The 57,671-nt window shown below is 38.9% G+C and carries 51 protein-coding genes and 1 tRNA gene (1 of these 52 running past the window's edge); 4 read left to right on the plus strand and 48 right to left on the minus strand.

All coding sequences use genetic code 11. The features are described from left to right. Positions 1-287 precede the first annotated feature (287 nt). From smpB to rpoN, 9 genes are all read right to left on the minus strand, one after another. Positions 288-755 carry an SsrA-binding protein SmpB gene (smpB, locus tag IV81_RS02900; protein ID WP_057802116.1) on the minus strand — a complete coding sequence of 156 codons (468 nt, stop codon included), beginning with the start codon at positions 753-755 and terminating at the stop codon, positions 288-290. 14 nt (positions 756-769) lie between these two features. Then, a complete protein-coding gene (gene rnr / locus IV81_RS02905) occupies positions 770-3,115 on the minus strand; it encodes a ribonuclease R (RefSeq protein WP_057802118.1) in 2,346 nt (781 codons plus the stop codon). Positions 3,116-3,253: 138 nt separating this feature from the next. Beyond that, positions 3,254-3,490 (minus strand): preprotein translocase subunit SecG, encoded by a 237-nt coding sequence (secG, locus tag IV81_RS02910; protein ID WP_057802120.1) that lies wholly within the window; start codon positions 3,488-3,490, stop codon positions 3,254-3,256. Positions 3,491-3,630: 140 nt separating this feature from the next. After that, positions 3,631-4,953: a phosphopyruvate hydratase gene (gene eno / locus IV81_RS02915; protein WP_057802122.1), complete on the minus strand. Its 1,323-nt coding sequence runs from the start codon at positions 4,951-4,953 to the stop codon at positions 3,631-3,633. Between the two features lie 79 nt (positions 4,954-5,032). Then, complete coding sequence (tpiA, locus tag IV81_RS02920; RefSeq protein ID WP_057802124.1) at positions 5,033-5,788, minus strand: triose-phosphate isomerase; 756 nt, start codon at positions 5,786-5,788, stop codon at positions 5,033-5,035. An 83-nt stretch (positions 5,789-5,871) separates the two neighbouring features. Beyond that, a complete protein-coding gene (locus tag IV81_RS02925; RefSeq protein ID WP_057802126.1) occupies positions 5,872-7,074 on the minus strand; it encodes a phosphoglycerate kinase in 1,203 nt (400 codons plus the stop codon). Between the two features lie 121 nt (positions 7,075-7,195). Then, entirely contained in the window at positions 7,196-8,218 is a 1,023-nt protein-coding gene (gene gap, locus IV81_RS02930; protein WP_057802128.1) for a type I glyceraldehyde-3-phosphate dehydrogenase, read from the minus strand. Positions 8,219-8,285: 67 nt separating this feature from the next. Then, positions 8,286-9,317 carry a sugar-binding transcriptional regulator gene (locus IV81_RS02935; protein ID WP_057802130.1) on the minus strand — a complete coding sequence of 344 codons (1,032 nt, stop codon included), beginning with the start codon at positions 9,315-9,317 and terminating at the stop codon, positions 8,286-8,288. Between the two features lie 191 nt (positions 9,318-9,508). Then, positions 9,509-10,828: an RNA polymerase factor sigma-54 gene (gene rpoN, locus IV81_RS02940; RefSeq protein ID WP_057802132.1), complete on the minus strand. Its 1,320-nt coding sequence runs from the start codon at positions 10,826-10,828 to the stop codon at positions 9,509-9,511. A 60-nt stretch (positions 10,829-10,888) separates the two neighbouring features. On the opposite strand from rpoN, the gene IV81_RS02945 reads away from it, so the two are divergent. Next, positions 10,889-10,960 (plus strand) — tRNA-Arg (locus IV81_RS02945). Between the two features lie 404 nt (positions 10,961-11,364). Then, complete coding sequence (gene clpP, locus IV81_RS02950) at positions 11,365-11,958, plus strand: ATP-dependent Clp endopeptidase proteolytic subunit ClpP (RefSeq protein ID WP_057802134.1); 594 nt, start codon at positions 11,365-11,367, stop codon at positions 11,956-11,958. 72 nt (positions 11,959-12,030) lie between these two features. Here the strand turns inward: clpP and IV81_RS02955 are convergent, their stop codons facing one another. From IV81_RS02955 to IV81_RS03095, 29 genes are all read right to left on the minus strand, one after another. Further along, entirely contained in the window at positions 12,031-12,306 is a 276-nt protein-coding gene (locus tag IV81_RS02955; protein ID WP_057802136.1) for a hypothetical protein, read from the minus strand. A 91-nt stretch (positions 12,307-12,397) separates the two neighbouring features. Next, positions 12,398-15,169, minus strand: coding sequence for a glucosaminidase domain-containing protein (locus IV81_RS02960; protein WP_057802138.1), 2,772 nt, complete (start codon positions 15,167-15,169; stop codon positions 12,398-12,400). Positions 15,170-15,352: 183 nt separating this feature from the next. Then, positions 15,353-16,282, minus strand: coding sequence for a DNA-binding protein WhiA (whiA, locus tag IV81_RS02965; RefSeq protein WP_057802140.1), 930 nt, complete (start codon positions 16,280-16,282; stop codon positions 15,353-15,355). A 12-nt stretch (positions 16,283-16,294) separates the two neighbouring features. Beyond that, complete coding sequence (locus tag IV81_RS02970; RefSeq protein WP_057802142.1) at positions 16,295-17,296, minus strand: gluconeogenesis factor YvcK family protein; 1,002 nt, start codon at positions 17,294-17,296, stop codon at positions 16,295-16,297. Further along, positions 17,293-18,183 (minus strand): RNase adapter RapZ, encoded by an 891-nt coding sequence (rapZ, locus tag IV81_RS02975; RefSeq protein WP_057802144.1) that lies wholly within the window; start codon positions 18,181-18,183, stop codon positions 17,293-17,295. The genes IV81_RS02970 and rapZ overlap by 4 nt, the downstream gene beginning before the upstream one ends. A 110-nt stretch (positions 18,184-18,293) precedes the next feature. Continuing rightward, positions 18,294-21,146: an excinuclease ABC subunit UvrA gene (uvrA, locus tag IV81_RS02980; protein ID WP_057802146.1), complete on the minus strand. Its 2,853-nt coding sequence runs from the start codon at positions 21,144-21,146 to the stop codon at positions 18,294-18,296. A 12-nt stretch (positions 21,147-21,158) separates the two neighbouring features. Beyond that, positions 21,159-23,162, minus strand: coding sequence for an excinuclease ABC subunit UvrB (gene uvrB / locus IV81_RS02985; RefSeq protein ID WP_057802147.1), 2,004 nt, complete (start codon positions 23,160-23,162; stop codon positions 21,159-21,161). 130 nt (positions 23,163-23,292) lie between these two features. Next, positions 23,293-23,922, minus strand: coding sequence for a YfbR-like 5'-deoxynucleotidase (locus IV81_RS02990; RefSeq protein WP_057802149.1), 630 nt, complete (start codon positions 23,920-23,922; stop codon positions 23,293-23,295). Positions 23,923-24,049: 127 nt separating this feature from the next. Continuing rightward, on the minus strand, positions 24,050-25,774 hold the full coding sequence (locus IV81_RS02995; RefSeq protein WP_057802151.1) for a phospho-sugar mutase: 1,725 nt from the start codon (positions 25,772-25,774) through the stop codon (positions 24,050-24,052). Between the two features lie 243 nt (positions 25,775-26,017). Further along, positions 26,018-26,956 (minus strand): thioredoxin-disulfide reductase, encoded by a 939-nt coding sequence (trxB, locus tag IV81_RS03000; RefSeq protein ID WP_057802153.1) that lies wholly within the window; start codon positions 26,954-26,956, stop codon positions 26,018-26,020. Between the two features lie 139 nt (positions 26,957-27,095). Then, complete coding sequence (galU, locus tag IV81_RS03005) at positions 27,096-27,980, minus strand: UTP--glucose-1-phosphate uridylyltransferase GalU (RefSeq protein WP_057802155.1); 885 nt, start codon at positions 27,978-27,980, stop codon at positions 27,096-27,098. A gap of 17 nt (positions 27,981-27,997) precedes the next feature. Further along, a complete protein-coding gene (locus IV81_RS03010) occupies positions 27,998-29,014 on the minus strand; it encodes an NAD(P)H-dependent glycerol-3-phosphate dehydrogenase (RefSeq protein WP_057802158.1) in 1,017 nt (338 codons plus the stop codon). Positions 29,015-29,096: 82 nt separating this feature from the next. After that, positions 29,097-29,933 carry a prolipoprotein diacylglyceryl transferase gene (gene lgt, locus IV81_RS03015; protein WP_157059751.1) on the minus strand — a complete coding sequence of 279 codons (837 nt, stop codon included), beginning with the start codon at positions 29,931-29,933 and terminating at the stop codon, positions 29,097-29,099. 12 nt (positions 29,934-29,945) lie between these two features. Next, entirely contained in the window at positions 29,946-30,884 is a 939-nt protein-coding gene (gene hprK, locus IV81_RS03020) for an HPr(Ser) kinase/phosphatase (protein WP_057802161.1), read from the minus strand. Between the two features lie 14 nt (positions 30,885-30,898). Then, positions 30,899-31,258 (minus strand): phage holin family protein, encoded by a 360-nt coding sequence (locus IV81_RS03025; RefSeq protein ID WP_057802163.1) that lies wholly within the window; start codon positions 31,256-31,258, stop codon positions 30,899-30,901. A 46-nt stretch (positions 31,259-31,304) separates the two neighbouring features. Further along, a complete protein-coding gene (locus IV81_RS03030) occupies positions 31,305-31,625 on the minus strand; it encodes a PspC domain-containing protein (RefSeq protein ID WP_236696818.1) in 321 nt (106 codons plus the stop codon). A 118-nt stretch (positions 31,626-31,743) separates the two neighbouring features. After that, a complete protein-coding gene (gene phoU / locus IV81_RS03035) occupies positions 31,744-32,427 on the minus strand; it encodes a phosphate signaling complex protein PhoU (protein WP_057802167.1) in 684 nt (227 codons plus the stop codon). A gap of 13 nt (positions 32,428-32,440) precedes the next feature. Next, entirely contained in the window at positions 32,441-33,202 is a 762-nt protein-coding gene (gene pstB / locus IV81_RS03040) for a phosphate ABC transporter ATP-binding protein PstB (protein WP_057802169.1), read from the minus strand. 13 nt (positions 33,203-33,215) lie between these two features. Next, complete coding sequence (gene pstB / locus IV81_RS03045; RefSeq protein WP_057802171.1) at positions 33,216-34,016, minus strand: phosphate ABC transporter ATP-binding protein PstB; 801 nt, start codon at positions 34,014-34,016, stop codon at positions 33,216-33,218. Between the two features lie 17 nt (positions 34,017-34,033). Then, positions 34,034-34,921, minus strand: a complete 888-nt coding sequence (gene pstA, locus IV81_RS03050) for a phosphate ABC transporter permease PstA (protein ID WP_057802173.1) — start codon at positions 34,919-34,921, stop codon at positions 34,034-34,036. After that, on the minus strand, positions 34,921-35,829 hold the full coding sequence (pstC, locus tag IV81_RS03055) for a phosphate ABC transporter permease subunit PstC (protein WP_057802175.1): 909 nt from the start codon (positions 35,827-35,829) through the stop codon (positions 34,921-34,923). Before pstC ends, pstA begins: the two co-directional genes overlap by 1 nt. 2 nt (positions 35,830-35,831) lie before the next feature. Further along, complete coding sequence (locus IV81_RS03060; protein ID WP_057802177.1) at positions 35,832-36,707, minus strand: phosphate ABC transporter substrate-binding protein; 876 nt, start codon at positions 36,705-36,707, stop codon at positions 35,832-35,834. Between the two features lie 340 nt (positions 36,708-37,047). Next, positions 37,048-38,430, minus strand: coding sequence for a sensor histidine kinase (locus IV81_RS03065; protein ID WP_057802179.1), 1,383 nt, complete (start codon positions 38,428-38,430; stop codon positions 37,048-37,050). Beyond that, positions 38,402-39,106, minus strand: a complete 705-nt coding sequence (locus IV81_RS03070) for a response regulator transcription factor (RefSeq protein WP_057802181.1) — start codon at positions 39,104-39,106, stop codon at positions 38,402-38,404. Before IV81_RS03070 ends, IV81_RS03065 begins: the two co-directional genes overlap by 29 nt. Positions 39,107-39,119: 13 nt before the next feature. Continuing rightward, a protein-coding gene (gene prfB / locus IV81_RS03075; protein WP_138474487.1) for a peptide chain release factor 2 occupies positions 39,120-40,236 on the minus strand; the annotation gives its coding sequence in 2 pieces (ribosomal slippage) (positions 39,120-40,163 and positions 40,165-40,236; 1,116 coding nt in all). 72 nt (positions 40,237-40,308) lie between these two features. Further along, entirely contained in the window at positions 40,309-42,669 is a 2,361-nt protein-coding gene (secA, locus tag IV81_RS03080) for a preprotein translocase subunit SecA (protein WP_057802185.1), read from the minus strand. Between the two features lie 161 nt (positions 42,670-42,830). After that, positions 42,831-43,385 carry a ribosome hibernation-promoting factor, HPF/YfiA family gene (hpf, locus tag IV81_RS03085; protein ID WP_057802187.1) on the minus strand — a complete coding sequence of 185 codons (555 nt, stop codon included), beginning with the start codon at positions 43,383-43,385 and terminating at the stop codon, positions 42,831-42,833. A gap of 128 nt (positions 43,386-43,513) precedes the next feature. Next, complete coding sequence (locus tag IV81_RS09485; RefSeq protein ID WP_236696819.1) at positions 43,514-44,188, minus strand: ComF family protein; 675 nt, start codon at positions 44,186-44,188, stop codon at positions 43,514-43,516. After that, complete coding sequence (locus tag IV81_RS03095) at positions 44,185-45,501, minus strand: ATP-dependent helicase ComFA (RefSeq protein WP_057802189.1); 1,317 nt, start codon at positions 45,499-45,501, stop codon at positions 44,185-44,187. The genes IV81_RS09485 and IV81_RS03095 overlap by 4 nt, the downstream gene beginning before the upstream one ends. A gap of 32 nt (positions 45,502-45,533) precedes the next feature. Between IV81_RS03095 and IV81_RS03100 the strand changes: the two genes are divergently transcribed. Beyond that, a complete protein-coding gene (locus IV81_RS03100) occupies positions 45,534-46,169 on the plus strand; it encodes a YigZ family protein (RefSeq protein ID WP_057802191.1) in 636 nt (211 codons plus the stop codon). Between the two features lie 63 nt (positions 46,170-46,232). Here the strand turns inward: IV81_RS03100 and IV81_RS03105 are convergent, their stop codons facing one another. The 4 genes from IV81_RS03105 to groES form a co-directional block, all read right to left on the minus strand. Continuing rightward, positions 46,233-47,399, minus strand: a complete 1,167-nt coding sequence (locus IV81_RS03105; protein WP_057802193.1) for a glycosyltransferase family 4 protein — start codon at positions 47,397-47,399, stop codon at positions 46,233-46,235. A gap of 203 nt (positions 47,400-47,602) precedes the next feature. Next, positions 47,603-49,435: an APC family permease gene (locus tag IV81_RS03110; RefSeq protein ID WP_057802194.1), complete on the minus strand. Its 1,833-nt coding sequence runs from the start codon at positions 49,433-49,435 to the stop codon at positions 47,603-47,605. A 354-nt stretch (positions 49,436-49,789) separates the two neighbouring features. Next, the gene (gene groL, locus IV81_RS03115; protein WP_057802196.1) at positions 49,790-51,412 is read right to left on the minus strand and encodes a chaperonin GroEL; all 1,623 of its coding nucleotides are present in this window, start codon (positions 51,410-51,412) and stop codon (positions 49,790-49,792) included. Positions 51,413-51,443: 31 nt separating this feature from the next. Next, positions 51,444-51,728 carry a co-chaperone GroES gene (gene groES, locus IV81_RS03120; protein WP_057802199.1) on the minus strand — a complete coding sequence of 95 codons (285 nt, stop codon included), beginning with the start codon at positions 51,726-51,728 and terminating at the stop codon, positions 51,444-51,446. 187 nt (positions 51,729-51,915) lie between these two features. Here groES and IV81_RS03125 point away from each other — a divergent pair, with 187 nt between their 5' ends. Further along, on the plus strand, positions 51,916-52,566 hold the full coding sequence (locus tag IV81_RS03125) for a CPBP family intramembrane glutamic endopeptidase (RefSeq protein WP_057802201.1): 651 nt from the start codon (positions 51,916-51,918) through the stop codon (positions 52,564-52,566). 126 nt (positions 52,567-52,692) lie between these two features. Here the strand turns inward: IV81_RS03125 and IV81_RS03130 are convergent, their stop codons facing one another. The 6 genes from IV81_RS03130 to IV81_RS03155 all read right to left on the minus strand — a co-directional run. Beyond that, positions 52,693-53,397, minus strand: coding sequence for an ABC transporter ATP-binding protein (locus IV81_RS03130; RefSeq protein ID WP_057802202.1), 705 nt, complete (start codon positions 53,395-53,397; stop codon positions 52,693-52,695). 2 nt (positions 53,398-53,399) lie between these two features. Then, complete coding sequence (locus IV81_RS03135) at positions 53,400-54,179, minus strand: ABC transporter ATP-binding protein (protein WP_057802205.1); 780 nt, start codon at positions 54,177-54,179, stop codon at positions 53,400-53,402. Further along, the gene (locus tag IV81_RS03140) at positions 54,179-55,135 is read right to left on the minus strand and encodes a branched-chain amino acid ABC transporter permease (protein ID WP_057802206.1); all 957 of its coding nucleotides are present in this window, start codon (positions 55,133-55,135) and stop codon (positions 54,179-54,181) included. The genes IV81_RS03135 and IV81_RS03140 overlap by 1 nt, the downstream gene beginning before the upstream one ends. Positions 55,136-55,144: 9 nt before the next feature. Further along, positions 55,145-56,023: a branched-chain amino acid ABC transporter permease gene (locus IV81_RS03145; RefSeq protein WP_057802209.1), complete on the minus strand. Its 879-nt coding sequence runs from the start codon at positions 56,021-56,023 to the stop codon at positions 55,145-55,147. Positions 56,024-56,064: 41 nt separating this feature from the next. Beyond that, the gene (locus IV81_RS03150) at positions 56,065-57,261 is read right to left on the minus strand and encodes an ABC transporter substrate-binding protein (RefSeq protein ID WP_057802211.1); all 1,197 of its coding nucleotides are present in this window, start codon (positions 57,259-57,261) and stop codon (positions 56,065-56,067) included. 400 nt (positions 57,262-57,661) lie between these two features. Then, positions 57,662-57,671 carry the end of a threonine/serine exporter family protein gene (locus IV81_RS03155; RefSeq protein WP_057802212.1) on the minus strand. Its footprint extends 470 nt past the window's final position, so 10 of the gene's 480 nt are visible here — the last part of the coding sequence; its start codon lies off the right edge, out of view; it ends in the stop codon at positions 57,662-57,664.

Raw genomic sequence — 57,671 nt, forward strand, 5'->3', positions numbered from 1 at the left:
CAACTATTTAACTATACCATCGAGATATATCATTGTCAACTTTTTTTACGAATTATTTTTAAAAAAAGAACAACGTGATTTAATCTCAAAGTTTAGTCCATTCATTTGTTAACAAAACTACAAGGTCTCTGTTAAAAACGAACATTTATTATATTATCAAATAAATACTCACTTGTCACTATTAAAATTTAAAAAATAAAAAAGAGATTATCCATAATACATTTTATTCACAAAATCCAATTGCTTTTAACAATTTATCGTGAATATTGTATATGAATAATCCCTTTTTAATGATTTTTCAGTGCTCGATCAATTTCGCGCTGCTGATCGCGTTTCTTTAGTGATTCGCGCTTATCATATTCATGCTTACCTTTAGCAACACCAATTAGTACTTTTGCGAAGCCATCTTTAAGATATACTTTCAGAGGAACAATTGTGATTCCTTTGTTCTTAGTCTCCTCTTGCAACTTCAAGATTTCTTTTTTATGCAATAGCAACTTTCTATTTCTAAAAGGATCGTGATTAAATTGATTCCCTTGCAGATACTCACTAATCTGCACATTCATCAAAATCGCTTCTCCCCGACGAATTTGAACAAATCCATCTCTTAAAGTAATTCTTCGTTCTCGAACAGATTTAATTTCAGTCCCCGTCAAAACGATTCCTGCTTCAAAAGTACTAAGAATCGAATAATCATGACGGGCCTTTTTGTTTTGAGCAAGTGCACTGTCTTTAGCTTTATTCTTTTTGACCATTAAAACAACCTCCCCTATTTCTTATGAGAAGTATTTTTAGAAAATTTCTTAACCGCATTATCCTTATAAAAAGGTTTCTTATTACCTTGTTTATTATAATTGTTATTTTTACCTTGTGGCTTTTTTCCACCGCGCTTAGCATTTTTATTAAATGGTTTGCGTGGTGGTAGCTGTATTTCACTAGTAGGTGTTTTTTCTGGATGAAGAAGTTCAAAGTCAACTTCAGATTGATCTTTGTCCACACGCATCAATTTAATTTCAACTTCTTGACCAATTTGGAAAGTCCGGTGGGTATTTCGACCAACTAATGCCATCTGATTTTCGACATATTCATAGTAGTCGTCCTTCATCGTACTAATATGGACAAGCCCTTCAACGGTATTTTCAAGTTCAACAAACAAACCAAATTTCATCACTGAACTTACTACCGCGTGGAATTCTTCACCAACATGATCGGCCATGTATTCGGCCTTCTTCATTCCATCAACATCTCGTTCCGTATCAATTGCCCGTCGCTCTAGTTTCGATGTATGTTCTGCAATTTCCGGAATACGGTCAATATATTGACTTTGTGATTCATCACCTAATCCATCTTCAGCATAGTGTCGAATCAAACGGTGAACAAATAAATCTGGATATCGTCGAATAGGTGAAGTAAAGTGCGTATAGTATTTAGCTGCCAAGCCAAAATGGCCAAGCGATTGCGCATCGTATTTAGCCTGCTTCATACTTCTAAGCATCATTACAGAGATCATTGCCTCTTCGGGTGTGCCAGCAACCTGTTTCAATACACTTTGCATCATCTTAGGCTTGAGGTCTTTTGTACTTCCTTTTACCACATGACCAAAGTTAGTTAAAAATTCAAAGAAGGACAGCATTCGATCCCCATCAGGAGTTTCATGAACCCGATATAAAAATGGAACATGCGCGTTGTAATAATGCTCTGCAACGGTTTCGTTAGCTGCTAACATGAACGATTCAATCATTCTTTCAGAAGTCCCTCTAACCCGAATTTTAATATCAATTGGGTGACCGGTCTCATCAACGATGATTTGTGCTTCATTATCGTCAAATTCAATCGCTCCACGTTTTTTACGTTGCTTTAAAAGCACCTTATGCAACTGACCCATTTGTTCAAACATTGGAAGTAGCTCTTGATAGCGTTCCATTGTTTTTTCGTCTTTTGATTCAAGAATCTTATTAACATTGTTATATGTCATCCGTGCGTTAGATTCGATAACACTTGGATAAATCTTATGGCTAACAACCTTACCTTCCGGCGTAATTTCCATGTCACAAGTCATCGCCAAACGTTCAACATTTGGGTTTAATGAACAAATTCCATTAGAAAGTTTACGCGGAAGCATAGGAATTACTCGATCTGTTAAATAAACACTGGTGCTACGCCGGTATGCTTCTCGGTCTAATGGCGAACCCTCTTTAACGTAATGTGATACATCAGCAATATTAACCAACAATCGGTAATTACCATTATCTAAGACTTTCAGTCCAACGGCATCATCAAAGTCCTTCGAATCATCGCCATCAATTGTCACAACTACTTCATCTCTTAGGTCAATTCGACCCTTCTTTTCTTCGTCCGTGACAAAATCAGGAATATTAGCGATCTCTTCCTTAACGTCTTCTGGAAATTCAATTGGAAGTTCATGTTGATAAACAATTTCGAGAATATCAACTCCCGGATCATCACGATGTCCAATTGTTTCCTCAGCAATCCCAGCGATTAATTTTGGTGCACGAGGTTTTGGATACTGTGTTACTTGTGCCGTTATGATGGCACCGTCTTCCGGCTGGATTCCGCCTTCCAAAACATCAAATTGATATGATGCCATCTTTTTATCCTTGAGATTTACATGTCCTAGGACATTATGTTCAGGATCAGGAGCGAATTCGAACTCACCAACGGCCTGGGTAAAATGACGATCCGTTATTTTTTTAACGATTCCTTCTGGTCCACGATCGTCACCCTTCTTAGATGGTCGGGTAATTTTGACATCGACTTCATCCATATTTAATGCATAGGCCGTATGATCTTCACTAATGTAAATATCCGGAATTTCATCGCCTTCTACGGCAACAAATCCAAAGCCACGATCATTCGCATGGAAAATTCCGTGTACTAATAATTGGTTTTTGGGACGAGCTAATTTAAATTTACCATCCTCAGTAATTTCAACTTTATTTGAACGCTCCATAACCGCCAATTCCTTCACCAGAATATTAAAAACACTGGCTCCTTCAAGGGTGAGCCCTTTAAAAAGTTCTTCAGCAGTAAATTTTTGTGTTGGACGTTGTTCCAAGTAATTGATAATTGAAGATTGAAGTTTATTTGATTCCATTTTTTACCTCATAATTCTACATAGATTAAATAAAAAAGCTAAAGACAAAACCAGTCTTGATTTTGACTTTAGCCATTCTTGATTGTTCTGATTTTCAGAACTCGCTAAATGCAATTTTTATGTTCTATACGTTCCTCTTTAATGTGCAGATACGTAAACCATTGCAATGGTGATAGCAAAAAACAAGAAAAGCAAGAATGCCGTTACTTTTTGCATGAATGCTTCAAATCCACGTGGTTTTTGCTTTGCAAATAGGTCACCAGCACCACCCGTTAATGAAGACATTGCACTGTCAGTTTTTGCTGGCTGCATCATTACCGCAATGATAATTATTACTGACAGAATCAACAGAATTGTCATCAATAGTGAATACACGAGATGACCTCCTTCATATTCTTAATAAGTTCTAGTACTAATTTAACATATTTACGAGTGAATTCCAATTTAATCGCAAAAAAAAGAGATGAACAAAATCTTTGCTCATCTCTTTGAAAATCAAATTATTATTAAATTAATTACTTATTAATAATGTTTTCGCGTGCGTCTGCACTAAGGTTGTAGAATGAATGGATCCCTTTGTATTCTGCAACACCTTCTAGTTGATCTTCGATACGCATCAATTGGTTGTACTTAGCGATACGATCTGTACGACTCATTGAACCAGTCTTAATTTGACCAGCATTTGTAGCAACAACTAAGTCAGCAATTGTTGTATCTTCAGTTTCACCAGAACGGTGGGAAACGATAGCTGTATAACCAGCTTCTTTAGCCATTTCGATAGCTTCCATAGTTTCTGTAAGTGTACCGATTTGGTTAACTTTGATAAGGATTGAGTTAGCAGCACCCATCTTAATTCCCTTAGCAAGGTATTCTGTGTTTGTAACGAAGAAATCATCACCAACAAGTTGAACTTTCTTGCCAAGTTCTTTTGTAATGCTTGCCCAGTCTTCCCAGTTGTTTTCATCGATTGGATCTTCGATTGAAATGATTGGGTATTTGTTTACTAAACCTTCAAGGTATTTAACGAATTCAGATGTATCAAATTCTTCACCAGTTGACCAGCGAAGCTTGTACTTCTTGTCTTCATCATTCCAAAGTTCTGAAGCAGCAACGTCAACTGCGATAGCAACGTCTTTACCTGGCTTGTAACCAGCCTTTTCAATAGCTTTGATAAGGTATTGAAGTGGTTCTTCGTTGTTAGCAAAGTCAGGTGCAAATCCACCTTCGTCACCAACTGAAGTAGCTTTTCCATCAGCTGATAGAAGGCTCTTCAATGCGTGGAAAGTTTCTGAACCCATACGGATAGCTTCCTTAACAGAAGGAGCACCAACAGGCATAATCATGAATTCTTGGAAGTCCACTTTGTTTTCTGAGTGAGCACCACCATTGATAACGTTCATCATTGGTGTTGGAAGTACATGAGCGTTTGAACCGCCAATGTAGTTGTAAAGAGGAACTTGTAGTTCATCTGCAGCTGCACGAGCAACAGCTAATGAAACACCCAAGATAGCGTTAGCACCAAGCTTACCCTTATTTGGAGTACCATCTAAATTGATCATTGCTTTATCAATGGCAATTTGGTCAGTTACTTCAAAGCCAACAATTTCCTTTGCGATTGGACCATTAACGTTAGCAACAGCCTTTTCAACACCCTTACCTTCGTAACGACTCTTGTCTCCATCACGAAGTTCAACAGCTTCATGTTCACCTGTAGAAGCACCTGAAGGAACAATTCCACGGCCAAAACCGCCATCTTCAGTATAAACTTCAACTTCAACAGTTGGGTTACCACGTGAGTCTAAGACTTCGCGTGCATAAATATCAGTAATAAGTGACATTATATATATCTCCTCACATTTTTAATCTGCTAATGCAGTATTTATTATATTACATTTTTAAAATTAAATTAACCCTAGATTAACCTTGATAGTTAACTAATTGTAAGAATGATTCTGGATCTAGTGATGCACCACCAACAAGACCACCATCAATATCTTCTTTATCCATTAGTTCAGCAACGTTAGCAGGTTTTACACTACCACCGTATTGAATTCGAACTTTGTCGGCAACAGTTTGGTCGTATAGCTTTGCAACTGTTTCACGAATAACGTGACATACTTCTTGAGCTTGATCACTTGTAGCAGTCTTACCAGTACCAATTGCCCAAATTGGTTCGTAAGCCAAAACAGATGAAGCAACTTGTTCTGCCGTTAGACCCTTAAGAGCATTTGTGATTTGACCAGCAACCCATTCATTGGTTTCGCCGGCTTCACGTTGTTCAAGCGTTTCGCCACAGCAAATAATTGGTGTCATGTTGTTTCTGAAAATTGCTTTAGCCTTTTTGTTGATGTCTTCATCAGTTTCGCCAAAATATTGACGACGTTCTGAATGACCAATCACAACGTAGTTAACACCCATTTCTGAGAGGGCTTTTGGACTAGTTTCACCAGTAAAAGCACCTTCGTCTTCAAAGTAACTGTTTTCAGCAGCCACTTTAAGTGGTTCATCCTTTGAGAACCATACAAGAGCGTTTAAATCAATTGCAGGAGCAGCAATAACTGATTCTACAACAGACGCATCAGGCAATTTTCCTTTAACAGCATCCAAGAATTCTTGAGTTTCTTGGGGGTTTTTATTCATTTTCCAGTTTCCAGCAATGATTGGAGTACGCAAAATAAAACATCCTTTCTTAATTAAGAAATATGTAGCAGAAAATGAGAAGCAAATTAGCTCTCATCCTGCACGATTGTATTAGTCTACTTGTTTGAGATAGCAGCGATACCAGGAAGTTCTTTACCTTCAAGGTATTCAAGTGAAGCTCCACCACCAGTTGAAATATGTGTCAATTGGTCGCCAACTCCCAATTGCTTAACAGCAGCAGTTGAATCACCACCACCAACAATTGTCGTTGCATCTGAAAGTGTACCCAAGAATTTACCAACTTCAAGTGTACCGTTAGCGTAATTACTCATTTCGAATACACCCATTGGTCCATTCCATACAACCGTCTTAGCATCTTTAAGAACATCCTTAAATTCAGCAACTGATTTTGGTCCAATATCAAGTGCCATGTATCCATCAGGAATGTCGCCTTCAACAACTTTATTTGGAACATCGTTATCAAATTTTTCAGCAACTACACTATCAACAGGAAGGACAATTTTGTCGCCACCCTTTGCAAGGATTTCTTTAGCAACATCAATCTTGTCAGCTTCAACGAGTGAGTTACCAATACTCATGCCTTTAGCAGCGTAGAATGTATACGTCATACCACCACCGATAATAACTTTATCAGCCTTATCAAGTAAGTGATCAATGACACCGATCTTATCAGAAACCTTAGCACCACCTAAGATTGCAACAAAAGGATGCTTTGGATCATCAACAGCTTCACCCAAGAATTTAATTTCTTTTTCCATAAGGAAACCGGCAGCAACTTTCTTACCATCAGCCTTCATTGCTTCTGCAACTCCAACGTTTGAAGCATGAGCACGATGAGCTGTACCGAAAGCATCATTAACGAACATGTCACCAAGTGATGCCCAGTATTGGCCTAATTCAGGATCGTTTCCACTTTCCTTCTTACCATCAAGATCTTCAAAACGTGTGTTTTCAAATAGTAAAACATCGCCGTCATTCATACCATTGATAGCATCTTCTAATTGTGCACCACGTGTTACAGGAACAAATGTTACTGGCTTGCCAAGTAAGTCTGATAAACGTTGAGCAACTGGACGTAGTGTAAGTTCCTTCTTATCTTCTTCAGTCTTAATACGACCTAAATGAGAGAATAAAATTGCCTTTCCACCATTGTCAATGGTGTATTTGATTGTTGGAAGTGCAGCAACGATTCGGTTATCGTCACCAATCACACCGTTTTTAACTGGCACGTTAAAATCAACGCGCATCAAAACTTTCTTGTCTTTTACATCTAAATCTGAAACTGTTAATTTAGCCAAGAGAATTCCTCCTTAAATATAATAAATTATTTTTCCTAAAAAAAGAGACGGAGGAAGTGACCTCCCTCCGTCTCCAGACCGATTAGACGGTTTGAAATCTACAAACGTTTAAGATTTGATCTTAAAGAGTAGCAAATTTCAATAAAGTACGTACCATTTGGCAAGTGAAGCCATATTCGTTGTCGTACCAAGCAACAGTCTTAACTAATTGCTTGTCGCCAGCTGTTGTAACTTCTGTTTGTGTTGGGTCAAAGATTGAACCGTATGTTGTGCCAATGATGTCACTTGATACGATTTCGTCTTCGTTCCAACCAAATGATTCGTTACCTTCTGTATGCTTCTTGATAGCAGCATTTACTTCGTCAGCTGTAACTTCTTTGTCAAGGATTGAAACAAGTTCTGTCAATGAACCATCAACAACAGATACACGTTGTGCATGTCCTTGTAACTTACCGTTCAATTCTGGGATTACAAGACCAATAGCCTTAGCAGCACCAGTTGAATGAGGAATTGTGTTAGCAGCAGCAGAACGTGCAGCACGGAAGTTTCCACCACGAACAGGTCCATCAAGTAACATTTGTGTACTTGTGTAAGCATGGATTGTTGTCATTGTACCAACTTGTACGCCGAATTCTTTGTTCAAGAAGTAAGCCATTGGTGCAAGACAGTTTGTTGTACATGAACCAGCTGAAACGATACGATCGTCAGAAGTCAAGATGTCGTCGTTTACGTTGTAAACAACAGTCTTAAGGTCTGAACCAGCAGGAGCTGAGATTAATACACGTTTAGCACCAGCATCTAAATGAGCTTGTGACTTTTCTTTTGATGTGTAGAAACCTGTACATTCAAGTACGAAGTCAACGCCGTCTTCCTTAACCCAAGGAATGTCTTGAGCTTTTGGTTCAGCGTAAACACGGTAGTTCTTGCCGTCAACAACGATTGAGTCGTCTGTTGCACTAACTTCACCAGGGAATGTTCCATGTGTTGAATCATATTTAAGCAAGTGTGCTAATAAAGCAGGGCTTGTCAAATCGTTGATAGCAACTACTTCGATGTCATTTGATTTTGCACCCAATTCGTGAATACGACGGAATGCTAAACGACCGATACGTCCAAAACCATTAATACCAATCTTTACAGTCATAACTAAGATTTCCTCCTTTAGGAATCTAAAAAAATAATTTATTTTAAAAAGTTAAGTCACAATGGCTTTACTTTTTTAAAATCACGTTTGCGGCACCCTCATCAGTAATTAAAATGGTCTGATGTGGTGCAATTTTCATGTAAGACTCAATTGCTTGAGCCTTGTCGTGCCCACTGGCTACGGCAAATACATGATTGAAATGCTGAACATCATTCAGCTGTAACCCAATTCGATGAACCTGGTAAAGTATCCGTCCTTCCTTATTATAGAAAGATCCAAATGCCTCACCAACTGCTTTTGCCTTCCGGAGATAATTACTAATTTCTTCATTTACTCCCCGTCGTCTTGCCATCACACCGGCGTTCCCAATTCCATGAATTGCAACTCCCGCATGCTTAATCAGTTCAAGAACCGGCTTAACCGTTGGTTCATTCAATAGTGGGTGATAAGTACTTTCGCTTAATTGCTCTGGTATATAGAGAGGGCGAGCCTCACCATGCGTTCTCTTCGCCATGGTCGCTGCAACGGAATTGGCCTGCTTATTAACAGACTCTCCGATTCCTCCCCGTCCAGGAACAAAGGTCAGCTTACGACTAACCGAAAGCTCTGGGGTGAGCTGGGCAGCAACCGACGCCATCGTCGAACCGCCCATTACCACTATAATATTATTACCCTCTGGTAGTAATTTTGCAAGTGCATCATTTAAAATCGTACCAAGTTGTTTTGTAACTGCATCCCCAGCTGTACGGTCACCGCGCACGATAAAACACCGCTCGATATTTAATCGTTCCGCCAGTAACTTTTCTTGACTAGTCAAGCCTAGAAAACGATTCGCCAAGGGCTCCAATCCATTCATGACTCGACGCCCTTCATCCGATAACATCATTCCAGCCTGAGAACTGGTCAACAGCCCTTGTGACTTTAACGCATCTGTCTGTGATCGTAGAACCCGCTCACTCAGATGTAAATGTTCAGATAAGATCCTTCTCCCAACCGGAGCAAGCAGATCAATCGACTTTAAAATATCAAATCGTTGTAGAAATTCGACGATTAAACCGGGAACAACAGATTCTAGTAAATCCATCTCATTGTCATCCATGTTATCTTATCTCCTGCGTTGGACTGTTTTTGTCCAGCTATGTCACAAAACGACCCAACAAGTTAAAAATAAATGGCACACAAACTTCAGAATTAACTTTAGTTGTATACCTCACTTACAAAACAAATTATAACAAGCTCATTCATAATTTGCAAACTTAATACTTAACTTTAAGTTTTATTAATTTCTCTTCATTCAAAACGTTTTCTTTTAGAAGATGATTGGATTCCCAACGCTTCACGATACTTTGCGACCGTTCTTCGTGAAATTGTAATTCCATCATCCTTCAAATTTTTTTCGATTTTAGCGTCGGAAATCGGCTTCGATTTATCTTCTGCATCAATAATTTTTCGAATTCGTTCTTTAGCAGCATCGGCTGATACATCACTATTTTGATTGACCGCGTTACTGAAAAACGCCTTTAATTCAAAGGTTCCAAATGGTGTCGAGATGTATTTACCATTAACCGCTCTAGAGATTGTTGACTCGTGTAAATGCAATTTATTAGCAACATCTCGTAGTAATAAAGGATTAAGTTCCTTTGTCTTACTCAAGAAAAAGTTACGTTGCCGCTCAAAAATGATTTTACCCACCCTCAAGATAGTATCTTCGCGTTGTCCTAGACTCTTAGCTATCCAGTCGTATTCCTTCTTTTTTTCGGCAGCATACTTATGAACTTCGTCATCTGTAGTTTGTTTAAGTTGCTTAAAATACTGATCGGCAAAACTAACCTTAGGCTTTGACGCCTTAGATTGTATCAATCTTGGCTCACCATTTTCGATTTTAAAGATCAGGTCTGGGATAATATAGCCACGATCTTGTTTTCCAAAACCGGCTCCTGGGTTAGGCGTCAAAGTTCTGACATAATCAAAAATTTCTTGGACAACTGATAGTTCGATTTTATATTTTCGAGCAATTTTTTCCCAACGTCGACCGACTAAGTCATCAAAAGCATCTTCCAAAACTAAATAAGCTTGATCCGGTGATCCTTCGTCATTTTCAGTTTGTAGCATCAAGGATTCTTGAAGATTTCGTGCACCTACTCCCGGTGGATCAAGTTGTTGGAGTAAAGTCACCGCGTCGATGATTGCAATTTCGTCAGCTCCGGTTCTTTTTATTACATCTTCATTTGAAATTCGTAAATAACCGTTATCATCGACAAAATCTAATAAAAATAGAACTAGATGTCTTAATGGAGTATCTCGCATGGTAAGATGAACCTGATCTAATAGGTAATCAAATAATGATTGGCTCTGATCGTTGGAAATTTGGTTCATGAAGGCTTCATGTGCGCCAGAATCCCCTGATATTTTACTGATTGGTTGTTCAGTAGCCATTTCAACGGTAATTAAAGGATTGTCCAATTCTTTTTGTTTCAGAAAACTTTGGAGTTCTTCCACGTTGTATTGAAGCATCTGAATTGACTGCTGAAGCGTTTGTGTCATCGCCAGTCGTTGAATTTGTTTTTGTTGTTGTGCTTGATTTTGACTAAATCCTTGTTTCATTGCCATAGTAATTCTCCACAATTATCTTGTTTTTTATCTATTTCTACTGTAAAATTATATCATCAGGCGCCGTTAGTGTAATGGATAGCACGTGAGATTCCGGTTCTCGAGCTGAGGGTTCGACTCCCTCATGGCGCATTGGCACTTCGTATTTGATTCATTATAATTTTATTAGCCTGAATCATTAAATTATAATTCGCTTACATTTTCGATTATATACCACTCAGAATTTAATAGCCATCAAAGGAATCACACTGGACACTCTTCCGGGTTTTCCAATTCAACACGAACAATCAGTTGTTCGTGTTATTTTTATGCATCAAATGTCGTTAACTTAGGTCTACTCCTTGAATTTATTTACGCTAACGCCCCACCTTTTGCTGTCGGATCTCGCTGACATGCCCGATATTTTTTTATTATTTCTACTTCATGGACAACCTGAGCAAAATCATTTGACCTTTTTTGACCTTTGATATAAACTATACCCATGTTAAGTAATTAATAACTAAAATTTTTACAAAACTAAAGGAGGCTACTAAGTTATGAACTTGGTCCCAACAGTTATTGAACAATCATCACGCGGCGAACGCGCTTACGATATTTACTCACGACTATTAAAAGATCGAATTATCATGTTATCAGGTCCAATTGATGATGATCTTGCAAACTCGATTATCTCTCAATTGCTTTTCCTAGATGCACAAGATTCAGAAAAAGACATTTACCTTTACATTAACTCTCCAGGTGGTGTGGTTACTGCCGGACTTGCAATCTACGACACGATGAACTTCATCAAATCTGATGTTCAGACAATCGTGATGGGTATGGCTGCTTCAATGGCCAGTGTCCTTGCTTCTTCTGGAACAAAGGGCAAACGCTTTGCTCTACCACATTCAGAGGTCATGATTCATCAGCCTTCTGGTGGTGCTCAAGGCCAGCAAACAGAAATTGAAATTGCTGCCGAACAGATCTTGAAAACTCGTCGAGAATTAAACAACATTTTGGCTGAAAATTCTGGACAACCGCTTGAAAAGATCAATATCGATACGGAACGTGATAACTACTTAACAGCACAAGATGCCGTTGAATATGGTCTGATTGATGGTATTATGGAAAAAAATGATAACCTCAAATAATTGATGTTTATCTAAAAGTAAAAAAGATGGTGTGGACGAACTTTATCCACATCATCTTTTTTATATTAGCTACTATTTATTTCCTAGAGCACTTTCCATCATCTTATATCGGAATTCAAACACCTCTTCGGCCATTTGAGCTTCCCCTTCAATTTCTTCATCTAAAACCGTGAATGTCTTTTCGATATCCACAGGTGGATAAATATAATGATTAGGGTCTTCGCCATTTTTCATCTTTAACCAGCCCCAGAAGTTATCTTCAATCATATATCCACTGGACAAAACTTTTACAATTGTTCCCATTCTTCCATCCCATAGTTGGACAAATTGAAATTCAGAATAATTCATTTAGTTCATCCCCATCTTTAATAATAAAAAGACTGAACAACGTTAAGAACAGTCTCTTTACCAGTATTATTTCATTTTTCTAGAATAAAAACTAGAGCGTAATTGCTGAAGTACGTCCGTCCAGCTTATAAAATCCGTTTGTATTAACACAGTTAATCAAGCTACTTACGTAAGTTGTAGACGTTGCGTATCCACCAGCCTTAATTGCTTTAATTGATTCAATATAATTAGCGGCCTTATTAGTGAATGCGTTGGAATATTGAGGTCTCGATTGCAATTTCTGAGCATAATCGGCAATTGAGTCCTTAATCGAAGAATATTTTCTAAATTTAGCATTAACGGTCACTGTTCTTCCATTAATCACTTCTTGAGTCTTCATCGTCACGTAATCGCCCGTCCAATTCTTATCAGCCTTAATTCCGAATAAGTTATTAGCTTGTTTTGCTAGTCCTGACGTTCCATACGCGCTCTCCAATACTGCCTGAGCCATTGCTACAGATGCATAAAGGCCATTATCTTTACATACACTCATCACGTCAGCGGCGATTTGATTGACAAAATTGGTTTGTGTACTCGTCCAACCACTATTTGATAATTTAATCACCTGTGATGAACTGGAATTCCCAGCACTATTGCTACTAGTATTACTACCAGGAACCGTCACGTCTGATTTATTGATCCAACTAACGACCTTATCTAAGAGTAATCGGGAACCATTTGTTTGAATTACTTTATATGTTTTCCCCTTTACACCGTCGTAAATATTTTGGCCGGTTGCCCATCGTTTAGCACTTGATTTAATTGTAACGTTGGACCCTACACCGATTGTTGACTGGTTTGCATTGCCCGTTGGTTTATTGGTAGTTGGCTTAGTTGCTGCATTGGTTGTACCACCAGGAACGGTCACATCTGACTTATTAATCCAACTGACCACCTTATCCAATAATAAACGCGAACCATTTGTTTGAATTACTTTGTAGGTTTGGCCTTTAACCGCGCCATAAATATTTTGACCGGTTGCCCATTTCTTAGCACTGGTCTTGATGGTGACATTGGATCCAACCTTAATTGTTTGGCTTGTATTAGTCGTTGGACGACTAGTATTTTGGCTATTATTTGTATTATTGGCTGACGTACCAGGAACAGTTACATCTGCTTTGTTAATCCAACTAACCACCTTATCCAACAATAGACGCGAGCCATTTGTTTGAATTACCTTGTACGTTTTGCCTTTAACCGCGCCATAAATATTTTGACCGGTTGCCCATTTCTTAGCACTGGTCTTGATGGTGACATTGGATCCAACCTTAATTGTTTGGCTTGTATTAGTCGTTGGACGACTAGTATTTTGGCTATTATTTGTATTATTGGCTGACGTACCAGGAACAGTTACATCTGCTTTGTTAATCCAACTAACCACCTTATCCAACAATAGACGCGAGCCATTTGTTTGAATTACCTTGTACGTTTTGCCTTTAACCGCGCCATAAATATTTTGACCGGTTGCCCATTTCTTAGCATTCGTCTTGATTGTGACACTGGATCCGACCTTAATTGCTTGGCTCGTATTAGTCGTTGGACGACTAGTATTTTGGCTATTATTTGTATTATTGGCTGACGTACCAGGAACAGTTACATCTGCTTTGTTAATCCAACTAACCACCTTATCCAACAATAGACGCGAGCCATTTGTTTGAATTACCTTATACGTTTTGCCCTTAACCGCACCATAAATATCTTGACCAGTTGCCCATTTTTTAGCACTAGTCTTGATTGTAACGTTGGATCCAACTTTAATCTTGGAATTATCAACGTTATTACTGCCATTTGAAGAATTACCACTGTTTGAACCAGTATTATTGGTGCTAGTTCCATTCGAATTCGCATTAAATCCGTACTGTAAATCACGCGCAAATTGAGATTGTGATACACCGTGAGTTGCTAAATAGCCGTATGGGTCAACGTGATTTCCCCAGACATTATTGGTGATCCAAACGTGTGATTTAATCCCGACATATTTTTTATCATCTAACGTAACAGGAATATTCCATTTTTGTGCGGAATCTCTAAGTAAATTAACATATGTTGTATAGTCTTTTTTGAATTGAGCGTCGGAATAGGTTTGTGCAAGTTCGACTTGAACAGGAGCATTTTCATTAGCCCATTGTCCAGCTCCCCAAGCAACATAACCTTCTTCACCAACGGCGTAGACCTTTCCACCGTCACCAACAATATATTGAACGTAGGTTTGATCGGTACTCCATTCGCGTTTTTCAAAAGTTGCAACATTCTTAGCTGGGGCATATGTTCCGGTCGCATGCGCAACAATTATTTTATTGTTGGTTTTTTGATCACTACCCTCATTTTCAGCTAATTTATAAGTATTATCGACAGTGTAACTTTTCTGAGTTGATGTTTTTGCAGTCGCTGGTTCAACATCCGTGTTAGTTGTTGATTTCGCTGTAGTGGTCGTTTTTGCCGTTGTAACGGCGGCACTACTCGTAGGAGCAACGGCTGTACTAGTCTTAGCGCTGACGCTACTTGTGGCCTTAGTATTTTGTTGTTGCGCCGCACTGGATGCTGAACTTGATACAGCAGCAGAACTAGTATTCAAGGTCGCATTGGAACTTGCACTAGTTTGAGTGGTCGATTTTTGGGTCAACTTGACACTTGCTTCACTAACAGGTGCCATTGTGGTATTTTGATCAATTGGACGAACGCTGTCTTTATTTTCAGTCGTGTCTGCATGTACATTAGCTACATTATTTCCAATTCCAGCTAATCCAAAACTGGCAGTTGCAATACCGGCATAAACCCACTGTTTTCCTGATTTAAACATCTTATAATGTTTTCTTACTTCCATACACTTACTACTCCCTTAATTAAATTTACTATTCATCTTTCATCATATCGACTTAATATTATCATGATTGCAAATCGGCGTATTTTACATTCCAATTACAATCGCTTTCTTTGTACTATTGCCGGTACATTTGTAAAAAAAAGAATCCCAGCAACGTTCTTGCTAGGACCCTAATTCTTAACTTTATGCCCGGAGTTTCTCGGCATACTGATTTATTTTTCTTAGTCGGTGATTAATTCCAGATTTTGAGATTGGACCACCCGGTACTAGTTCTCCTAATTCTTTCAAACTAACTTCGCGATGTGCCAACCTAGTTTCGGCAACTTCACGTAACTTAGGCGGTAGCTCACCCAATCCAACGGTTTCGTCAATGTACTGAATATTATTTATTTGTTTCATTGAAGCATTAGCAACCTTATTTAAATTCGCCGTTTCGCAATTAACTAGTCGGTTTACCGAATTGCGCATGTCCCGCATGATGCGCACATCTTCAAATTTTAACATTGAATTCGTCGCGCCAATTAATTGTAGGAAGTCGGCAATGTGTTCTGCTTCCTTTAAATAGACAATATAACCGCTACGCCGTTCCGTCGTTCGTGCGTTAAAGTTATACCGATTAATCCAATCCGCAATCATCTGATTATGGGATTCATACAACGAATAAATTTCCAAATGGTATCGACTAGTTTCCGGATTATTAACCGAACCACTGGCCAAAAATGCCCCTCGTAAATAGGAACGCACTTCTGACTCTGCTGTTAATATTCCTTCTGGGACTTTTTCATTTATTTGAAAATCATCCTTCAAAATGGATAAATCATTTAATAATTCTTTCACACCCGTCCGTAAACGAACAATATAGAGATTATTCTTTTTTAACTTCATTTTTCGACGAACGCTTAATTCGGCCTCAAGGTGGTAAAATTCCTTTAATAAAGAATAAATCCTTCTCGCAATGGCCGGATTTTCGGTTTGCGTGTTCAACGTTAATTGCTGGTTGCTGATCCCAATTGCACCATTCATCCGAATTAAGGCCATCAATTCAGCCTTAGCATTATTTTCATGCACTTCTAAACTGGTTAGCTCTTTTTTTACTTCACTAGCGTATGACAATTTATAGTCCTCCTAATCGTGTTTCTCAATGGGATTACTACAGATGTTCATTAATTCATCAACTACTTTTTTCCCATTATGGAAAGCACCGCCATCCCTCAACAATAAGAAATTGTCTGAAATGACTCGTACCCCCTGTGCTCGGAGTCCTTTAAAATCGTGGACTACTTGTTTTGAGACCTCATCGTATCGATTAAAATCCATGTATGATTCTGGAACCACCTCTGTATTAACCAACACCGTATCAATGAAATTACGTCCCAAGTGTTTATCTAGTGTTCTAACATGTTCAGCATCGGTAAAATCGATTGTTTCACCTTTTTGAGTCATGATATTGCAAATATAAACAACTTCAGCCTTGGTTTTTAAAACGGCACGCCCGATATCTTCAATCATTAGATTAGGCAAGATGCTCGTAAACAAACTTCCTGGTCCCAAGATGATTTCGTCAGCATTTTCAATTGCTTGCAGTGCTTCAGGAACCGCTTTAGGCTTTTTATTTTCACTCCATGGATTGTTTTCAACCCAGATTTCCTTAATGTTTTTATGGGCCGCAGTGATCTCTGCCTCGCCGGCCAGACTCGAACCATCAGTGAATTTAGCATGTAACACCAACGGCTCCGCACTCGCGGGGTAAACGTGCCCTTCAACTTGAAGCATTTCAGACAACTCTCGGATTGCTGGGTCAATTCCACCACGCATTTCAGAAAGCGCCGCAATAATTAAATTTCCAATGGCGTGACCCGCCAAGAATTTATCCTCACTTTTAAAACGATATTGAAAAATATCCTTCAGTTGTGGAGAAATATCCGATAAAGCAACCATTACATTTCGAATATCCCCTGGTGGCACAACATTAACGTAATCTCGAATGATTCCGGATGATCCACCATCGTCAGCAACCGTTACGATTGCCGTAATGTCTGCATTCCGTTTGTGTAACTCGCTTAGAATAACTGGAAGTCCCGTCCCACCACCAATTACTACAATCTTTGGTCCCGTTTTTTTAATCATGATCGATTTACCGTTTCCTTTCGCTTATTTGCATCCCGGTGCGAAATATGCGTAACATAATGTTCAGATAAATCTTTACCAAGGCGCTCTGCAATTGCAACGGAACGATGTTGTCCACCGGTACATCCAATGGCAATGGTCAAATTAGACTTCCCTTCATGCTGATATCCCGGCATTATATCGGTCAAGAGTTTGAGGTAATCCTGATAAAATTGCTCCGTTGCTGGCTGGTTCATTACATAGTCATACACCGCTCGATCAGTACCAAGCTTATCCTTTAATTCCGGTACATAGTATGGATTTGGCAAAAAACGAACATCCATAATTATGTCGGCATCAATTGGAATACCATACTTATATCCAAACGAAACAACCTCAACATGAAACTTTGGAATCGTTTTATTGGTTGAGAAATGTTCAAAAATATTGGCACGAAGTTCACGTGGAGTTAGGTCCGTTGTATCAATTACAATTTGTGCTTCCGACTTTATTGGAGCTAACAATTCTCGCTCTTTTCTGACGCCATCAGCTACTCGTCCGTCCATCGCCAACGGATGTGCACGACGTGTTTCTTTATACCGTGCTACTAGTTCCTTATCGGTCGCATCTAAAAATAGAACATCAGTTTTAATTTCTTGATCAGATCCATTTCCAGATAGCATGGTTAAAATTTGATCATAGAAACCACGCGAGCGTAAATCAACCACTAACGCTACTTTTTTAATTTTTCCATTTTCTTTAATTAATTCCCAAAATTTTGGTAGTAAAGCTGGTGGCATGTTATCAACACAAAAGAAGCCTAAGTCTTCAAAACTCTGCATTGCAACCGTCTTTCCAGCGCCGCTCATTCCCGTCACTACTACTAACTGTAATGATTCATTCTTCATTAACAATTCCCCCTATCAAGGTAACTACTCCAGTATAACACATCCGGGTGTGTCTTTTTTAAAAGATAAAAATGAAGTTAGAACCTAAATCCTAACTTCATTTGCTAAAACTATTTTTGATGCGCCTTGGTTCGCTTTGTATCGCGCTCTAAAACGTCCTTTAAATATTGACCAGTGTAGCTTTCAGAAACTGCCGCAATCTCCTCTGGGGTTCCCGTGGCAATTATTTGACCACCACCTTCGCCGCCTTCTGGTCCTAAGTCGATCAAATGATCGGCCGTTTTGATGACGTCCAAATTATGTTCAATCACCAAAACGGTATTGCCGTTGTCCACAAGTCGTTGTAAAACATCCAACAATCGCCGAATGTCATCCGTATGCAGACCGGTTGTCGGCTCATCTAGAATATAAAAATTCTTTCCGTTAGCTTTCTTGTGTAATTCTGCAGCCAGCTTCATTCGCTGTGCCTCACCACCAGACAAGGTTGTCGCCGATTGTCCTAAATGAACGTATCCTAAACCAACATCGATAATCGTTTGCAATTTTCGCGCAATTTTTGGAATTGGATCAAAGAATTTAGCTGCCTCTTCAACCGTCATTTCTAGGACATCCGCAATGGTTTTTCCTTTATACTTAACTTCCAATGTTTCTGAATTATAACGTGTTCCATGACAAACTTCGCAAGGAACGTATACATCTGGAAGAAAATTCATTTCAATCTTTAGAATCCCATCACCTTTACAGGCTTCACAACGGCCACCTTTAACATTAAAACTGAACCGTCCCTTTGTGTATCCCCTTAGTTTTGCCTCATTAGTTTGTGCGAACAAACCACGGACATCATCAAATACACTAGTGTACGTGGCAGGATTACTTCTTGGAGTCCGCCCAATCGGAGTCTGGTCAATATTAATAATTTTTTCAATATTTTTAATGCCACTAACTGATTTATATTTACCGGGTTTTTCTGAATTATGATTAAGCTTTTGAGCCAATACGCGCTTTAAAACCATATTAACCAGAGTTGACTTTCCCGATCCAGAAACGCCAGTAACTGCGATAAATTCGCCTAAAGGAAAATCGACGTTAATATTTTTTAGGTTATTCTCTTGAACGCCCTTTAACGTAATTGATTGTCCATTCCCCGATCGTCGCTCGGTTGGCACTGGAATAAACTTTTTACCAGATAAGTACTGGCCAGTTAGTGATTTTCGACTTTTAGCCACCTGTTTGGGCGTCCCAGCGGCCATTACTTCGCCACCATTTTCTCCCGCTCCAGGACCAATATCAATCAAATAGTCCGCTGCCCACATGGTATCTTCATCATGTTCAACAACTACCAATGTATTACCTAAATCACGCATCTTCTTCAAGGAACTAATTAAACGGTCGTTATCACGTTGATGAAGCCCAATTGACGGTTCATCTAAAATATAAAGCACACCGGAGAGGTTCGAACCGATTTGAGTTGCCAGTCGAATTCGTTGTGCCTCCCCTCCTGAAAGCGTTCGTGCTGAACGGCTCAAAGTTAGGTATTCTAGTCCAACATTTCGTAAGAAGTTTAATCGATCTTTTATTTCTTTTAAAATCGGCGTCGCAATGGCCGTGTTCTGTTCTGAAAAAATCAGCTTGCCAAAAAATTGAATCTCGCTATCAATTGGTAATGCTGAAACTTCTCCGATATGTTTACCGTCCACTTTCACTGACAATGCCTTACGATTCAAACGGTATCCATGACAAGTCTGGCATGTCAACTCACGCATATATTGACGCATCTGATCCCGTGTAAAATCGCTGTTAGTTTCATGGTAACGCCGTTCTATATTCACGATGACTCCCTCAAAAATTGAGTCAACGTCACGAACTCCACCAAAGTCATTTTCGTAATGAAAATGGAACTTTTTACCTTTTGAACCATACAAAACAATCTTTTGATCAGCTTTTGGTAAATCTTCAAAAGGTGTGTCCATGTCAATACCAAAACTCTCTGCCGCTTGTTCTAAAAGTGTTGGATAATACTGTGAACTAATCGGATTCCAGGGTGCAATTACCCCTTCTCTCAACGTCTTGGTACTATCTGTCACAACAAGATCTAGATCGACTTCCAGTTTAACTCCCAGTCCATCACAGTCTGGACAAGCACCAAACGGAGCGTTAAATGAAAAGAGACGAGGTTCTAATTCTCCTACCGTAAAACCACAAATCGGACATGAATAATGTTCAGAAAACAGAATTGGTTCTTCACCGATTACATCGGCTGTTGCATATCCGTTACTCAATCGTAAAGACGCCTCGAAAGAATCGAACAGTCTTGATCGGATTCCATCTTTAACAACAATCCGATCAACAACAACGTCAATTGAATGTACCTTAGTTTTTTCTAGTTCCGGTACTTCCTCGACATCCATCGTTTCGCCATCAACACGAACTCGAACGAAGCCTTCACGTTTCACTTTTTCAAATATCTTTTTATGTTGTCCTTTTTTGGATCGAATAATTGGTGAAATAATTTGAACTTTGGTTCTTTCTGGCAGAGCCAAAACTCGATCAACCATCTGTTCCACCGTTTGACTAGTAATTAATGTTCCATCATTTGGACAAATGGGTTGTCCAACTCGTGCCCACAATAGTCGTAGATAGTCGTTGATTTCAGTAACCGTTCCGACTGTTGAACGTGGATTTTTAGAGGTTGTTTTCTGATCAATTGAGATTGCGGGACTTAATCCATCAATCGAATCGACGTCCGGCTTATCCATTTGCCCTAAAAATTGGCGAGCATATGCGGACAAACTTTCAACGTATCGCCGTTGGCCTTCAGCATATAAGGTATCAAACGCCAATGAACTTTTCCCAGAACCTGATAATCCTGTTACCACCACGAGTTTGTCTCGTGGAATGGTTACATCAATATTCTTTAAATTATGAGCTCTAGCTCCATGAATAATAATTTTGTCATTTGCCAAAAAAGCTTCCCCCTAGTCGATTTGTGCCTTTAATTCTAATACTGTGTCACGTAGATTAGCCGCTTTTTCAAAGTCAAGCTTCTTCGCTGCAGCTCGCATTTGATCTTCCAGATTTGCGATCATTTCTTTTTGATCTTTGCTATCCATATCGGCAAAGTCAACATCAAGGAAATCATCCTTTTGACCCTGATCTTCAGATTCAGTTGTTGCAGAAATCAACGAACGAATCTCTTTTTTGATCGTATGTGGCGTAATTCCGTGTTCCTCATTGTATGCCTCTTGAATCGACCGACGACGCGCAGTTTCATCGATTGTTTCCTGCATAGAACGCGTAACTTGATCTGCATACATAATAACATGTCCATTCTCGTTACGAGCCGCTCGACCGACGACCTGGATCATTGATCTCGTATTACGTAAGAAACCTTCCTTATCAGCATCCAGAATTGCGACAAGTGAAACTTCAGGAACATCAATTCCTTCACGCAAAAGATTGATTCCGACCAGTACATCGTACTTGCCAATTCGTAAATCTCGTATAATTCTAGTCCGTTCGAGGGTCTTAATATCGCTGTGCAAATACGCAACCTTGACGCCCATATCTTTTAGATAATCCGTTAAATCTTCGGCCATTTTTTTCGTCAACGTGGTAACAAAAACTCGTTCATTTTTTTCCACACGTTGATTAATTTCACCCAATAAATCATCCATTTGACCCATAATCGGTCGAACTTCAATGATTGGATCAAGCAAGCCCGTTGGACGAATGATTTGTTGAACGACGTTATTAGTTCGCTCACTTTCATAATCCCCAGGTGTTGCTGACATGTAGACGACTTGATTAATATGCTTTTCAAACTCCTCCAACTTCAGTGGACGATTGTCCAAAGCACTTGGCAAACGAAAACCGTAGTCAACCAACTGCTGTTTACGAGCCCGATCACCGTTGTACATTCCCCGAACCTGTGGCATCGTCACGTGGGATTCATCAACAACTAAAAGAAAATCATCCGGAAAGAAGTCGAGTAGCGTATATGGTGGTTCGCCTGGTTTTCTTCCATCCATATGCCTTGAATAATTTTCAATACCATTGGTATATCCCATCTCTTTTAACATCTCAATATCATATGTCGTCCGTTGTTTGAGTCGCTGAGCTTCGAGCAGCTTACCTTCCCCCTCCAACTCAGCTAAACGTTGTTTCAGTTCAATTTCAATACCTTCAATTGCATGTTCCATGCGATCCTCGTTGGTCATAAAATGCGTCGCCGGGAAAATCGTAATATGGTCTCGATCGCCAATGATTTCTCCAGTTAACGCGTCCACTTCACGCATTCGATCAATTTCATCACCAAAAAATTCGACTCGAATTGAATGCGCATCATTGGCTGCTGGAAAGATTTCGACAACATCCCCATGAACTCGAAAACGACCACGCTGAAAATCAATGTCATTTCGATCATACTGAATATCGACCAATTCTCTTAGCAGTTTATTTCGATCAATTTCTTGACCAACCCTCAAAGTAAGCGCCTGGTCTTGATATTCGCGTGGGTCACCTAACCCAAAAATACTAGAAACGGAAGCAACGACAATCACGTCGTTCCGCTCTAGTAACGAACTGGTAGCCGAGTGCCGTAATTCATCAATCTCATCATTAATAGCTGAATCTTTTTCAATGTATGTGTCACTGGAAGGAACGTATGCTTCAGGCTGATAGTAATCGTAATAACTGACAAAATATTCAACCGCATTGTTTGGAAAGAATTGTTTAAATTCCCCATATAACTGTCCAGCCAAGGTTTTATTATGAGACAAAATCAACGTCGGCTTATTAACTTGTTTAATTACGTTCGAAATCGTAAATGTTTTACCAGTTCCAGTTGCACCCAATAAAATTTGCTCTTTTTCACCGCTTTTAATTCCACCAACAAGTTCTTTAATTGCCGCCGGCTGATCGCCAGTTGGTTGATACTTTGAAACCAGTTCAAAATCACGATGTTCTTCGCGTTCAATCATTCGTTTTCCTCCATTCACGAAAAATGACCGGGACTAAATCCAAGATTCTGGCTCCCAGCCATTAACTGATATTCGTTCATAATTCACTACAAATATTCTACCACTCCGAACATACTTTCGCCATTCTTAGCTACCGAATAATTTCTCGACTGATTCGTTCTAATTTCAATTGGTCGGTAAATTCTTCATTCAAAAGTTCCGGCAAAACGTTATCCAAAAAATACTCCACGCTTGGCATTTCCTTAAACTCAACAATTGTGCGCAGGCTTTCTTTGTAAATTTCTGTGTATACGCTCTCTGGATTTCCCTTTTGAATTTCACCAAAAGACTCATAAAGTAAATCGACCTTATCTGAAACTGACAGAATTTTACCTTCTAAGGTTTCATCCTTGCCTTCAGATAATCTACGTTCGTATGCTGCCTGAAATTCAACTGGAATTTCATTTTTAACAAAGTTATCCTTCATTGAATCCTCAACGCTAGCTAGCATGCTTCTTAAATCCGACGTTGCATATTTAACAGGAGTTTTAATATCTCCAATAAAACGTTCGTTATAATCATGATTTAATGATTTTTCATACAGTGAGCGCCAATTAACCTCGTTCCCGGCGTTTTCTTCAACGTCACCTAAAAATTGCGCAATCTCTGCCACTTTAAATGAATGTTCGGCAACGGAATGTTTTTGATATTTAAAAAAACCCGGTGCTCGATAAATTGTTTCCAAATTACTTAAACTTTTCAAATATTGGTGCATTCCCATGATTGACTCCTCCTAATTTTGTTTAAATTGTTAATATACTATCACAAACAAAATTATAATTCACGTAAAATAAAAAGCCATGGCAAAACTAAATTTAGCCATGACTTCAATATTTTTCTGATCTTTATTAATCAACTAATTCATTAATTGCTTTTTCAAAAACATCAATTTTTTTAATTGCTTCGTCTTCATTATCTCCAACCGTGCCGATATAGAACTTAATCTTAGGCTCGGTACCTGAAGGACGAATTGCAATCCACGTGCCATCATCCAGCATAAATTTCAATACGTCTGCCTTTGGAAGTTTAATTTCTTTTGTTGATCCATCAACTTCATACTTAGTTTGTGATAAGAAATCTTCAGTTTCCATGACTTTATATTGATCAAAATGGTCTGGACGTTCCTCTCGAACCTTTTCCATAATCGCAGCCATTTTTTCCTTACCGTCAACGCCAGGAAAGTCTTTTGAAATCGTCTTTTCTTCGTGATATCCGTACGTTGCAAACAAGTTTTGCACACCATCATATAAGGTTTGTCCCTTACTACGGTAGTAAGCCGCAATTTCAGCCAATAACACCAGTCCCTGAATTGCATCTTTATCACGAACAAAAGGACGAACAAGGTAACCATAACTTTCTTCAAAACCAAACATGAAGGTATGGTCCCCATTTTCTTCATAATGCTTGATTTGATCCGCAATATATTTAAACCCAGTTAAAACGTTAATCATTTCAACATGATGGGCTTCTGCAATTCGAGTTGCCAATTCGCTAGAAACAATTGATTTAACCGCAGCAGCATTACCTGGCAAATCGCCAGCCGCATCATGAGCAGTTAAAATATAATCCAGCATTACAGCCGCAATCTGGTTTCCAGTAAGCAACTTATATTCTCCGTCCGGTAATCGAACTGCTGCACCTAACCGATCGGCATCTGGGTCCGTTGCGATCAATAAATCGGCTTTCTGTTTCTTTCCCAGTTCAATTGCCAAGTCAAAAGTTTGTGGAAATTCAGGATTTGGGAAGGGCGTTGTAATAAATTCAGGATCCGCAATTGCCTGCTGTGGAACCATTGTGTAGTCCTTAAAACCGGCATTCGATAATGCTCGACCCCCAACGACCTTTCCCGTTCCATGTAATGGCGAATAAATTAACTTCATATCCGCCCCAAAACGCTTAATTAATTGATGATTAATGGAAACCGTTTTAACTTCTTCCAAGTACTGAAGATCAACATCTTCACCAATTAACGTCATTAGTCCCTTGTCTCTCAACTGGCTTTGTGACAACGTTTGAACGCTAAAAATATCAGTAACTTGACGAATATAGTCCGTAATCTTATCCGATTCCATCGGTGGCATTTGTCCACCATCGGGACCATAAATTTTATATCCATTATATTGTTTAGGATTGTGGCTTGCCGTAATCATAATCCCGGCGTATGTATTTAGATCACGCACCGTAAATGACAATTCAGGAGTCGGACGCATGCTATCAAAAACAAAACTTGGAATGCCATGCTTACCCAAAACGCCTGCTGCTTCTAAGGCAAATTCTTGTGAATGGTAACGAGAATCGAAGCTAATTGCTACTCCTCGCTTTTTATCAGTAAAATCTAAGGTATCCATAAAGTTGGCAAGTCCTTCAGTTGCTTGGCGAACCGTGTAAATATTCATCCGATTAATTCCCGGTCCCATAACGCCACGCATTCCCGCTGTTCCAAACTCCATTGGTGCATAAAACGCTTCTTTTAGAGCATCCTTATCCTTAGTTAAGTCTTGTAATTCTTGTTTTAAGTTAAAATCTAAATCGGCATATTCTTGCCATTGTTTTACAGAATCTTCCCAACTCATTCAAAATTCCTCCTAAAGTGTAGATTACCTATTAGTCTAATTATACAATACTACACATTACTCAGAAAGCGTTTTTTCTAATACTTGTATAGACCAATTATTCAATTTTTAATCCAGCAACTTCAAATTTGATATTTTATCGATCTAAGCAATTCCTTTTAAGAATCCGTAAATCGTCTTCAAAATAAAAGAGGAGCCACAGCAAAACTACATTTGCCGTAACTCCTCCTTAAATATTGAAAGTTATTCTTTAACTTTGCTATTTAATTCTTGAATATATTCGTAAGCCTGTTGTCCGGCTGTACCGCCTTCACCAACAGCAGTGGTAATTTGACGTAAGTCTTTCTTACGTACATCACCAACAGCCAGTATACCAGGAACATTTGTATGCATATGATCGTCCGTTGGAATCCAGCCATTTTCGTCTAAAATTCCTAACCCATCAAACGCATCGGTCATTGGATGAACACCAACATAGATGAAAACTCCTGAAGCTTCAATGAATGAATCTTCGCCGGTTTGGTTGTTATTAACTTTCACGCCACTAACCTTACCATCACCCGTGATTTCAGTAACATTACTGTTCCATACAAACTCCATCTTGGGATTTGCAAAGGCACGATCTTGAATAATCTTTTGAGCGCGAAGTTGGTCACGACGGTGAATTACCGTTACTTTAGAAGCCAACTGAGTGAGGTATAATCCCTCTTCAATTGCTGAATCGCCACCACCAACTACTACTAGATGCATTCCTTTAAAGAAGGCCCCATCACATACGGCACAGTAAGAAACACCACGGCCACTAAACTCTTCTTCACCGTGAACCCCGAGCTTCTTGTATTCAGATCCGGTTCCAATGATGACGACTTTAGCTTCAAATTCATCACCCATATCGGTTTTAACGAGCTTTGTATCACCGTCATTTCGAATTGATTCAACACTTCCATAAGCGTACTCCGCTCCGAATTGCGTTGAACTTTCGTACATATCTTTTGCTAAATCTGGGCCTAAAATTGACTTAAATCCCGGAAAATTCTCAATCGAAGCCGTGTTGTTCATCTGACCACCATAAATTCCACGGTCCAACATAACTACCGAAAGATTTGCACGAGATGCGTATAATGCGGCGGTCATTCCAGCAGGACCCGCGCCGATAATAACAACATCATATTGCTTTGCCATTCTCTTTCCTCCCAATCTGATAATGAACCTACTATAACACTTACTTTTTATAACTGTCTATCATTTTGTTTATTTAAAAAATCAAACGGTCCAGATTTCCCTAGAGCCGCTTGATTTATTTTACTGCAAAAAGTTATTTTTAGTCGAGTCGTTTGGCTAAATCTTTGATGTAGTCTTTTAACTCATCTTTTGTTTCAGGATGTTTTAATCCATATTCGATATTAGTCTTCAAGAAACCAAATTTGTTTCCAACATCGTACCGATCGCCGTTAAAGACTTTGGCAAAGACCCGTTGTTTTTTGTTAAGTGTGTCAATTGCATCAGTTAATTGAACTTCGTTTCCTTCACCCGGCTGTTGGTTTTCAAGAATTTCGAAAATTTCTGGTGTAAGAACGTATCGACCAATAATTGCTAAGTCACTTGGAGTGTCTTCCACTGCAGGCTTCTCAACAAAACGAGAAACGTTGTATAATCCCTCTTCAACTTGTTCAGAAGGATCAATTACCCCGTACTTAGAAACTTCTTCGTGCGGTACAGGTAAAACTGCTAATGTTGATGCGCCAGTTTGCTCAAAAGAATCAACTAGTTGCTTGGTCAAGGGAACTTTATCTTCCATTAAGTCATCACCTAGCATTACAACAAATGGTTCATTACCAACAAACGTTTTAGCCGTCAAAACTGCATCCCCTAATCCTTGTGGATGACTTTGGCGCTTGAAGTACATATCAAGTCCTGTAGTTTCTTCAACTGATTCCAACATTTTGATTTTACCTTTTGCTCGAAGGTTATCTTCCAATTCAGGAACCGCGTCAAAATGATCTTCAATTGCTCGTTTTCCCTTACCCGTAATGATTAGAATTTCTTCAATTCCAGATTTACGAGCTTCTTCAACTATGTATTGAATTGTTGGTTTATCAACGATTGGCAACATTTCCTTTGGTGAAGCTTTTGTTGCTGGTAAAAATCTAGTTCCTAATCCAGCAGCTGGAATAATTGCTTTACGCACCTTTTTTGCTTTTAACATAAAAAATTCCTCCAAAATTACTCTAACTCTGATTTTCCATCACGGTGCATTAAGTTGTCAATAACCTCTTTAACACCCTTGTCATTATACAACACATCGTAGATGGCTTCAGTAATCGGCATTTCAATCTTTTTTTGCTGAGCTAACTCATATGCGGCTTTGGTAGAAGGTACCCCTTCAATGACCATTCCCATCGTATCAATTACTTCTTGTAACTTCATGCCCTGTCCAAGTTCGTTTCCAGCGCGCCAGTTTCTTGAATGGACACTGGTTGCCGTAACAATCAAATCACCAACACCTGATAGGCCAATAAATGTAAGTGGTTTGGCCCCAAACGCAACCCCCAGACGAGAAATTTCAGCCAAGCCGCGCGTAATCAAAGCCGCTTTAGCGTCATCGCCATAACCTAGGCCGTGCAGTGCACCCGCTCCAATTGCGATAACGTTTTTCAATGCCGCACCCATTTCGACACCGATAATATCATCATTGGTGTAAACACGGAAATAATTATTCATAAATAGTTCTTGAACAAATTCAGCGCTTTTCAAATCGGAACTTGCTGCGGTCACCAAAGTTAAATCTTGTTTTGCAACTTCTTCGGCATGACTTGGACCAGACAAAACAACGATTGCCTGCCGCAAATCAGCTGGAATTTCTTCAGCCAAAACTTCTGATAAACGTTTGTGCGTTCCTAGTTCTAATCCTTTACTTGCATGGATAATAATTGGCTTTTGACCAGTTTTCTTTAGTACATCGACCATCTGTTGTGCAACTAAGCGCATTACTTTTGTCGGAACTACAAAAAGTACCGCGTCAACATCCTTCAACGCAAACTCTAAATCAGTTGTTGCAACTAAACGTTCATCATACTTAAATCCAGGAACATAGTGTTCGTTGGAATGCTGCTCGTTAAGTTCTTTAGCTTGCTTTTCCATATTGGACCAGACAACAACGTCGTTACCGTTTTGAACAAGCATATTTGCTAAAATACTGCCCCATGAACCGGCTCCTAACACTGCAACTTTTTTTGCCATAGTTAATCCCCTTACATTGATATATTTAAAAATTAGTTTATGTACCTTCTCATTATCATATAGAAAGGTACTTTACTCAAGTTCATTTTGGTGCTAACTCATTTCCGTCCAGATATCTAGGAAGTCGATCTTTCAACATTCGACGACGTAAAATCACTAGTGTAATTGCACCGAAGAAGAGAATTACGGACAACCATTGTGAAACTCGGATTCCTAGTAGCATCAGACTATCGGTTCGCATTCCTTCGACAAAAAAACGGCCAAATGAATACCAAATAACATACGTTAAGAACACTTCACCCTGCTTAAATAAGTTTGGACGATGTCTTAAACTCATTAAGACAATAAAGCCTAAGATGTCCCACATTGATTCATATAAAAACGTTGGCTGTCGATATGCTCCGTTAATAAACATCTGCTGAATAATAAACTGTGGGAGATGCAAGCTCTGCAAAAAATCAAGGCTCGTGATACGTCCAAATGCTTCTTGATTCATGAAATTGCCCCAACGACCAATGCCTTGAGCCATAATTAGAACTGGTGCTATCACGTCTAGCATTAACCAAACTGGAATCCATTTAATTCGGCAAAAAAGGTAAACGACAATTCCTGCTCCGATCAATGCGCCATAAATTGCAATTCCGCCGTCCCAAACCCGAATGATTTCATCTAGATGGTTCTTATAATAACCCCATTCAAAAATCACATAGTATGTCCGAGCTGACACAATCGCCACCGGGAGCGCCCATAAAATTAAATCATAAATATTATCAGGATCAATTCGACGTCGTTTAGCTTCCCTAACAGCCAATAAAGTCGCGATAACGACCGCAGAGGCGATAATTATTCCATACCAATGAACCTGAATTCCGCCGAAAGAAAAAGCAATCGGATTCAGCGCTCCTAAAATAAATTCCAAAAAATCCACTTCCTACTTTTGAGAATTATCTTTGATTAACTCGTTTAAGTTTTGATCAAAGACCTTTGTAGCATCGTATCCCATATTTTTAGCTCTAAAATTCATGGCCGCTGCTTCAATAATATCTCCTAAATTTCGACCAACACGGACCGGAACCGTGATTTTAGGAATGTCTAAATCAAAAAAGTGACGCGTTTGCTCACCATTGCCAAGTCGATCAAAATGAGCATCTTTGTCCCAATTTTGCAGATGAACAATCAAACTAATTTCCGTATGATTTTTAACCGAACTGGCTCCAAAGAGGTTCATCACATCGATAATTCCGACCCCACGAATTTCCAGCAGATGACGCAAAATTCGTGGTGCTTCTCCGATTAAAGTTTGCTCATCTTGCTGATAAATATCAACACGATCGTCGGCAATCAAACGATGTCCACGCTTAATTAGGTCCAGCGCAGTTTCACTTTTACCAATACCGGAGTCTCCCGTAATTAAAACACCCAATCCATAAATTTCTAGTAGCTCGCCATGAATGGAATCCCGTTCTGCTAGACGGTCCTCTAAGAAATTCGTCATGTTACTCAATAAACGCGAAGTAGGCAAACTTGACGTTAAAATTGGAACTTGATTGTTTTTGGCTGCTTGGGTCAATTCGGCTGGAACGGGTAAATCGCGTGAAATAACAAAAGCGGGCGTATCAACATCAGCCATTCGTTCGTAAACTGTTGTCCGTTCCGCGCTGGTCATACTGTCTTTTGCATATGAAATCTCAGTTTGACCAAATAGTTGAACCCGTTCATGTGGGTAAAATTTAAAATAATTGGTTAATTCTAGACCTGGTCGCGAAATATCACTAATCGTAATTTCCTTTTGGTCTAGAAATTCTTCTCCATAAAATATGCCCAATCTGATTTTCTTAACTAGTTCTGATACTAAAACACTATCGGCCATTTATTTGGCCTCCTTTATCGTCGATTTGTAAGGTGGTTTGAGATAATAGCATTGCAGATTGATAAAATGATTGATATCAGCATCGTCATTCCAAATGATGAAAAATGAAAATTGTTTGACCCAACAAACGCCGATGTCATTTCTAACATAAGGGCGTTAATAACGATACTAAACAATCCCAACGTTAACAGCGTGATTGGTAATGAAATGATTTGTAGAATTGGCCTAATACTGGCATTCAGTATTGCCAATATCAAACTTGCCACTAACGCAATCCACATATTTGAAACATAAAAACTTCCACTATTCTGGAAAAATCCGGTTAATGCAATAAATAAAATGCCATTAATTAATACTCTTTGCCAAAAGCGCATCTATCTACTCCTGTCTCCATGTCATATTTAACTGATCCATTAGTTTTTAATCGTTAACATCATGTTCTTCAGCATTCTTAATTTCTTTTCTCTTTTTCTTCTTCGTCGATCCTTGATCCCGCATAAAATTGAAACGGCTAGTGAATTGTTCATAAGCGTTTGTAGTTTTACTTGGCATCAACCAGGCTAATATAAAATATGGGATCAGCAGTAAACCATGTGATAGGATAATTAAAACCAACGCAATAATGCGTGTTAGGGCCTTATCCCACCCAAAGTACTCCGCAATTCCGCCCATCACGCCCGCTACAAAACGGTCGTTCGACTTATTAAATTTCATTTTTGACTTTGATTTCAAATAGTTCACCTCAATACTTTGTTGTTACCTGTAATTTTACAGCTTTTGGCTTTCGATTAGCAATCTTTATACAAAAAAATGAGAAGTTATTACCTTTTTTTAACCCAGTAATAACTTCTCAATTAAATTAATTTAGTCCATCTACATCCGTTACATCCGCGTTAATTTCGGTAATCTTTCCCGTTTGGTTATATAAAATCCATTCTACAACGTTTATTATATGGTCCCCAATCCGTTCAATATAGTTAGCCACCATTAAGTAGCCTGTACCCCCCGTTACGGATTTAGGATCAGTTTTCATATTGCTCAGTACTTCTTTTCGAATTTTTTTGTAATTAGCATCAATTTGGTTATTTGCCTTAATTACTTCGTCAGCTAGCTTTCCGTCTTTTTTAACGTACGCATCCATTGTTATATCAAGCATGGTACGAACGGCATTGGTCATTTCAGCAATTTCGGACTCAATTTGAGAATCACGATTATGTCCCTTTATTCGGATTGTTTCTTTGGCAATTCCAACCGCATGATCTCCAATTCGTTCAAGTTCCGAACTCGCTTTTAATACCACGATTACCTGACGAAAATCGGACGCTACGGGTTGCTGAAGGGCCATTAGATTTAAAGCTTGATCTTCCAAGTTCACTTCTTCTTCATTAATATTATTATCAAAATCAATGACACCCTGGGCCATGTCTCGGTCATGATCAATGAAAGATTTTGTCGCCCGATAAATTTGTTCACTAACGTTGATTCCCATTTCAGTAAATTTTCCTAATAGTCTCTTAAGCTCATCATTAAAAATTCCACGCATTGTCTTATTCCTCCTACCCAAATTTTCCGTTTAAATAGTCACTTGTCTCTTGCTGTTTTGGATTCAAGAAGATATTGGCTGTATTATCAACCTCAATCAACTTTCCGTTCAAGAAAAATGCCGTCCGATCCGAAATCCGTGAGGCCTGTTGCATATTGTGTGTCACAATTGCAATTGTATATTGATTTTTAATTGCTAGCAGACTATCCTCAACTTTCGCCGAGGATACGGGATCCAAAGCGCTTGTTGGCTCATCAAGCAAAATAATTTCCGGCTTAACCGCCAATACTCGTGCAATACAAATCCGTTGCTGCTGCCCACCTGAAAATGAGAGGGCGTTGTCTTTTAAGTGATCCTTCGTTTCATCCCACACCGCTGCAAGCTTAAGGCTTTCCTCAACACGCTGATCCAACAACTTTTTATCCTTAACGCCCGCTAGTCGTAACCCATATGTGACGTTTTCGTAGACAGAAAACGGAAATGGATTAGGCTGTTGGAAAACCATTCCTACTCGTTTACGGAGTTCAACCGTATCAGTTTGTGGTGAATAAATATCCGAGCCATCCAGCCTGATAGTTCCAGTAACTGTTACATCTGGAATTAAATCATTCATTCGATTTAAGCTTCTTAAGAAAGTGGATTTTCCACTTCCCGAAGGACCAATCAGCGCGGTGATCTGTTTTTCTGGAAAATCCAAATCTATTCCATGTAAAGCCTCGTGTTTTCCATAATAAAGTCGAACGTTTTCAGCAGTAATAATATTATTATTTGCCATGTCCTTCTCCAATCTATCCAAAGTTTCCAGATACATAATCTTCCGTGAGTTTCATCGTCGGATTCGTAAAAACATTTTTAGTAGTATCAAATTCAACAATTTTTCCCATGTGTAAAAAGGCGGTATAATCACTTAATCGTGAAGCTTGTTCCATGCTATGCGTAACGATAATAATCGTATATTGATCCTTTAAATCACTAAGTGTCATTTCTAATTTGTAAGTCGAAATTGGATCTAAAGCACTTGCCGGTTCATCCATTAATAAAATATCAGGATTCATCGCCAGTGATCGTGCAATACACAAACGTTGCTGCTGACCACCAGAAAGCGACAACGCGCTTCGTCCTAGATCATCTTTGACCTCATCCCACAGGGCCGCTTGTTTTAAACTTGATTCAACAATCTCATTAATTTTACTTTTATCTTTAATGCCCATTTCATGGAGCGGAAAACTAATGTTATTATGAATTGATTTTGCAAACGGATTCGGGCGTTGAAATACCATTCCAATCCTTCTCCGCATTTGGTAAATATCAACCTCGTTTGAATTAATATTTAATCCACGATACATAATTTCCCCATCAACACGCGCAATTCCGTCATTCATTCGATTCAAACTTCTTAAATACGTCGACTTTCCCGATCCTGAAGCACCGATTAATGCGGTAATGGAGTAGCGTGGAAATTGAAGGGATGCATCGTGCATTGCATGGTTATCACCATAGTATACTTGAACGTTTTTAGTTTCTAACGCGATTTCACGGTCAGCGGGAAATGTTAGAATCGACTTTTCCTTATTTACTTTTTCAACCATTTCTTTCCCCTCACAATCTATTTACTAGCGGTAATCTTTCGGTAAATATAATTACCAGCAAAACGTGCCCCTAAATTAAAGATCAAAACTGCGACTACCAGTACGGCCGACGCTCCAGCCGAAACTTGGCTTGCATCAGGCATGATTCCTTCAGTATTAATTTTCCAGATATGCACGGCCAAGGTTTCCGCAGGTCGGAATATATTTAAAGGACTATCTCCACTCAATGGATTCCAATTTGCATAGTTCAACATTGGCGCACTTTGTCCAGCAGTAAAAATTAACGCCGCGGCTTCCCCAAACACACGTCCAGCACTCAAAATAATTCCTGTTAAAATTCCTGGTAATGCTGCGGGAACAACAACCTTTGTGACCGTTTTCCAGCGTGAAAGACCCAAGGATAATCCTGCCTCACGCTGTAAATTAGAAACCCCATTTAGTGAATTTTCTATATTTCTGGTCAGCAGTGGTAAATTAAAAAATGTTAATGCAATCGCCCCAGAAATAATCGAAAATCCTAGTTTAAACTGAACTACAAACAGTAAAAATCCAAACAGACCAACCACAACAGATGGTAGCGAACTTAGAACTTCGATCGTAATTCGAATTGCATCAGTCAACCAATTTTTTTTGGCATATTCAGCCAGGTAGATTCCCGCACCTAAAGAAATCGGAAAAGAAATAATTAGGGTTAATATCAGAAGATAAAATGAATTAAATAGTTGATCACCAATCCCTCCACCGGCACTAAATGCCGAAGCAGGCGAGGTTAAAAATGACCAAGTAACATGTGGCAATCCTGAAATTAGGATAAATCCTAGCAGAGCCACTAAAATTAAAACGACGATTCCAACCAAGATATAGATGATTGCAGTGGCAATCTTATCGGCTTTTTTAGCGTTCATTAGAAGGCTCCCTTCTTTCCAATAAATCTTGTTAACAGGTTAAATACTAGGGACATTAATAGCAATACCAACGCTAGTGACCACAACGCGTTATTTGGTAGTGTTCCGAGGACTGTGTTTCCAATTCCGGTTGTTAAGACACTAGTCAAAGTTGATGCTGGTGAAACTAGGTCCTGTGGTAAAATTGACGCATTTCCGATTACCATTTGAACCGCGAGAGCTTCTCCAAAAGCACGTGCCATTCCAAAAATAATTGCGGTTAGTAATCCTGGAATGGATGCCCGAATAATTACTTTGTAAATGGTTTGCCATCTAGTTGCTCCGAGTGCTAAAGACGCTTCGCGATAAAAACGCGGCACTGCTTTTAGGCTATCAACGTACATTGAAGTGACCGTTGGCAAAACCATGACGAACAATACAAATGTTCCTGATAGAATCCCGAAGCCAGTCCCACCAAATACCGCCCGGGTGAACGGAACTACAACCGTCAGTCCAATGAATCCATACACAACTGATGGAATTCCAACCAATAGTTCAATTACCGGCTGAAGGATTGCTTGTCCCCGTTTTCCAGAAATATCCGTCATAAATACGGCTGTTGCAATCGCAAATGGCGCAGCTAAAATTGCCGATAAAACTGTAACTCCAAACGAACCGACAATCATTGGTAATGCACCAACTAGCGGCTGCGGTTTGGCACTTGGATTCCACACTTTTTTAGTGAAAAAATCAGTAAAACTCATTTTGTTTTCAAAAAAGGTTGCCAAGCCTTTCGAAGTAATCATGTACAAGATCGATAAAACAACTAACATAATTAGAAAAATACAGAATAATGAAATTAATTTTCCTCGTTGATCTTGTCTTGAAGCTTTTGACTTTTTCATAAGTTCCGTTTTTACTGCATCCATTACTATTCAGCTCCTTTAATTGGAATTACTTTATCGTCAGGCGTTAGTTCAACTTTCATACTGTGAATTGAAATATATCCTAGGTCTGAGACTAAATTATTTTGAACCGTTTCCGAAGTCATATATTTGATAAAATCTTTGGCCGCCTTACTTGGATTTTGTTTCGTATACATGTGTTCATAAGACCAAATTTTCCAGTTGTCATTAACAACGTTCTTAGCGGTTGGTTGTACATTATCAATTGAAAGATGTTTAATTTGATTATTAAAGTATGAAAAAGATAGATAACTGATTGCGCCTGGAGTGGCTTGAACAATTTTTTGAACCGTTCCGTTTGAATCTTGTTCTTGCGCATTCAATGCGGTTTTTCCTTTCAATACAACCCGTTCAAAAGATTTTCGAATTCCGCTCCCCTGTGCTCGGTTGATTACAACAATTTTTTGATTTGGACCGCCAACCTCTTTCCAGTTCGTGATCTTACCCGTAAAAATCTTTTGTAAGTTTAGCATTGAAATATTTTTAATTGGAACATCTTTATTCACAACTGGTGCCATTCCAACTACCGCAACTCGATTATCGACTAATTTTTTAGCATCAATCCCATCTTGTTGCTCGGCATAGACATCAGAATTTCCAATATCAACGGCCCCCTGTTGTACCTGGCTTAATCCTGTTCCAGATCCGCCACCTTGAACGGTAATATCTACACCGTCATGTTTTACCTGGTAATCAGCTGCCGCCTTTTCTACCAGTGGTTGCAGAGCCGTTGACCCAACGATTGTCACCGACTTTTTTTGCGATTGCGTGCCACATCCCGACAAAACTAAGATAAATGCGATAACTGTTGTAAAGAGAATACCCTTACCAAAGCTTTTCATTGTCCTGACCCCTTTTCTCTAATCTCTAATTTCATTTTCAATACTACCTGAGCTACGTAAAGGTTAGATATTGGAAATGTAAAGATTTGGTAAAGACTCCTAAAAGTGTTTATCCGGATCAAATTTCACAAGTTTTTGACGTAAATAAAAAAGCTCCAAATAGAGCCAGTTTTCACTGAACCACTATTCGAGCTTTTCTCCAATTATTTTAAAACAATTATTCTAAATTTATTGAATATTTAACATACCGTTTATTTTCAGGAATTAAAAAGCTAAATCGCATTTTTTGGAGTTTGCAATTCATTTGTGTTGTCTGATTAACTAAGTCACGCCGCGTTTTTTACGCTTGCCGCTTAAATTTCACAAACACCGCAGTTCCACTTTCCATATCCGATTCAATCCGGACGCTTCCGCCCATATCGGCTACGGCTTCCTTAACAATGGCTAATCCCAGTCCGGTACCGCCTTTGATGGCGTTATTCACACGATAAAAACGCTCAAAGACTCGTTCCGTTTGGTCCATTGGGATACCTACACCGGTGTCACTGACAATTAACTCCCACCCATCATGATGTGATCGGTAATCAACGGCTATCTTTCCACCAACCTTGTTGTAACGAATTGCGTTTGTAATTAAATTTTTTGTAATTTGAAATAGGTCATTTTCAACAACCTTTTCAGCAATATCTCGTGGAATGTTATTTTGAATAGTTAAATTCATCCCTTTAATATTACCTTCCATCATCTGCAATTGTTGGTCAACATAATCGTAAATGTTAATTTCTTTACGCTCTGAATTTCCATTTTTCACTCGTGACATTGTCAAAATGTCATCCGTCAACTGAACCAGTTTGTCACTTTCTGACTTAATAATGTGTAAAAAGTTATTCAGCGTCTCCGGATCATCCTTCGCTCCGCCAAGTAGTGTATCAGCAAATCCAGCAATTGATGTGATTGGCGTTCTTAATTCGTGCGATGCGTTATTAACGAAATCCCGTTCAATTCGTTTAGATTGTACGGCAGCCGTCACATCGTACAGTAAAACTATTATTTCAAATTTATGATGTACTTTAGGACTGTAAACAATCGTGGTTTCAAAGACGTACGATTGATCTCCATCCAACTCGATGGTTTTAGTAATACTTTGTCGGCTCTGAAATACGCTATCCACTAGATTACTAAGCTCTTTATTTCGGATATCCATCGTGTATGGATGTGGGACATCTAGGCCTGTAATTCCTAAATGGTTAATTGCATATGTATTGGCCACCTGTAATTCACGATGCCTGTTGATAACCAAAACGCCAACCGGCAAGTTATCCACAATTGCTTCCAATTCGCTTTGTTGGTTAGTCAAAACGTGAATTTGGTGACGCTCATGCGTACTAATTTCATTGATCGTCTTGGATAAGTTATAGAAGGGATCATCTGGATCCAAATGAATCTTTGGAACTCGATTTCCTTTAATAACCTCTTCCAAATTTTTTCTAAACAAATGCTGTCGTTCGATAACATTTTTTTGATTGCTCCAAAAAACAATAATTTCAATGATTGTGATTAATAGGATTACAGCAACCAGTAATGACATATCTACTCGTGTCACTCGTGGATTTTCCTTAGTAATTAGCTTATATACAAGAAAGGCCATAAACGCATTTCCAACTAAACTGGCAAATCCAAACTGAACGGTCCGGCTAATTGCCTTTTTCCGAGATGAACTCATACCCAAACCCCCTGATTGTTTTTATTATTTTAGGATGTTTCGGATCATTTTCTAATTTATCCCGTAAATGACTGATATGAATATCAACAATTCTAGTTTGGCCGCTATATTCATAGCCCCAAACATTTTCTAGAATCTGATCCCTTGATAAAACTTGATTTGAATTTTTAAAAAGATATCTTAATAACTTAAACTCATTCGGCGTTAATTGAACCGTCTTTCCTCCGCGCTTCACAATCATTCTTTTGAAGTCGACAAATATGTCCGCTTGCTCAACAGATGGGTCGATTTTAGCCAAGTCAATTGCGCGGTCGGTCCGTCTCAAGATGGCTTTAATCCTTGATATTAGTTCTTGTGGACTAAACGGCTTTGTAATATAATCATCCGCCCCCAGTTCAAGTCCTAATATCTTATCCACTTCACTGGATTTGGCCGTCAACATGACAATTGGAACCTGCTCATTAAATTTTCGAATTTGCTTCGTCGCTTCGATTCCGTCTAGCTTAGGCAGCATTAAATCCATAATAATAAAATCAACAGACTCTTTTTGAACAGTTTCCACTGCATCTAACCCATTATTTGCACTGATCACATGATAATTAGCCTGTTCCAAATTATAAGTAAGCAAGGTGACGATTGATGGTTCGTCGTCAACAACTAATATCGTTCTAGCCATTTAGAAAATCTCCTTATTTTGGATTATCGCCCTTTAATTTCCACTGTAAGTAGGCGTTAATAAACCCATCCAGATCACCATCCATAACACCTTGAACGTTGGCCGTTTCAAAATTACTACGATGATCTTTAACCATGGAATATGGATGGAAGACGTAGGATCGAATTTGTGATCCCCAGCCAATCTCGAGTTGTGTTCCCTCTAGTTTTGCTTTTTCTTCAGCCTTTTTTTGCTCTTCTAATTCAAACAACTTGGCCTTCAGCATGTTCATCGCTGTCACCCGATTTTGTAACTGAGAGCGTTCAGCCTGACTTGCAACAACAATTCCCGTTGGTAAATGCGTAATTCGGACCGCGGAGGAAGTTTTGTTGATATGTTGTCCTCCAGCTCCACTTGAGCGATATACATCAACTCGCAAATCGTCCTGATTAATATTAACTTCAACCGAATCATCTAATTCAGGCATTACATCCACAGACGCAAAAGAAGTGTGTCGACGGCCGGCAGAATCAAACGGTGACAACCGAACCAGACGGTGGACACCTTTTTCCGATCGCAAATAACCATACGCGTTATGACCAATAATTCTAATCGTCACACTGCTTATTCCAGCCACTTCACCCGCTTGATAATCTTCAATTTGGACTTTAAAACTGTGTTGCTCCGCCCATCTGGTGTACATTCGTAATAACATTGATCCCCAATCCTGGGATTCGGTTCCTCCCGCTCCGGGATGGATTTCAAGAATCGCGTTATTAGCATCGTATTTACCGTTTAATAACAGCCCTAAGCGATAATCTCCCAGAAGCTTTGCGGTTGACAACAGTTCTTCTTCAAATTCCGCTTGCATGTCGGCATCTGCTTCCAGCTCCAGCAATTCAAGCGTAACTTCCAAGTTATCCACATGATCGACTAAATTTTTAAAATTATCATACTTTTGTTTTAGCTCATTATTCTCATTAATAATAACTTGTGCCGCATCCTGGTCATCCCAGAACCCCGGTTCAGCCATTTTTAACTCATTAACACTGATACTTTCGTTCAATGCATCTAAGTCAAAGAGACCTCCCGAAGTCGGCAACTTCTTTTTTCATATCTTCAATTTGGTGTTTTGCTTCTACTAGCTCCATTAATTAAAACTCCTTTTATTCACAATAAAAACTGGGAATGGTTAACTCACCCTCCCAGTTTATTATATTCAACTATCTTTCTAGATTTTGACGAATTTCTGATTTCATAAATAAACGGGTTACTTCATATTCGATGTCGGTAACCATTTCGTTAAACATCCGATAACCTTCTTGTTGATACTCCACAAGTGGATTTAATTGTCCATAGCCTCGCAATCCAACAGATTGACGTAGCTGATCCATGGCATCAATATGATCCGTCCAGTGTTGGTCAACCACTCGTAAAATGACCACCTTTTCAAATTCAAGAATTTGAGCGGGATCATAGAGTGCTTTTTCTTTAACCTGATACATTTGATCCGCTAATTGTTTTAAGTATACCTTAATTTCCTTAGCAGACATTCCAGCGAGATCTTCTCGATTAATATCTTTATCTGAAACCAATGCCGTCCTTGCGAATTCCACAATTGTATCTAGGTCATAGCTTTTTTGTGTCTTTTGCGTGTGTGCATCAACCACCCGGTCAATCGTCCGATAAACCATTGGCATTAAGACGTCCTTCAAGCCGTTTTCTTCCATAATTACTTGCTGACGTTCCGCATAGATTACTTCACGTTGAGCACGCATAACATCATCATATTGGAGAACATTTTTACGTGCGTCATAGTTATTACCCTCAACTCGTTTTTGAGCTGATTCTACCTGGCGGCTAATTAAACGGCTTTGAATTACAGCATCTTCATCGGCAACTTTCATTCTTGAAAGTAAATCCTTAATTCTCTCCGAACCGAAACGAATCATCAGATCATCTTCAAGTGAAAGATAGAATTGCGACATTCCGACATCCCCTTGACGTCCTGAACGGCCACGTAACTGGTTATCGATCCGTCGTGATTCATGTCGTTCTGTACCAATAACGGCCAAGCCACCTAATTCAACCACTCCAGGTCCGAGCTTAATATCCGTTCCACGACCAGCCATATTTGTCGCAATTGTTACTGCACCCTTTTGACCAGCATTTGTAACAATTTCCGCTTCGCGGGCGTGGTTTTTAGCATTTAAAACGACGTGTGGAACATTTTCCCGATCTAACAGTCGTGATAAATACTCCGATGTTTCAACCGCCACTGTACCAACTAAGATCGGTTGGCCCTTGGTATGAAGCTTTTTAATTTCTTTGACAACCGCCTTAAATTTACTCTCTAAAGTTGGGTATAACAAATCCGCACGATCATCACGGGCGACGGGACGGTTCGTTGGAATTGATGTAACTTCCATATTATAAATTTCACGAAATTCTTCCGCTTCTGTTCTTGCGGTACCCGTCATTCCGGAAAGTTTACGATACATCCGGAAGAGATTTTGGTAAGTGATATTGGCCATTGTTTTGGCACCATCTTGAATTTCAACATGTTCTTTTGCTTCGATTGCTTGATGAAGTCCATCTGAGAAACGCCGACCTTCCATCACACGACCAGTAAATGAATCAACAATCAATACTTCACCATCAGAAACCACATAATCTTTATCTTTAAGCATAATGTAATTTGCTCGTAAAGCCTGATCGATATGATGATTTAACGCACTATTCTCAACGTCATACAAATTCTCTGTCCTGAAAAAGTTTTCAGCACGGCGAATTCCATTTTCTGTTAAAGAAATAGATTTTGACTCCCAGTCAATGGTGTAATCACCCTCTGCCAAAGTTTTAACAAACCGATCAGCACGTTCATACAACGTTACAGAAGGCTCCGTCTGACCGGAAATGATTAACGGCGTTCGAGCCTCATCAATTAAAATTGAATCAACCTCATCGATTAATGCAAAGTTTAGTGGACGTTGAACCATATCCTCTTTGTAAACCACCATGTTATCTCTCAAATAATCGAAACCAATTTCACTATTAGTTGAGTACGTGATATCGCAATTATAGGCCTCGCGTTTTTGATCTGGTGTCATCTCCGCTGAGTTTACTCCAACCGTCAACCCGAGCCAATTATAAAGTTCACCCATTTCAGTTGAGTCTCGTTCAGCAAGGTACTCATTAACCGTAACAACGTGAACCCCTTGTCCGCCAAGCGCATTTAAATAAACGGGTAAAGTAGCCGTTAAAGTTTTACCTTCTCCAGTCTTCATTTCCGCGATATTACCGCCATGAAGGACCATTCCACCGATTAATTGAACACGGAATGGAAATAATCCTAATACCCGCTTGGCTGCCTCACGGGCAACCGCGAACGCTTCGACCAAAATATCGTCCAAAGTTTCTCCATTTTGAAGACGTTCTTTGAATTCCGGGGTCTTTGCCTTTAGTTCAACATCATTTAATTGTTCCATTTCTTCTTTTAGGGCTTCTATTTTATCTGCTTTTTTTCCAAGCCGTTTTAGCTCTCGAGCATCACTTTCAACCCATTTTCTTAAAATGTTTGCCATGCACTTATTCCTTCCGTACTATATCTTAATCGTAAAAACGATAGCCTGTTTCAGTTTATCATTTTTATTCTTACAATTAAACTCATTTAAAAGTAAAAAGCTTAATAAACCATTAAAGGTTTATTAAACTTTTTGATTATTTATTAAATTTAAGTATCAATTTATTCGTTTGCAGATTCGATCAAACCATAACGACCATCACGACGACGGTATACAATGTCAACCGCTCCAGTATCTGCATCCTCATAGATAAAGAAGTTGTGTCCAAGCATATCCATCTGTAAGATTGCTTCTTCACTTCCCATTGGCTTTAAGGAAACTTGCTTTGTCCGAACGATATCAAAAATGCTTGTCTCTTCCTCATTTTCAACAACATCTTCCTTAGGAACTTCAACGCCCTTATAGCCCTTCTCGCGGGACTTACGGTTAATTTTTGTCTTGTATTTACGAAGTTGACGCTCTAACTTATCAGTTACTAGATCAACGCTAGCATATAAATCGGGCGAAGTTTCTTCTGCTCTTAATACCAAGTATGGCATTGGAATTGTTACTTCCACTTTAGCTGTGCGATCTTGGTATACTTTCAAGTTTACGTGAGCCTTTGGACTGGCACCTTGATCAAAGTACTTTTCAATTTTGCCAATTCGTTTCTCCACATATTCCCGAATTGCTTCTGTTACTTCAATATTTTCACCACGTACATTAAAATCAAGCATAAGACTTCTCTCCTTTCAACTGTGAACAAGCAACGTTCACTACAGAAATATAAGTTTTAATACATGTATTTCTGTACACCTTTATTATAAATGAAAACGCTATAATAAACAATCAATATCCTCAAATACTATCTACAAAGTGTAATGGATCGCACAGTCCGAACACCCTGCTTTTTCAAAACATCTGCTGCTTGGCGAATCGTTGTTCCAGTGGTATAAATGTCGTCAACTAGTAGAACGTTTTGACCGTCAATCGCATGGTTATCAATGGCTTTAAAAGTATTGACGTGCGCCAATCGCTCCTCTCGGTTACGTTGAAATTGATGCTTACTATTTTCAGTTCGCTGGTTTGATAGAACATTCAAAAAATCAAGTCCCTCAATTAGTCCAGTTACCTGATTAAATCCACGTGCCTTCATTGTATCTTCATCGATTGGGATTGGCACAATTTGTTCATTTTCTTTAATCGAATTTTTAATAAAATTAACAAATCTTTCACGAAAAACCAAGCGTAACGCGTAGTCACCCTGAAACTTATATGATTTAAAAAAAGCACGCATCATTGCATTATACTGAAACATGGATTGATTGATTAGTCCATCATTCCAACTTTTACAGTCCGAGCATTCGATTGATGCCGTAATTTTTGAACATGTCGTGCATATTTTTTTACCCTCCAAAAGTGTGAATTGACTGAAACATTCGCGACACGCCGCCGATTCGTTAAATCTTTTAAAGCTTAAAATAAACTCCAGACTTGATGCATTAGCAATATCCTTAGAACAGATTAAACACGTTTTCATAATGTCGTCTTCCTATTCATAAATTTAATTTGTTTTTGTGCTCGCTTAATATTACGGTTCAACATTGAACAAATAAATAAGACCGTTCCGGTTGGCCGTTGAGGACTTCGACCAACTCGACCGGCAATTTGCACCAATGCTGCCATTGAAAAAACCTGATCATCTGCACCGAGGACGGCTACATCAATCCCTGGAAAAGTAACCCCCCGTTCTAAAATTGTCGTTGTCACCAACACATCAAGTTTTTGCTCACGCATCAATTGCACTTTTTCAATCCTTTCTTGATCTGCAGCGTGGACGGTCAGAATTCTTAGCTCAGGATATTTTTTCTGGATCACCTTCATTACCAGTGATAACTCTTTAATTTGGGGTACAAAAAGCAAAAATTGGCGTTGATTTTCAATTTGCTCGTCAATGAATTTTTGTAGGCAGTGGGGAATCTGATTTTTATTAAATCTTTTTATCCAGTTTTGACCGGTCGTCACTTGAATTTCTGGTAAGGGATGTCCGTGGAAACGCTGCGTTAAATAACTCGTTGCTAATTTTCCATTTCGACTATTTTTCAATAATTCTCCATCTGGAGTTGCCGTCAAGTAAATGACCGAACTTTTTATTTTTTTAGCGTGTTGCACCGCGAAATGCAATTCATCATTAGTAGCAAACGGAAAAGAATCAACCTCGTCAATTATTAAGACGTCAAATGCGTGGTAAAATCTTAATAGCTGGTGCGTTGTACATAAAACAAACTGGGTGTATTCGTACGGCTCAATTGCTCGTCCATGCAGTAACATTATTCTTTGCTCTGGAAAAGCCTTTTGAAGCCGTGGAAATAGTTCTAAAACAACGTCTACTCTTGGCGAACAAATACAAATTCGCTTTCCATGCATTAAGCCATGGTCGATTCCTGGAAAAAGCATTTCAGTTTTTCCGGCACCAGTCACCGCCCACAGAAGCCGATCGGTCTTTTGATTGATTGAATCAATAATTTGTCTGGAGCATTTATTTTGAGCAGCGGTCAACTTGCCTTGCCATTTAAGGTAGCTTTTTCCTTTGCTAAAATTATTTGGTTCGGGTAGCGTTCCTAAGCGAATTAATGATGAAATTCGGCCCAAATTTAAACATTTTCGACAGTAAATTTGATCATTTGGAAGCCGACCTTCATTCAGTGGTGTTTTTCCTCCGCAACGATAGCAATAAATTTTTTGTCCTTTGCAGATGATAGTATCAACATAGTCAACATGAGTCTTTGCAATGTCACTCGTCTTAATTGGGACCAATCGTCCATAGTATTTTTCTTTCAATTTTTCAAGCATAGTTTATACATACGAAAAAAGGAGTATTTTTCTTGAAATTAATTTTATCTACCAGTGCATCTTTTAAAAGTGAACATGAAATTAAAAAATCAAAATTTATCAGTCGCATTGTTCCCATCAAAACTGAAGCAGAAGCAAACCAAAAAATTGAAGAAATTCGCGAAATTGAATCAAAAGCAACTCACAATTGCTATGCCTTTATTTTAGGGGATCAGCAAGATATTCAACGTGCTTCAGACGATGGCGAGCCATCTGGAACTGCCGGTGTCCCCATCCTCGAAGTTTTAAAGCGGGAAAACTTAACGAACATTTTGGTGGTGGTTACTCGCTACTTTGGTGGAATCAAGCTTGGAGCAGGAGGACTAATTCGAGCTTATGGATCAAGTGCTTCTCTTGTCGTTCAAGAAGCTGACCTTGTTCAACTCATTGACCAAGAACGTTTATCAATCATGGTTAACTATCAGAACAACGATCAATTGGACTATTACCTAGCACAAAATAATTTGTCAATTTTGAATACCGAATATACTACTCAGGTAACGACAACCATCTCGGCACCAAAAGAACAACTTTCAAAAATTAAAGATGAGTTAGTTGGGATGTTCAGCGGCAACGTATCTTTTAAAGACCTTGGGAAACAACGAGTTGAACTTCCTTATCCAAACTAAATTAAAAGAGATTCAGAAGTAGTCACTTCCGAATCTCTTTTTATGTCTGACAACTATATTGTATTAGCGTCCTTTTTTATGGCGTTCACTCCGTGTTCGAACTTGATCACGCAGCGTATTTTCTTCTTTAAACTCATTACTATCCGTTTTAGATGTGTTTGAACGGACCATCTTTCGAATCCAATTGAGCATGGGTGTTCGATTTTCACCAACCAAGCCAATCGCTTCCACAAACAGTTCGATCCCAATCAATATAGCAATGGTGAGTAAAACCGATCCCCAAAAAGTCGAGATTGGATATAAAAGTGCAATAAACGAAAAAATTAGTGATATTCCATAAATTACCAATACGGTTTGGCGATGCGTCAGCCCCATTTGCATTAAGCGATGATGTAAATGGCGTTTGTCCGCATGTGAAATCGATTCTTTATTTAAAAGTCGCCGTAAAATAGCATAAACTGTGTCTGTAATCGGAACTCCTAAAATCATAACTGGAATTAATATTGAAATAAACGTCGCATTTTTCAATCCTGATAACGAAAAAATCGAAATCATAAATCCAATAAATAGAGCTCCCGTGTCACCTAAGTAAATTCGAGCTGGGAAAAAATTATAGGGTAAAAATCCTATTTCTGCCGCAACTAGAGTAAAAATCATAATTACCACGTATATATTAGTTGATGGTAAAAAGAATAGTCCCGTAAATCCCGTCGTAAATAACGCAATAATTGTTACTCCAGTTGCCAAGCCATCCAAGCCATCAAGAAGATTAATTGCATTGGTAATTGCCGCAATCCAGAGTAACGTGATCGGTAATGAAAACCATCCGAGGTAGACCATCCCCACAAAGGGAATCGTCAGTGTGGTCATCCGGACATTAGCGAACATGTAAACCGCCAATGCCGCTAACAAAATTCCCAACATTTTTTGAGTAGGTTTTAATTCAAAAATATCGTCAATAATTCCCGTTATTAAGATGATACACTCACCAAAGAAAATCCCATACAACTGCAGATTAGGAATTTGATCCCTAAGCAGAAAAAATAGTGAGAAGTTGAAGGCAATAAAGATCGCTAGACCACCCATTGTTGGCATAGGAACTTTATTCACCCTTCGTGCCGTTGGTTTATCAACCGCTCCAACTTTAAAAGAAATTCTTCGGACAAATGGCGTTAATATTGCCGAAATGATCATTGTTGCGAATAGACTAACAATTATCTCAAATCGCATAACTTGTCCTCTTTTTGTTCATAATAAGCTTATTATACCGAATCTGTTAAACCATATACAATGACCTTCACAAAAATAACAAACAATTTAAACCAATCTTTCAGAAATCAAAAAAATCTTCACATTTTTACGGCTAAATATATTGTAAAAAAGAACCGCAATCGACTATAACTCGATCACGGTTCTAAATATTAACTAATATTTTACTTTAAGTGGTAATTATAAGTTGAAACAATGATATTTTCGCGAGAATTCAACGATGCTCTTAAGCGTAATCCCGTTTGGTTATGCAAGATATTTTGCCATGGCTTTCTTGGAACAAACTGTGGTACTAATACCGTAGTTGTATAGTTCCGTTCTGCAGCTCGTCTGGCAATCACATCACAGAAACGCAAGGTCGGGTTGGTAATTGAGCGGTATGACGAATGAATATCCACGAATCTTACGTCCGGATACTCGGCCTTGAATTCCATCGCCGTCTTATGCTCTTTTTCCGGATTAGAGTCAAACGAAACGTGCATCGCAATGACGTAATCACCAATCGATCTAGCATAGTTAATCGCACCAGACGTCACCTGGGTAACATTGCTAACCAAAACAATAACGGTCGATCCATCATAATCATGTAGATTTACTTTACCCTTTTCAATTACTCGTAATTGATCGGCAACCTCATCGTAGTGACGACGAATCTTGTAAAACATCATCAATAGCAATGGCATAACAATAAAGTAAGGCCATACATTGCTAAAATGTAGGAACAACAAACAGATAACCAAGACGGCTGATAAAAGTGCCCCAAGGAAGTTAGCCGCCGAGTTCCATACCCAACTCTTACCGCCTTCACGCTTCCAATGGATAATCATTCCCGATTGCGACAATGTAAATGGAACGAAAACCCCAATCGCGTATAACGGAATTAAGAGTCCCGTTTGTCCGCCAAAGATTAAAATCAAAACGATGGCTCCGGCAGCTAGTGAGATAATCCCATTGGAATATCCAAGTCGATCTCCGCGATCCATGTAAGCATGTGGCATAAATTTATCCTTTGCCAAATTGTAGGCCAACATTGGAAACGCTGAAAAACCAGTATTTGCAGCAACTGCCAAAATTAGGGCGGTTGCTAGCTGGAGGACGTAATAGAGAATTCCGTGTCCAAAAATGGTTACCCCAATTTGGGATAACACTGTCTGAGAATCACTTGGAACAATCCCGCTGTAATACGCCAGGAACGTGATTCCAGCAAAGAATGAAGCTAAGATAAGCGACATAATTGCAAGGGTTCCAGCAGCATTCTTACGCCGCGGCTTCTTAAAGTTAGGCACGGCATTACTGATTGCTTCAACCCCGGTCAAAGAAGATGAACCTGATGATAAAGCCCTTAAGAATAAAATTACAGTCATTCCGGGAACAGCAGATCCAACGGCTGAAGCAGCGTGATATGTAATTTGTCCCGTGGCAATATTGTAGAGTCCTACTACAATCATAACTGAAATTACGACAATAAATAAGTAAACCGGAATGGTTAAGAAACTTGCCGACTCCCGCAGTCCACGTAAATTTAGCGCCATAATCCCCAAAACAATTAAAACTGCAATCGCAACATGATACTTTTGCAGTGCCGGAATTGCAGAGGTAATCGCCTCCGTTCCCGAAGTCACACTTACCGCAACGGTTAACATGTAGTCAACCAATAGCGATCCACCAGCAACTAAACCGGCGGAAGTCCCCCAGTTAGTGCTCGCTACGACATACGCACCACCACCGGAAGGATATGCCTTAATAATTTGGCGGTATGAAACCGTGATTGCGAATAACAGTACTAAAACTATCGCTGCAATCGGAATTGAATACCAGGTTGCGGCCGCAGATAAAACCATTAATACCGAGAGAATTTCTTCGGTACCATATGCAATAGATGATAACGCATCTGAAGAAAGTAATGCGAGCGCCTTAAATTTTGTTAAAGCTTGGCCACTCTCATCTAAAGTTTTCAGAGGCTTACCAATTAAAATCCGTTTTAAATACGAAAACATCTTTTACTCTCCGTTTCAAAAAATATGCAAATGAAATTCTACTCTAAATCTGCCGAATTAGCTAGCATCTTTTTCATTATAATTTATATACTGATAATAACAGAATTTACCTTGATAGAGTGTAATTTACTTGTAATATATGGATTTTAACCGTTGTTTCTAAAAATTACAAAAATTTAAGCACAAAAAAATCCCGACAAGACGAGTTCTCACTCATTTCGTCGGGATTAATTTTAATTTAATTATTTAATAATTACACATCTGGGTTAGTAAAGTTTAGCGCTGATTGGCTGAATATCCGGCGAATCTTGGCATTCTTCAAACCCTCAATGTTAAATCATTATTAATCACTTATTACATCATTCCGCCCATTCCAGGTGCTGCTGGTGCAGCAGGTGCTGGATTTTCTTCAGGTAAATCAGCTACAACCGCTTCAGTCGTCAATAGTAAGGCTGAAACACTAGCAGCATTTTGAAGTGCTGAACGAGTAACCTTTGTTGGGTCAACGATTCCGGCATCAATCATATCAACCCATTCGTCGTTAGCCGCATTGTAACCAATACCAGGTTTTTGACTCTTAAGCTTTGTAACGATTACAGAACCTTCTTCACCCGCGTTTTCAGCGATTTGGCGAACTGGTTCTTCAAGAGCACGACGAACGATGTTCACACCCGTTAATTCATCACCGTCTGCTTCAACGTCGTCAAGAGCTGAAATTACGTTTACTAATGCTGTACCACCACCAGAAACGAATCCTTCTTCAACGGCAGCTCGTGTAGCATTTAAAGCATCTTCAATCCGGTACTTCTTTTCTTTCAATTCGGTTTCGGTTGCAGCACCAACACGGATTACTGCCACGCCACCTGCTAATTTAGCAAGTCGTTCTTGAAGTTTTTCTCTATCAAAGTCAGAAGTTGTTTCACTAATTTGTTGTTTGATAATCGAAACACGTTCTGCGATTTGGCCCTGAGCTCCAGCACCTTCGACAATCGTTGTATCATCTTTTGTAACCGTAACTTTGTTTGATTGACCAAGTTGTTCAATTGTTACATCTTTAAGATTTAGTCCCAAATCATCCGTGATCACTGTTCCGCCAGTTAAAATAGCAATATCTTCAAGTTGTTCCTTACGGCGATCACCAAAGCCAGGTGCCTTAACTGCAACAACGTTGAATGTTCCACGCATCTTGTTTAAAACAAGTGTTGGAAGAGCTTCACCAGTGATATCATCAGCGATGATTAATAGTGAACGACTTTGTTCAACAACGGATTGAAGCACTGGAAGAATATCTTGAATATTACCAATCTTTTTGTCGGTAATTAAAATATATGGGTTATCAAGGTTGGCTTCCATCTTATCGTTATCAGTCACCATGTATTGTGACATGTAACCACGATCAAATTGCATCCCTTCAACAACATCAAGAGTTGTATCAACACCACGTGATTCTTCAATTGTAATTACACCGTCGTTACCAACCTTATCCATTGCGTTAGCGATTAATTCACCAACTTCTGGATTAGCAGAGGAAATTGAAGCAATCTGTGCGATATCGTCTTTTGTCTTTACTTCGTGTGACATATCATGTAAAGCTTCAACTGCTTTAGCCGTGGCTTTTTCAATTCCGCGGCGAATGCCAACTGGATTTGCTCCAGCAGTAACGTTCTTCATTCCTTCGTTAACAATTGCTTGGGTTAAGACAGTTGCTGTTGTTGTTCCGTCTCCAGCAATATCGTTTGTCTTTGAAGCAACTTCAGATACTAACTTAGCACCCATATTTTCAAAATGATCTTCTAATTCGATTGCCTTGGCAATTGTTACACCATCATTGGTAATTGTTGGTGAACCATATGATTGTTCCAAAACAACGTTTCGACCCTTTGGTCCAATTGTTGACTTAACAGTGTCTGCTAATTTATCAACACCCTTAAGCATTTTTGTACGTGCATCTTCTGAAAACTTAATTTCTTTAGCCATCGATCTAACACCCCTAAATTTTTAAAATAAATTATTCAACAACTGCAACTAAGTCCTTTTCATGGACAACTAAATATTTTTGATCTTCATATGAAACTTCTGTACCCGCATATTTATCATAAATTACGGTATCGCCCACTTTAACGTTCATTGGCAATGTTTCACCGTTTTCTAAAACAGTACCGTTACCGACAGCGATAATCTTTCCAGTTTGGGACTTTTCTTTAGCATTGCTTGCAAGCACAATGCCTCCGACAGTTTGTTCTTCTTCATCTTGAGCTTCTAATATAACGCGATCTCCTAATGGTTTTAACACGTGAATCCCTCCAAATATAGATACTTTACTGTAAGATATGTTTAGCACTCTTCATCTCTAAGTGCTAACTACAAAGATAACTATAACATGATTTTTTAAGATTGCAAGCATTTTTGACCTTTACTAACCAAACAAATTTATCAGTGTTTTAAATATGCTATACTATCAAGAACAAAGGAGTGTCGAAATGAAAATTGCTAAAAGTTCTATTTTAACTTTAATTACTTATTTCATTATTTTTTTACTTCCAAGTGTGCTAAACACGTTTATCAACCTTGGTGCGTCCTTTATCTGGGTTGAAACAGTTGATTATCTTTTAGGTGCGGTGATCCTATCCTTTATTAGTTTTAAAACAAACGAAATTAATCGAATTGAATCCAATCGTGGCTCACTATTTCGAGCATTGTTATGGGGAATCATTGGAACGGCGTTGGTAATTTTAATTCAATTTGCCATTAGTTATTTAACGCTTGTCCTAGGAAAAAATCCGACGTCTGCAAACACCGCCACTTTGGTCACCTTAGCCAAGACGAATCCGTTTTTTATTTTGGCGATTACGGTGGGAGCTCCAATCATGGAAGAGCTTGTCTTTAGAAAGGTTCTTTTTGGTAATTTAAGTGCCCTACTTGGACTCACCTCCAACCTTGGTTTTACCATCATGGCCATTATCTCAAGTCTGGCCTTTGCTTTTATGCATAATGATGGTCATATCTTTTTATACGCCGCTATCGGGCTCTTATTCTGCTGGTTGTATAAAAAAACAGGACGTATCCAATCTTCAATGATTGCACACATCCTGATGAACGCCGTGGTTGTTTTACCATTATTTTTAAAGTAGAACAAATATAATTCTACCGTACCTTTTCAAGAATTATCTTTTTTAAAAGTTTCCACAATATCTGTTGCTAGTAGATTGAGCTGATTACTAGCAACAGATTTTTTTATTGGGCTGTACACTACTTATTCAACCTCCCAGATAAGCCTTTTGAACTTCCACATTCGCGAGTAATTCTTTTCCGCTTCCAGTCATCTTAACTTCTCCTGAGGCTAACACGTAGGCTCGATCAGAAATTGACAACGCCTTTTTTGCATTTTGCTCAATCAATAAAACTGTCGTGCCCTGTTGATTAATTTTTTGAATAATATCAAATATTTCGTTAATAAAAATCGGCGAGAGACCCATAGAAGGCTCATCTAACAAAATCAATTTAGGCTTTGCCATTAATGCTCGCGCCATTGCTAACATTTGTTGTTCTCCACCGGATAACGTCGCAGCATCTTGATTAATTCGATCTTTTAAAATCGGAAATCGTTCAAATATTTCATCAAGGTTTGCTTTAATTTTGGCTTTGTTTTTTATTAAGAAAGCTCCCATTTGCAAATTTTCTTTGACGGACATCCCAGGAAATATATGTCGCCCCTCAGGCACCTGTGAAATTCCTTCAGCGACAATTCTTGGTGCACCATGCCGTTTGATATTCGTCCCTAAATATGTAATCTCACCATTTTTAGGTCGTAATAGTCCTGATATCGTTTTGAGAATGGTTGTTTTGCCTGCACCATTTGATCCAATCAAAGAGACAATCTCGCCCTCGTCTATCTCAAAACTAACTTTTTTGACGGCATTAATCACACCATAATTAACAGATAAATCGTTGACTGTTAGCATCCCTACACCTCTTCACCTAAATATGCTTTAATTACTTGATCATTATCTTGAATCTCAGCCGGAGTTCCTTCAGCCAATAGGGAACCATGGTCCAAAACATAAATTCTCTCTGCGACATTCATTACTAGCGACATGTCGTGTTCGATCAGTAAAATTGTAATTTGAAACATTTTTTGCACCTTAATAATTAGCCTCGTTAAGTCTGCGGTCTCTTCCGGATTCATCCCAGCAGCTGGTTCATCTAAAAATAATATTTGAGGATTTGTTGCAAGCGTCCGCACGATTTCTAATCGGCGCTGAATTCCATAAGGTAGATTTTTAGCCTTTGTTTCAGCTTGTTTCTCTAGGTTAAAAATCGTCAATAGTTTTAATGCCTCATCTTTCATCATCTGCTCTTTTTTGTAAAATGCTGGAGTACGGAAAATCGAGGAAAAGAAGTTTTCATTAAAACGATCGGTCATTGCCACCATGACGTTTTCAACCACCGTCATCTCTTTAAAAAGCCGAATATTTTGAAAAGTTCGTGCTAAACCCATTTGTGCAATTTGACTAGCCTTTTTTCCATTTAACGTGACGGCTCCATTCCTTCCGTCTAAAACGATTGAGCCTGAAGATGCTGATATTACGCCTGTTAATAAATTAAATAAAGTCGTTTTTCCTGCTCCGTTTGGGCCAATTAAAGCAACCAACTCATTTTGATTTAAATGCATCGAAACATTCGAAACGGCAGTCAATCCCCCAAATTTTTTCGCTAAGTTATCAATCTTAAGTAGTCCAGCCATCAGATTACTTCCTTCCTACTTTTAATTTTTTTAAAGATGCTCTTGATCGAAAGTTCTTTTGTTCCCAGCAGTCCCGATGGTTTAAAAACCATGATCAAAATTAAAGCAAGTGCGTAGATGACCATTCGAAGTGCTCCAAAATTCTGTAGAATCGTATCAATTACACCCAGAGCAATTGCGGCAACAAAGGTTCCCGTTATACTGCCAATTCCACCAAGCACGACGATGATTAAAACTGAAATAGATTCCATTATTCCAAATTCACTTGGTGCAATTGTTTGTAAATAGGACGCGTGCAACGAGCCGGCGATTGCTGCCGTTGCCGCACCAAAAACAAATGCCGCTAGCTTCCACTTAAAAACATTCACGCCAACTGATTCTGCAGCAATTTCATCTTCGCGAACGGCAATCACTGCGCGTCCGTCGCGACTGTGGATAAAATTGGTTAACACAATTGTTGTTATGCACACCATAATGTACACGGTTGGCCACGATGCAAACTGTGGAATATTAAAAATGCCCGCTGCGCCACCCGTAATTTTCATATTGTTAATCACAATTCGAATAATTTCAGCCGCGCCCATTGTTGCAATTGCCAGATAATCACCACGTAGGCGTAACGTCGGAATCCCAACTATCAACGCAATCACGACGGATAAAATAATACCAACTATCAGTGAAAGGTAAAAACCGCTTCCCCCACTTACAGAGCTTGTAATAATGGCTGTTGCATACGCTCCGACCGCCATAAAACCCGCATGTCCTAACGAAAATTGTCCCGCAAAGCCAATCACCAAATTTAGACCGGTTGCTAAAATAATATTGATCCCAATTGTCACTAGCATATTTTCAATAAATGTATTAACTATTCCGACCAGAATTAAAGTATTAATCATGTAAAAGCCAGCGGCCATAATAATTAACCATGTAATATTGTATTTAAAATTATCTCTCATCATCGCCACCTACACTTTTTCTTTAACATTTTTACCGAAAATTCCGGCTGGCAGAATTAACAAAATAGCAATTAGTACAACGTAGACGACCGCATCCTTGTATGCGGAAAGACCGATAGCTTGAAAGAAAGTTTCTAGAACCCCAATCAAGAATCCCCCCACTGCGGCCCCTGGAACTGATCCAATTCCACCAAGAACAGCAGCAATAAAAGCTTTAATTCCTGGTGTCATTCCCATCAATGGGTCAATTGAATTATAGTAAAGCCCAATCAGCACCCCAGCGGCACCAGCCAATGCAGATCCTAGTGCAAATGTAAAAGAAATTGTATGATTTATGTTAATTCCTACAAGTTCAGCCGCATCGGCATCGACCGAAACAGCACGCATCGCTTTGCCCATCTTGGTTTTTTTGATGATCACTTGCAGTAAAACCATCAGAACACACGAAGTAACCAGAATTAAAATTTGAATATTGGAAATCAGTACACCACCAACGTCAAAGCTATGCTGTTTAATCACCTGTGGAAAACTTCGCGTATTTGATGAAAATGAGTATGACATTCCATTTTCTAGTAAATATGAAACACCAATTGCCGTAATCAAGGCCGTAATCCTTGGTGAATGCCTTAGGGGTCGATAAGCAAAATATTCAATGGTAACTCCACTAATTGCACCAATAACCATTGAACTCAGTAGTGCAGCGATAAAATTAAAGTGCCATTCATTAATGACATAAAAGCCCCAGAAAGCCCCTAACATATAGATATCACCATGGGCAAAATTAATTAACTTAATAATTCCGTAAACCATAGTATAACCTAACGCAAGCAACGCGTAGATGCTTCCAAGAGAAAGGCCATTGATAATTTGTTGAAAAATTATTTGCAAAACATTTTCCTCCATCAAAATTAAGGTAGTGATATTTTCGCCTATTTAATTTCTGTTGTTTTAGAAACTTTTCCATTTGTAAGCTGTTCAACCACGATTGGTTTTTCGGGATCATGTTTGCTGTCAACCGTAATATTGCCCGCCACTCCTTTGACATCCTTCAATTTAGCAAGTCCTTCGGCAACTTTTTCAGAATCTGCCGAATTTTCCTTTTCGATGGCTGCTTTGATCATGTAAACAGAGTCGTATGCCAATGCTGAAAATGTAGGCGCTTCCGAACCGTATTTTGCTTTATATTCTTTCATAAATCCTTTTGCCGTTGCACTTGTGGACGCCGCCTTTGCGGAAAATGGTGTGGTGTAATAGATTTTACTTGCATTGTTGTTGCCGGCAATCTTAGCAAGTTTTGGATCAGCCATTCCATCTGATCCAATAATTGGAACTTTAATTCCGGCTTCACGAGCTTGTTTAATGATCGTTCCAATTTCTGTGTAGTAACCAGGTACATAGATTGCATCAACTTTCTTGGACTTAAACGACGTTAGCACAGCATTAAAATCCTTATCGCCTTCGGAGAAGTACTGTGTATCAACAACTTTTCCACTAAATGACTTTTTAAATGCTTTTGCCAAACCAGTTCCATAATCGCTAGAATTATCAGCAAATATTGCAACCCGTTTAGCTTTCAAATTATTAGAAACAAATTTTGCCGCGGTGTTACCTTGAAAATTATTTTGAAAACATGCTCGGAAAACATATTTTTGCGTTTTTCCATTTTTCATCAGAGTATAACTAGGATCAGTCGCCGATGGACTGACACTTGGGACTCCAGCTTTTGTAATGTTTGGAATTTGTGCCGTTCCTGCATTGGTTGTTGCAGGTCCAACAATGGCAGAAACCTTGTCATTATTGGCAAGTTGCGCTGCTACAGATGCTGATGTATTATTCGAAGTTTTATTATCTTTGACGATCAATTTAATCTTTTTCTTCTTCCCATCCACGTTGATACCGCCTTGCCGATTAATTTCATCAACCGCAATCTGAATTCCTTGTTTTTGCTGTTGTCCATACCCACCGGCTGCGCCCGATAGCTCCATATTTTCGCCAATTTTGATTATGCTTCCAGTCGCTTGATTGCCTTTGCTCGTTGTCTTGGCTGTGCTACAAGCTGCAAAAATTACAGTTGTAGCAGTAATTGATGCAATATACATAAATTTCTTAACAATATTCTTTTTCATGACTGATTCCTACTTTCCATTTCTAATAATTTTTAATAAATTCAAATCAACCCACGCAATCCTCCCATTTTATGAAATAAAAAAGACCCCATTCTTCAACGAATGGGGTCTTTGTCGTGCTATCAGCCCTCATCATTAAAGACGCAAATAAGGGCTCAACTTTTTGTTTGTAATTAGATAGCGGGCTATCTTACAACCAATGTCGGGTCCTTGATCTTTAATAATAAGGCTAAATCTTGATAATTGGAGATCGCCGCATAAGCGGAGTTGTTCATTTCATATAGTTTATTCATAGCGGGGACCTCCTTATCTTGATTCATTAATTTATGTTTCAAAGTATATCTTTAGTTTAATCTAATGTCAATCGTTTTTTAATTATTTTCTAATCAAATGATAATTATTATTCCTCA

This window comes from Pediococcus stilesii (assembly GCF_001437075.1).
Taxonomy (GTDB): domain Bacteria; phylum Bacillota; class Bacilli; order Lactobacillales; family Lactobacillaceae; genus Pediococcus; species Pediococcus stilesii.

What these genes read in the sequence shown, in the direction of transcription:
- smpB (WP_057802116.1), bottom strand. Translation starts at nt 755, where the DNA reads ATGGTCAAAAAGAATAAAGCTAAAGACAGTGCACTTGCTCAAAACAAA.
- rnr (WP_057802118.1), bottom strand. Translation starts at nt 3,115, where the DNA reads ATGGAATCAAATAAACTTCAATCTTCAATTATCAATTACTTGGAACAA.
- eno (WP_057802122.1), bottom strand. Translation starts at nt 4,953, where the DNA reads ATGTCACTTATTACTGATATTTATGCACGCGAAGTCTTAGACTCACGT.
- gap (WP_057802128.1), bottom strand. Translation starts at nt 8,218, where the DNA reads ATGACTGTAAAGATTGGTATTAATGGTTTTGGACGTATCGGTCGTTTA.
- IV81_RS02935 (WP_057802130.1), bottom strand. Translation starts at nt 9,317, where the DNA reads ATGGATGACAATGAGATGGATTTACTAGAATCTGTTGTTCCCGGTTTA.
- rpoN (WP_057802132.1), bottom strand. Translation starts at nt 10,828, where the DNA reads ATGGCAATGAAACAAGGATTTAGTCAAAATCAAGCACAACAACAAAAA.
- clpP (WP_057802134.1), top strand. Translation starts at nt 11,365, where the DNA reads ATGAACTTGGTCCCAACAGTTATTGAACAATCATCACGCGGCGAACGC.
- IV81_RS02955 (WP_057802136.1), bottom strand. Translation starts at nt 12,306, where the DNA reads ATGAATTATTCTGAATTTCAATTTGTCCAACTATGGGATGGAAGAATG.
- IV81_RS02960 (WP_057802138.1), bottom strand. Translation starts at nt 15,169, where the DNA reads ATGGAAGTAAGAAAACATTATAAGATGTTTAAATCAGGAAAACAGTGG.
- IV81_RS02970 (WP_057802142.1), bottom strand. Translation starts at nt 17,296, where the DNA reads ATGATTAAAAAAACGGGACCAAAGATTGTAGTAATTGGTGGTGGGACG.
- rapZ (WP_057802144.1), bottom strand. Translation starts at nt 18,183, where the DNA reads ATGAAGAATGAATCATTACAGTTAGTAGTAGTGACGGGAATGAGCGGC.
- uvrB (WP_057802147.1), bottom strand. Translation starts at nt 23,162, where the DNA reads ATGATTGAACGCGAAGAACATCGTGATTTTGAACTGGTTTCAAAGTAT.
- IV81_RS02990 (WP_057802149.1), bottom strand. Translation starts at nt 23,922, where the DNA reads ATGGGAATGCACCAATATTTGAAAAGTTTAAGTAATTTGGAAACAATT.
- IV81_RS02995 (WP_057802151.1), bottom strand. Translation starts at nt 25,774, where the DNA reads ATGAGTTGGGAAGATTCTGTAAAACAATGGCAAGAATATGCCGATTTA.
- trxB (WP_057802153.1), bottom strand. Translation starts at nt 26,956, where the DNA reads ATGGCAAAGCAATATGATGTTGTTATTATCGGCGCGGGTCCTGCTGGA.
- galU (WP_057802155.1), bottom strand. Translation starts at nt 27,980, where the DNA reads ATGTTAAAAGCAAAAAAGGTGCGTAAAGCAATTATTCCAGCTGCTGGA.
- IV81_RS03010 (WP_057802158.1), bottom strand. Translation starts at nt 29,014, where the DNA reads ATGGCAAAAAAAGTTGCAGTGTTAGGAGCCGGTTCATGGGGCAGTATT.
- hprK (WP_057802161.1), bottom strand. Translation starts at nt 30,884, where the DNA reads ATGGCCGATAGTGTTTTAGTATCAGAACTAGTTAAGAAAATCAGATTG.
- IV81_RS03025 (WP_057802163.1), bottom strand. Translation starts at nt 31,258, where the DNA reads ATGCGCTTTTGGCAAAGAGTATTAATTAATGGCATTTTATTTATTGCA.
- phoU (WP_057802167.1), bottom strand. Translation starts at nt 32,427, where the DNA reads ATGCGTGGAATTTTTAATGATGAGCTTAAGAGACTATTAGGAAAATTT.
- pstB (WP_057802169.1), bottom strand. Translation starts at nt 33,202, where the DNA reads ATGGCAAATAATAATATTATTACTGCTGAAAACGTTCGACTTTATTAT.
- pstB (WP_057802171.1), bottom strand. Translation starts at nt 34,016, where the DNA reads ATGGTTGAAAAAGTAAATAAGGAAAAGTCGATTCTAACATTTCCCGCT.
- pstA (WP_057802173.1), bottom strand. Translation starts at nt 34,921, where the DNA reads ATGAACGCTAAAAAAGCCGATAAGATTGCCACTGCAATCATCTATATC.
- pstC (WP_057802175.1), bottom strand. Translation starts at nt 35,829, where the DNA reads ATGGATGCAGTAAAAACGGAACTTATGAAAAAGTCAAAAGCTTCAAGA.
- IV81_RS03060 (WP_057802177.1), bottom strand. Translation starts at nt 36,707, where the DNA reads ATGAAAAGCTTTGGTAAGGGTATTCTCTTTACAACAGTTATCGCATTT.
- IV81_RS03065 (WP_057802179.1), bottom strand. Translation starts at nt 38,430, where the DNA reads ATGAGTTCATCTCGGAAAAAGGCAATTAGCCGGACCGTTCAGTTTGGA.
- IV81_RS03070 (WP_057802181.1), bottom strand. Translation starts at nt 39,106, where the DNA reads ATGGCTAGAACGATATTAGTTGTTGACGACGAACCATCAATCGTCACC.
- secA (WP_057802185.1), bottom strand. Translation starts at nt 42,669, where the DNA reads ATGGCAAACATTTTAAGAAAATGGGTTGAAAGTGATGCTCGAGAGCTA.
- hpf (WP_057802187.1), bottom strand. Translation starts at nt 43,385, where the DNA reads ATGCTTGATTTTAATGTACGTGGTGAAAATATTGAAGTAACAGAAGCA.
- IV81_RS09485 (WP_236696819.1), bottom strand. Translation starts at nt 44,188, where the DNA reads ATGAAAACGTGTTTAATCTGTTCTAAGGATATTGCTAATGCATCAAGT.
- IV81_RS03095 (WP_057802189.1), bottom strand. Translation starts at nt 45,501, where the DNA reads ATGCTTGAAAAATTGAAAGAAAAATACTATGGACGATTGGTCCCAATT.
- IV81_RS03105 (WP_057802193.1), bottom strand. Translation starts at nt 47,399, where the DNA reads ATGCGATTTGAGATAATTGTTAGTCTATTCGCAACAATGATCATTTCG.
- IV81_RS03110 (WP_057802194.1), bottom strand. Translation starts at nt 49,435, where the DNA reads ATGTTTTCGTATTTAAAACGGATTTTAATTGGTAAGCCTCTGAAAACT.
- groL (WP_057802196.1), bottom strand. Translation starts at nt 51,412, where the DNA reads ATGGCTAAAGAAATTAAGTTTTCAGAAGATGCACGTACAAAAATGCTT.
- IV81_RS03125 (WP_057802201.1), top strand. Translation starts at nt 51,916, where the DNA reads ATGAAAATTGCTAAAAGTTCTATTTTAACTTTAATTACTTATTTCATT.
- IV81_RS03130 (WP_057802202.1), bottom strand. Translation starts at nt 53,397, where the DNA reads ATGCTAACAGTCAACGATTTATCTGTTAATTATGGTGTGATTAATGCC.
- IV81_RS03135 (WP_057802205.1), bottom strand. Translation starts at nt 54,179, where the DNA reads ATGGCTGGACTACTTAAGATTGATAACTTAGCGAAAAAATTTGGGGGA.
- IV81_RS03140 (WP_057802206.1), bottom strand. Translation starts at nt 55,135, where the DNA reads ATGAGAGATAATTTTAAATACAATATTACATGGTTAATTATTATGGCC.
- IV81_RS03150 (WP_057802211.1), bottom strand. Translation starts at nt 57,261, where the DNA reads ATGAAAAAGAATATTGTTAAGAAATTTATGTATATTGCATCAATTACT.